Genomic DNA, 50,409 nt, shown 5'->3' with positions numbered 1-50,409 from the left:
TAGGCCCCCGGACCTCCCAGATCGGTTCCCGGACCTTCCGGCGCGAAAAAAGCATGATCGCACTGCCGGTGGCCCTCCAGCGGGTACCCCCTGGTCTACCGGGCGTAGTCCGCAGGCGCGTAAGGGGACCGACATGGACGAGGCCGACATGCACGAGGCTGACGTGATCGTGATCGGGGCCGGGCCGGCGGGGGAGAACGTCGCGGGCCGATGCGCGGACAACGGGCTCGCCGTCTCGGTCGTGGAGCGCGAGCTGGTCGGCGGGGAGTGCTCATATTGGGGATGCATTCCGAGCAAGACGCTGCTGCGCCCTGGTGACGTACTCGCCGCGGCCGGCCGTGTTCCCGGCGCCGCACAGGCGGTCACCGGTACCGCCGACGCCGCTGCGGCCTTTGCATGGCGTGACTACATGACCAGCGGCTGGGACGACAGCGGCCAGGTGTCCTGGCTGAGCAGCAGGAAGATCACATTGTTTCGCGGGGTCGGCCGGTTGACCGGGACCCGGATGGTCGAGGTCACCGGCAACGACGGGACCAGGCGGCTGACCGCGAGACGGGCGGTGGTCCTCGCGACCGGGACGGTTGCGGCCGTCCCGCCGGTCGACGGCCTGCGCGACGTGCGTCCGTGGGACAACCGGAACGCCACCGCGGCAACCTACGTGCCGCGCCGGCTGCTGGTGGTCGGTGGGGGCGCGACCGGGGTGGAGATGGCACAGGCGTTCCACCGGCTCGGGTGCCCACGGGTGACCATCGTCGAGGGTGCCGGGCGGCTGCTCGCGCGGGAGGAGCCGTTCGCCGGGGAGGAGCTGCGCGCGGCGTTCCAGGCCGCGGGTATAGAGGTGATCATCGGCGTGCCGCTGGCGTCCGCACGTAGGGATGGCGATGCCGGGACGGTGGTGACGACGCTGGCCGACGGCGCCCGGATCAGCGCCGAGGAGATTCTCGTCGCTGTCGGTCGCCGACCGGCGACGACGGATCTGGGTCTGGACGTGCTCGGGCTGGCCTCCGACCGGTTCGTCGACGTCGACGGATGGATGCGGGCCACCGGGGTGAGCGGGGGCTGGCTCTACGCCGTGGGTGACTGCAACGGCCGGGCGTTGTTGACGCACATGGGCAAGTACCAGGGCAGGCTCGCCGCCGACGTCATTCTCGGCCGCGACGTCCCGGCCGCCACGGACGTGGTGCCGCGGGTGGTCTTCACCGATCCCCAGGTCTGCGCTGTGGGCCTGACCGAGCAACAGGCACAAGACGCCGGTCTGCCGGTGCGGGTCGTGACCTACGGCGCGGGTGACCTGCCAGGAGCTCAGGTGCAGGGCACCGGGATCATCGGAACCAGCAAACTGGTCATCGATTCCGAGCGTTCAGTGATCCTCGGAGCGACGTTCGTCGGACCGGGCGTGCAGGAGTTGCTGCATGCCGCAACCGTCGCCATCGTCGGGCAAGTGCCATTGGACCGGCTGTGGCATGCGGTGCCGTCGTTCCCCACCGTCAGCGAGGTCTGGCTACACCTACTCGAGCAATGCGGCCTGTAGATCCTTGTCGCATAACGGCGCCGATATCCACTGACCGGGCCGAAGCAACTCGTCACATCCGCTAAGATCACTTCACGTGACCAGCGCGCGACTGCCTCCGGCGGAGTTCTACGCGACGCTCCCCCGCTCGATCGCCGGGGCCGGCGTCCTCTTCCACGATCCTGACGACCGGGTCCTGCTCGTCCAACCGTCCTACCGCACCGACACCTGGCTCATCCCCGGCGGCCACATGGAGGCGGGAGAATACCCGTGGGAGACCGCACGGCGAGAAATCAAGGAAGAGCTCGGGCTGGATCTGCGCCCCGGACGGCTGCTGGCAGTCGACTGGGTGCCACCCCAGGACGACGGACGACCGGCACTGGTCAACTTCGTCTTCGACGGCGGAACGCTCACCGCCCACGACGCCGAACACCGCCTGCACCTGCAGGCCGACGAACTGACCGCCTGGCGGCTGTGCACTCCCACGGAATGCGACCAGCTCCTCGCGCCGTACATGGCCCAGCGCATCCACGCCTGCGCCGACGCCCTGCGCACCGGTCGGACCGCCTACCTCCAGCATGGCCGGCCGCCCGCAACCACGACTGACTGACCGAGCGCCTGCCTGACTGGCCGGATGACCGCCTGGCCGCATGCTTGGCCGGATGGGCGGATCCGAGGCCGTCAGGCTCTCCGGGCGGCCCAGGGACCCTGGGCCGCCCGGACCTCCCAGACCGGCTTCACCGATCCGGCAGAAACCCTGGATCCGGCAGGAACCCCGAGCGGGAGAAAAACATGATCGCGCCGCCTTTGGCCCTGCGGGGCCGGCGTTAACGGCGCAGTCGGTCGGCCCGTCCAGCAACACCATTGCACCTGCGCGAATCCGCACCTGCATGGATCCGTGTGCTGCACCGTCGCCGCAATGATCCTTTCGTGGCAGCGTACGGGTATGGCGCATGAGCAGCGGACCTCGGCCGCCGGACACCATCCCCATGACGCTCACCATCTCCGTGATACCCGTGACACTCAGCACAACCATGACCACAGTCATGGTCATGGTCATAACACCGGTGCACTTCCCAGGGATGGTGCACGGTGGCGGTACCGGCTGGCTCACCGCCTGGTGCCGCACTCCCACGACACGGCGAACCGGGTGGATCCGATTGTGGAGACGTCCGCCGAGGGCATCCGCACGTTGTGGATATCGCTGGCCGTGCTCGGGGCGACCGCTGCCCTTCAGATGGTCATCGTCACGCTGTCCGGGTCGGTGGCGCTGCTCGGGGACACCATCCACAACGCCGCGGACGCACTGACCGCGCTGCCTCTGGGCGTTGCGTTCGTCCTCGGCCGGCGGCCGGCGACCCGCCGTTACACCTACGGTTACGGCCGCGCCGAGGACCTCGCCGGTGTCGCCGTCCTTGCGACGATCGCTGCCTCCGCTGGCCTTGCCGCCTACGAAGCCGTCGACCGTCTGCTGCACCCCCGTGCAGTCACCCACCTGCCTGCGGTGGCCGCGGCCGGGCTGGTCGGGTTCGCCGGCAACGAGCTGGTGGCCAGGTACCGGATCCGCACCGGACGGAAGATCGGATCGGCGGCGCTGGTCGCGGACGGGCTGCACGCCCGCACCGACGGGTTCACCTCCCTGGCCGTGCTGCTGGGCGCCGCCGGCGTGGCCGCGGGATGGGACACGGCCGACCCGGTCATCGGCCTGGCCATCACCGTCACGATCATCGCCGTGCTTCGTGACGCCGCAGGCGGGGTCTACCGGCGCCTTATGGACGCTGTCGACCCGAACCTGATCGATGCCGCCGAGGCCGCGCTACGGGCCACCCCCGGTGTCAGCGCCGTCGGCCGGGTCCGGTTGCGCTGGATCGGCCACCGGTTGCACGCCGAAGCCGACATCGTCGTCCCCGGGGAACTCACCGTCGTCGATGCGCACGCGATCGCCGTGACCGCCGAGCACGCCCTCATCCATGCCGTGCCGCGGCTGGCCGCCGCGACCGTCCACACCGACCACCCGGCAGCGCACGACGCTGACCACCCGCACGCACTGCTCGCCCACCACGGCGTCCGCGCACACCCCCTCGCCGGCAACGCCGGCCCGTAGGAGAGCCCCAGAGACAAGGACCTCCGGCAGCGCGGAAAGAACATGATCGTGCCGCCTTTGGTCCTCTGGACGAGCCTGGACGTCCGAACGGTGCAGCAAGTGATCTGCCCGCCTGGTCACCGGGCGCCCATCTCCTACAGACATCGCCTCCGGCACGTCCGCCGTCGCGTGGTCGACACAACAGGTCAGCCAGCCCCGCTCGCGGGCAACGCGGGCGAGCAGGCGGACCAGAAACGTCCTCTCGACGCCGGCATCACCGAACACGCTGAGCGGCAAACCGATGCCATGGGTCCTCGACCGGCACCACTAGGAACGTTGACCGCTGATGGGCAGCGTCTACAGGCAGGCCATCCGGAGTGGGCCGGTACCGTCGGACAGATGGTGGCTGATCCACCGGCGGCCGAGCCCGGCACCCGCGCAGTTTTCCTGATCACTGGTATCTCCGCGGCGGGCAAGTCGACCGTCGCCCAGCAGCTGGCCGAACGCCTGACCCGATCCGTGCACGTACGCGGCGACACGTTCCGACAAATGATCGTCAACGGCCGGGTCGATATTCGGACCAGACCGCGACCGAAACCGTCGACGACATTCTTCACCGAGCCTGGACCGAAGCACACGTCCCCTGAGCGGCGTCGACCAGCCGGACGGCAGCGTCCTCTTCCTGGAATCGTCCACGGCGATCGGGACATCCACACGGCCATCCTCGTCCGCCAGTCGACAGCGTGCTCATCTGCCGTCGGTAGAACGGTCGTCAACCGGTCAGACGCCGCCACGTCACGCCACGCCACGCTACGGTCGGGTCGTGCTCGTCATCATGAGCGGATTGCCGGCCACCGGGAAAACAACCATCTCGCGCACGCTGGCGAGGGCGGTCGACGGCGTCCACCTGCGCATCGACACGATCGAGCAGGCGGTGGTGGACTGGGATGCGGGCACACAGCCGCTGGGCCCGGTGGGCTACGGCATCGGCTACGCGAGGAGTCCGCGGGCTCGGCCCCCCAACCACAGGACCGTGGGGGTCCGGGGGGCTCGGCCCCCGGGCAGACATTACGACCCCCGGCAAAGCTGAACCTAGTTCAGCGAGCAGGCGAAGCCGGCGCGTGGACCTGGGAGGACTTGAACCTCCGACCTCTTCCTTATCAGGGAAGCGCTCTAACCGGCTGAGCTACAGGTCCTTGCCGGGCTCCACAGTACCGGATGCGCGAGATGTTCGGCGCGGCACCTAGCGGGAAGCCCGCCGTGGGTTCATGCGTCGCTATTGATCACCCAGGGTGACCTCGATGCCACCGACCATCTCGGTACACAGGTTGTACAGCAACGCGCCCAGGGTCGCCAGCGCCGTCATCAGGATCACGTTGATTGCGCCGATGAGCAGCCCGATTTCCATGGCCCGCGTGAACGACAGCCAGGTGCGCACCCCGCCGTTGCTGCCGTCGGTGAGCGTGTCCGCCGCATCCACAATGCTGTCGAACACCCCGATCGAGTTCAGCACGAACCACAGCACAGCGGCTGCGATCATCAGCACGACGAACACGCACAGGGAGAACGCGAACGTCAGCTGTGCCACCGACAGCGGATTGACCCGGGTGACGCGCAGCCGGGCCCGCCGGCCCTGTCCGGGTGTGCGCATCACGGACGGTCCGGTCGCAGTGCCTGTCATCGGCCCGGTGGCCGGGTCCTTCACGCCTCGTGCCCGTACCGGGATCTGGGACGTACCAGCTTCGACGGGAGGTTCGGCCGACCGATTCACAAGGGCTTCCCGCGTAGCTGCGGCCTTGCCCCGCGATGTGGGGCCCTCCGGGGAGTGACGATCGGGCGGTGCGGACATGGCTCGATCGTCACTGCGCGGATATTCACCGTCCAACCGTTTGAAGGCGTCCGTCTCCGGAGCCTGCGCCGCCCCGGCCGCCGGTCCACGTTCCGAGTGTCCCACACCACCAGCATCCCCGCCCGGCGCGCCGCGCGTGACCGGGCTGCCGGTCGCCGAACTGGCAACCGCCGGTCTACCGGTACCGGCCGAACTGCCGGATCTCTTCATGGGCCGACGCAACGAGATCGTGTCCGAATCAGACCGAGGTCTCCCGCTTGCGGACGTCGATACAGGCGTTGATGCAGGCACTGCCCCGGCGGCATCCGTCTCGACGCCGCCGGCAGCACCACCGGCCACGGCCAGACGCGGCGCCTTCCGACCCGACGCGCTCGAGGAACGCCCGGCCGGACGCCCCGAGCCGGTGGCGACCGATCCCGGGCTCGCGTCGGCCGCCGAGGCCGAAGGCTGCGGGGCCGCAGACGTCGGGGCCGCCGAAGCGGTCGGGGCTGAGGGTGTTGAGGAGACGAAGGGCCTCACCGGGCTCTGGCGATCAGGGGAGGCATCCGGGTCCGTGGCCGATCTGCTCCCATCCGCTCGACCAGGCGGAGCGCCCTGCGCGCCGCTGCGACGGGGGCTGGTGCCGGATGCGGCCGGGGAGGCGGAATCCGGCTTCGCGGTGGCCGCCCGGCGGGGCGGGCGCGCCGATGAGCCAGGAGGTACCCGCTGCGCAGCCCCGGCATCACGGCTACCACGGGCCTCTCGTGGCATCCGCAGGTCCCGGATCACCGACGATGCCTTCTGCGCCTGCGTCCCATCGTCATGCGCACCGGGCCCCGAACCCGGGGGCGACCCTGGCTCCGGGGCTGCTGGGACTACCGGGTCGGAACGGGCCTTGCCCGGCGCGGCACGCTGTTCGTTCCAGGGTTCCCCGACCCGCTCGGGCTGGTGCTCCGACCGTGGCAGGGAAGATCCACGGAAGACCGGTGACCGGGTGGTCCGGTCGTCATCGCTATCGCTCACGGTCCTTCTCCCGCCTTGCCGCCCGGCCCGTCATCCGCCCTCAGGCCGGATCTCCCCCGCCGGGACCGGCTGTCGAACCGTTGCTTGCGTTGTCTTCCGCATCGGCATTACGCGCTACTCCGACAACCTGTACGCTGGATTCAAGATCGATAAGACGGACCCCCATGGTCTGCCGTTGAGCCCGGCGGACGTCACGCGCGACGGTCCGCAGCACACCGCCGTTGGACGTGATCGCGTAGAGCTGGTCGTCCGGACCGACCACGAGGGCGCCGACCAGGCCACCGCGGGTAGAGACGATCTTCGCGGTGAGGACGCCCTTGCCGCCCCGGCCCTGCACCGGATACTCGCCCAGAGATGTCCGCTTGGCGTACCCGCCGCTGGTGGCGACGAGCAGGTTCGCATCCGAGTCCGGCGGGACGACCTCCATCGCGAGCAGCTCGTCGTCGGTGTCGAAACGCATCCCGATGACGCCGGAGGTGGCACGCCCCATGGGGCGCAGCTGCTCGTCGTCGGCGTGGAAGCGGATGGACTGGGCCTGCCGGCTGACCAGCAGCAGGTCGTCGCCCGCGGACACGAGCCGGGCCGCGATGAGCTCGTCGTCGTCGCGCAGGTTGATCGCGACGAGCCCGCCGGAGCGGTTCGAGTCGAACTCGGCCAGCGCGGTCTTCTTGCACAGCCCGCGCCTGGTCGCGAGCACCAGGTACGGTGCCGCATGATAATCCTTGATCGCCATGACTTCGGCGATGCGCTCGTCCTGACCGAACGCGAGGATGTTCGCCACGTGCTGGCCCTTGGCGGTGCGGGCCTGCTCGGGCAGCTCGTGCGCCTTGGCCCGGTACACCCGCCCCTTGTTGGTGAAGAACAACAGCCAGTGATGGGTGGTGGTGACGAAGAAGTGCTCGACTATGTCGTCCTCGCGCAGGGCCGCGCCCTGGACGCCCTTGCCGCCCCGACGCTGTGAGCGGTACAGGTCGGTCTTGGTCCGCTTGGCGTAGCCGCCGCGGGTGACGGTGACGACGACGTCCTCGCGCGCGATGAGATCCTCGACGGACATGTCGCCCTCGAACGGGACGAGCCTGGTTCGCCGCTCGTCGCCGAACCGGTCGACGATCTCGGTGAGCTCCTCGCCGATGATCTCCCGCTGGCGGATTGGTGAGGCGAGGATCGCCTCGAGTTCGGAGATCTTCGCCCGCAGCTCGGCCGCCTCGTCAATGATCTTCTGACGCTCGAGCGCGGCGAGCCGGCGCAGCTGCATGTCCAGGATGGCGACCGCCTGGATCTCCGACAGGGAGAACCGGTCCATCAGCTGTCCGCGCGCGGCGTCCGCCGACTCGGCGTTGCGGATGAGGGTGATCACCTCATCCAGGTGGTCGAGGGCGATCAGCAGGCCCTCGAGCACATGCAGGCGCTCGCGGGCCTTGCGCAGCTGGTAGCGGGTCCGACGGACGATCACGTCCACCTGGTGGTCGACGTAGTACCGCACCATCTGGTCCAGCCGCAGGGTGCGCGGCACCCCGTCGACGATCGCCAGCATGTTCACGCCGAAGGTGTCCTGCAGCTGGGTGTGCTTGTACAGGTTGTTCAGGACGACCTTCGCGACCGCGTCCCGCTTGAGGTCGATGATCAGGCGCTGGCCGGTACGCGCGGAGGTCTCGTCCCGGATGTCGGAGATCCCGCTGATGCGGTTGTCCCGGACCAGTTCGGCGATCTTCTCCGCGAGGTTGTCGGGGTTGACCTGGTACGGCAGCTCGGTGACGACGAGCTGGGTACGGCCCTTGTTCTCCTCGACCTGCACGACGGCCCGCATGCGGATGCTGCCGCGGCCGGTGCGGTAGGCGTCCTCGATGCCCTGGCGGCCGACGATGAGACCGGAGGTGGGGAAGTCCGGCCCCTTGATCATCTCAAGCAGGGCGTCGAGCAGCTCGGAGTCGCTGGCGTCCGGATGCGCCAGGAACCACTTCACGCCGCCGGCGACCTCCCGCAGATTGTGCGGGGGGATGTTGGTGGCCATGCCGACGGCGATGCCGCCGGCACCGTTGACCAGCAGGTTCGGGAAGCGGCTGGGCAGGATCGTCGGCTCCTGCGAGCGGCCGTCGTAGTTCGGGGCGAAGTCGACCGTGTCCTGGTCGATGTCGCGCAGCATCTCCATGGCCAGCGGCGCCAGCCGTGACTCGGTGTACCGCATGGCGGCCGGCGGGTCGTTGCCCGGGGAGCCGAAGTTGCCGTTACCGTCGACCAGCGGGTAGCGCAGCGACCAGGGTTGAGCGAGGCGCACCAGGGTGTCGTAGATTGCCGAGTCGCCGTGCGGGTGGTAGTTACCCATGACGTCACCGACGACGCGCGAACACTTGAAGTAACCGCGGTCCGGACGGTAACCACCGTCGTACATTGCGTACAGGACGCGGCGGTGCACTGGCTTGAGGCCGTCACGGACCTCCGGCAGCGCCCGGCCGACGATGACCGACATGGCGTAGTCGAGGTAGGACCGCTGCATCTCGACTTCGATGCCGATGGGCTCGACCCGGTCGCCGGGCGGCGGGGGTAGTACGTCGGTCACGCGGGTCCTTCCATACAGGGATGGTGAGGGTGATCAGCCGTGTGCGGTACAAACTGTCCGGAACCGGATATCCCGATCCGAGTCCATCGGGTGATCAGATGCCATCGGGTGATCAGATGTCGAGGAAACGGACGTCCTTGGCATTGCGCTGGATGAAGGAGCGCCGGGCATCGACGTCCTCGCCCATCAGGACGGAGAACAACTCGTCCGCCACGGCGGCGTCGTCCAAGGTCACCTGCAGCAGGATGCGGCGGTCGGGGTCCATGGTGGTGTCCCACAGTTCGGTGGCGTTCATCTCGCCGAGACCCTTGAAGCGCTGGATCGCGTCCCTGGGCAGTTTGCGCCCGGCCTCGATGCCGTGTTCGATCAGGCCGTCGCGCTCCCGGTCGGAGTAGGCGTACTGCCAGTCCTCCCGCCCCCATTTGATCTTGTAGAGGGGCGGCTGGGCGAGGAAGACGTACCCGGCCTCGACCAGCGGACGCATGAACCGGAACAACAACGTCAGCAAGAGCGTCCGGATGTGCTGGCCGTCGACGTCCGCGTCCGCCATCAGGACAATCTTGTGATAGCGGAGCTTGCTGGCGTCGAAGTCGTCGTGGATACCGCAGCCGAGCGCCTGGATCAGCGCCTGGACCTCGGTGTTCTTCAGCACCCGGTCGATCCGGGCCTTCTCCACGTTCAGGATCTTCCCCCGCAGCGGGAGGATCGCCTGGAACTTCGAGTCCCGGCCGCCCTTGGCCGAGCCACCCGCCGAATCGCCCTCGACGATGTAGAGCTCGCAACGCTCCGGGTCGGTGAACTGGCAGTCGGCGAGCTTGCCGGGCAGGCCCGTCCCTCCGAGTAGACCCTTACGACGGGTCAGATCGCGGGCGGCCCGAGCGGCGATACGGGCCCGCTGGGCGTCCAAGGCCTTGCTGACGATCGCCCGAGCCTCGACACGGTTGGCCTCAAGCCAGTCCTTCAGCGCCGAGTAACACATCTCCTGGACGAACCGCTTGGCCTCACTGTTGCCAAGCTTGGTCTTGGTCTGACCCTCGAACTGTGGCTGCGCCAGCTTCACCGAGATGATCGCCGTCAGGCCCTCGCGGATGTCGTCACCGGCGAGGCGCTCGTCAGGGTTCTTGCCATTGGCCTTCGGGGGCTTGAGCAGGTTCTGATCCTTGGCGTAGGCGTTCACCGCGCTGGTCAGCGCCGCTCGGAAGCCCTCCTCGTGGGTACCGCCCTCGTGGGTGTTGATGGTGTTGGCGAACGTGTAGACCGACTCGTTGTAACCGGCGTTCCACTGCATGGCGAGCTCGGCCTCGATGCCGGTGCCCTTGGAATCCAACGAGATGACGGTCTTGTGGATCGGGTCCTTGCTGGCGTTGAGGTGCTCGACGAAGTCGACGAGCCCGCCCGCGTAGCAGTAGGTGACCTCAAGGGGTTCCTCGGGACGCTCGTCCCGCAGGCTGATCGTCAGCCCCTTGTTCAGGAACGCCATCTCCTGCAGCCGGCGGGTGAGGGTCTCGTACTTGTACTCGGTCGTCTCGAAGATCGAGTCGTCGGCCCAGAAGGTGACGATCGTACCGGTCTTCTTCGTGGGAGCACCCTTGGCCAGTGGCGCGGCCGGACGCGTGTTCGCGTACGGCTGGAACCAGGTGAAGCCCTCGCGCCGGATCTCGACCTCGAGGCGGGTGGACAGCGCGTTCACCACGCTCACGCCGACCCCGTGCAGGCCACCGGACACCGCGTAGGACTTGCCGTCGAACTTCCCACCGGCGTGCAACGTGGTCAGTACGACCTCGACCGCTGGACGCTTCTCCGTCGGATGCTCACCCACCGGAATGCCACGGCCGTTGTCGGAGACCCGGACACCGCCGTCGGCAAGCAGCGTCACGCCGATCGTGTCGCAGTAGCCGGCAAGCGCTTCGTCCACAGCGTTGTCCACAACCTCGTAGACGAGATGATGAAGACCGCGCTCGCCGGTGGAGCCGATGTACATACCCGGACGCTTGCGAACCGCGTCGAGACCCTCAAGAACCTTGATCGAACTTGCATCGTAGGCCACGCGGTATGTCCCCTCGTCCTCAACTGCGAACAACGCGAGAAGCGTCTCTTGAGTCTACCTGGCACCTCGGCCAGAAGGACGCGGGGTGGCCCCTGACATCGGCGCAGCGTCCCGAACAGCTTTCCGTCGAACCCCCGTACGCAGGGGTCCCCGGATGGCGCCTCCAGGCAATCCGGGGACCCCTGCGTACGGGGGTGGGCCCCCGGGGGGGCTGCCGTATGCGGGGCGCCGCAGGCGTCCGGCCGGAGGCGGCATCGTGTCGGGCACCGGACCGGCGACGGCACGATGATCGTTTCCGCGCCACCGGCAGCCTGGGGTTGCCGCCTGAGTTGCCATTGTCCACAGGTGACACGCTCCACAGGCCGGGCACCCACGACCGGCCTGACCTACCCAATGGCCGCAGGCAGCGCGATCATGATTTTTCGCGCTCGGGGTTCCTGCCGGATCAACCGTACGTGTCGCGGGGACCGCGTCCGCCGGGTGCCTGCAGCGGGCCGTGCCGCCAGCTCGGCGCGGTCGGCCCCCGGACCACGATCCTGCGCACGACATCCGGCCCCAGTTCCGTGCGCAGGGTGGTCAGAATCTGCCGGGAGAGCAGCCGCAGCTGCGTTGCCCAGGCCGTCGACTCGGCGGCAAGCTCCAGCTCGCCGTCACGCAGGGAAACCGGATGGCAGCGCATGGAGATATCCGGACCGACCAGGACCTCCCAACGGGCCAGCACCGAGGCGTCCGTCGCCCGGTCCCGCCAGCCGCGTTCGGCGAGCATCCGCTGCACCGCGCTGCTCAGCGCGACCGGCTCGGCCCACTCCCGCCCGGGCGCGGCCATCCCGGGCATCCGCAGGCGGCGTGCCGGCTGCCGCGACGGGTCGGGCCGACCGCCACCACCGCCGCCGTCGGCCGGCCCGACCGACCCGTCGCGCCGTCCCACGCCACTGCCGTTGCCCGCACGCCCGCCACCCCGACCGGACGCCCTGGCCCGCGCGTCCTCCTTCGCCCGCGCCAGGATGATGCGGGCGAGGTCGGCCCCGCGCGCGGGCTCGTCACCGGGTGGCTGTCCACGTCCACCGGGCAGCGGCTGATGTCCGCCGGAAACCGGCCCGCGTCCACCGGGGGCTGACCCGCGTCCGCCGGCCGCCGGCTCACCGTCGGCCACAGCGTCATCCGACACGGCTCACCTGCCCGTCCGCGACCTTGAACCGTGCCCCGGCCAGTGCGGCGGGCACATCCTCCTCGACCGCGGCGGTCACCAGAACCTGCTCGGCCGACGAGACCAGCTCCGCCAGCCGGGCGCGGCGGTTCGCGTCGAGTTCGGCGAACACGTCGTCCAGCAGCAGCACCGGTTCGCGCTGATCGTCCTGTAGCAGTTCGAACGACGCCAGTTTGAGCGCGAGAGCGAGCGACCACGACTCGCCGTGACTGGCATACCCGCGCGCCGGCCGCCCATTGATCGACAGCAGCAGTTCGTCGCGGTGCGGGCCGACCAGGGTCACTCCCCGTTCGATCTCCTGCTGGCGGGCCGCGGCGAGCTCGGCGAACATCGCCTCCTCCAGGACCGCACGGTCGGAAACCAGCCGATCACCTACGCGCGCGACCACGGTCGAGCGGTACTCCACACCGGTCAGCTCCGTCCCACCCACCGGCGCCGCCGGCCCGGTTGATCCGGCCGGCCCGACTGATCCGGCCGGTGCGGCCGATGGCTGGGTGGCCGGGGAGGCCACCGCGCAGTAGGCGGCCTCCACCCGCGGCCGCAGCGCCTCGAGCAGTCCGAGGCGCGCGGCCAGCAACTCGCAGCCGTGATGGACCAGGTGGGAGTCCCACACGTCCAGGGTGCGCAGATCGCCTGCGCGGCCGGACCGCCGCGCCGCCCCGGCGGTCCGCAGCAGCGTCGACCGCTGGCGCAGGACCTTGTCGTAGTCGGCGAGCACGCCGGCGAGGCGAGGCGTGCGGGCCACCAGAAGATCGTCGAGGAATCGCCGGCGTCCGGCCGGATCACCCTTGACCAGCGCCAGGTCCTCCGGGGCGAAGAACACCATGGCCAGAAGACCGAGGACGTCGTGAGGCCGGACGAGGGGAGCGCGGTTGAGCCGGGCGCGGTTCGCCCGACCCGGGATGATCTCGATTTCGACCAGTGCCGCGCGGTCGCCCCGTACGATCCGGGCGCGCAGCGCGGCGCTCGTGGCACCCTCACGGATCAGGGGGGCGTCCGAGGCTACCCGGTGACTGCCAAGTGTCGCCAGGTAGCCGACGGCCTCCAGCAGGTTGGTCTTGCCCTGCCCGTTGGACCCGACAAACGTGTTCACCCCGGGAGCAAGCAGGAGGTCCAGCGCCGGATAGGACCGGAAGTCCACCAGCGACAGGTGGGTGAGATACACGTCACCCGGACAGCCTGATCGGCATGAGCAGGTACCGGTAGTCGGGGACCTCGCCGTCGTCAGGCGCCTTGTCCGTGAGGATCGCGGGCTTCTTGGACGCCTCGTCCGGGTCGTCGGCACTGGCGAACCCGATGTGGACGACATCGGATTCCAGTGCGCCCAGACCGTCCAGCAGGTATGCCGGGTTGAAAGCGATCGACAGCTGCGGCCCGTCGTAGGCGATCGGCAACGTCTCCTGGGCCTGGGCCTCACCACCGACACCGGCCTCCAGGACCAGATGATCCGCAGAAAAGCCCAGCTGGACCGGGGCGGTGCGGGCGGCGACCAGTGCGACGCGTTTCACGGCCTCGGCGAACGGGGAGATCTCGACCTGGGCGGTCAGCGGTGAGCTGTCGGGGAGCAACCGCTGGTAGGGAGGAAACGAACCGTCCACCAGACGGGTGGTGGTCTGACGACCACCACCGGAGAAACCGGCCAGCGCCTCCCCGGAGGGACCTGAGCCGAGCGAGATCGCCACCTCCACGCCGGTCCCTGACAGTGACTTCGCTGTTTCGCTCAGCGTACGCGCCGGCACCATGGCCACGCCGTCGGCCGTCTCGGTCGCCGGACGCCATTTCAGCTTCCGGACCGCCAGCCGGTAACGATCGGTAGCGGCAAGGGTGAGTACGTTGCCATCGATCTCGACCCGCACGCCGGTGAGCACGGGCAGGGTGTCGTCCTTGCCCGCGGCGACGGCGACCTGGGACACGGCCCCGGCGAACGCCGCGCCCTCGATATGGCCGGTGACCAGCGGCATCGGCGGCAGCGCCGGATAATCGTCCACCGACATAGTCGGCAGGGTGAAACGTGCGTTACCACAGGTGAGGACCACGCGCGCGCCATCGGTGTACAGGTCGACCGGCGCCGACGGAAGGGCTCTGGTGATCTCGGCGAGAAGCTTGCCGGAGACCAGGGCCCGACCCTCTTCCTCGATCGTCGCGTCCACTCCGGACTGGGCGGCGACCTCGTAATCGAAGGCTGCGACTGTCAGTGACGGGCCGGTCGCGTCCAGCATAAGGCCGGCAAGGACCTGAAGCTGGGAGGTCGCACGGGTCGGCAGTGTGCGCGCCGTCCACGCCACGGCATCGGTGAAGTCGTCCCGTTCAACCCGGAACCTCATGATTCGCCCTTCTGAACCGTTCGTCCTCGTGACCACAGTGACCTGTCACGTCGGTTGCGCTGTGACAGGCACGAGTCCCGCCGGGATGCCGCCGACGGTCTGCGAACACGTTCGCAGACTCGACCGTTGTCGTGCCGCCCGCATCCGGTGAGGCGCTCCAGCATCGCAGGCGTCGGTTCGAGGCTCGCGGCAGGGCCCGGCATCGCAGCCGGCAGCCTCCCGTACGTGACGAACTCCCGGATGGCAATCCGGTTCCGATCATGAGGCGTTGTCCCCAGGCCCAACTTCTTGTGGATGTGTTCTCTAAAAAATGATCTAGTTCGTCGTATCAGTAGGGCCGGTGGATACTGGGGACAACTTGTGTTTTCGCAGCTCAAGGGCCTAACCGGACGGTGCGGATGCTGTGGAAACCGCTGTGCCCAGCTCCTGTGGATTTCCACCGCCGGTCTGCTTGTCCCCTGCTCGTCCCCGGTTGTGCGCAGTCTGTCCCCTGGCTGTACACAGTTTCCGCACAGCCTGTCCCCGGTTACGCACAGATCGAACGGGCGACCGTCCACGGATTCCACAGAGTTTTCCACAAGCTGTGCACAAGACTCCACAGGCGCATGAGGGCGGATCCGGCTGCTGCCGCACCGTCCTTACCCCGATCTGCCCCGTCTATGCCTGGCGGGTCTGAGCCCGGATGCGGTTGGTCAGTTCCGTGACCTGGTTGTAGATCGCCCGGCGTTCGGCCATCAGTCCCCGGATCTTCCGATCGGCGTGCATCACCGTGGTGTGATCCCGGCCACCGAAGTGCTGGCCGATTTTCGGCAATGACAAGTCGGTCAGTTCCCTGCACAGGTACATGGCGATCTGCCGGGCGGTGACCAGCACCCGGCTGCGGGACGTGCCGCACAGATCCTCCATGGACACGCCGAAGTAGGTCGCGGTCGCATTCATGATCGCTGCTGCGGTGATCTCCGGGTCGGCCGCGTCCGGGATCAGGTCACGCAGGACGATCTCGGCCAGCGTCCGGTCGACGTGCGACTTGTTCAAGCTCGCGAACGCCGCCACCCGGATCAGCGCGCCCTCCAGCTCACGGATGTTGCGCTCGATGTGGGTCGCGATGTACTCCAGCACGTCGCCGGGAACCGGCAGCCGCTCGGTCGCAGCCTTCTTCGACAGGATCGCGATCCTGGTCTCCAGGTCGGGCGGGGTGACATCGGTGATCAGACCCCACTCGAACCGGCTGCGCAGCCGGTCCTCCAGGGCGGACAGCTGCTTGGGGGACCGGTCGGAGGTGATGATGATCTGCTTCTCGGTGTCGTGCAGGACGTTGAAGGTGTGGAAGAACTCCTCCTGGGTCCGTTCCTTGTTCTCCAGGAACTGGATGTCGTCGACCAGGAGCACGTCGGCGTCCCGGTAGCGACGTTGGAACGCCTGCTGCCGGTCGTCCCGGATCGAGTTGATGAAGTCGTTGGTGAATTCCTCCGAGCTGACGTACTTCACCCGTGACTCGGGGTACAGCTTCAGTGTGTAATGACCGATCGCGTGCAGCAGGTGGGTCTTGCCGAGCCCGGAGTCCCCGTAGATGAACAGCGGGTTGTAGGCCTTTGCGGGCGCCTCGGCGACAGCCACCGCCGCCGCGTGCGGGAACCGGTTGCTGTCACCGATGACGAACGTCTCGAACACGTAGCGGGGGTTCAGCCGGGCCGGCTCGTAGGACCGGGGCGCCGGATCGCGTCCGAGGCCCGGTGTGATCCGGGCCTCGGACGCGGCAGACTGCGCGGACGCGGTGGGCGCCGACACCGGAAGGCTGATCGGCCCGGTCATCGGCTCCGGATCCGGCAGGTGCTCTACGGTGACCGCCACTCGGATCTCTCGTCCATAGGCTGTGGACAAAGCTGTGGACAGAAACGGCCGGAGGCGTGAGTCGAGCAGGTCCTTGGTGAACTCGTTCGGCGCCGCGAGCAGCGCCGTGTCCTGGACGAGGCCGAGTGGGCGGGTCAGGCGCAGCCACGCCCGCTGCTGGGCCGACAGGGTGCCGTCCGCGACTCCGGCAACGGCCTGTTCCCACACGGCGGACAGATCCGGTTCCTCGACAGGCACCCTGCCTGACATGCCTGCGAAGGGGTCGGCGCTAAGGTCTGTCATGAGGCAGGCTCCTCCGGAGGCGTCGGACGGGTGGACGGGCAAGGACGGACGGCTGCGGCCGGCCCTGGCGGGGTCAGTTCTCCACATGGTCGTCCACAAGCTGTGTACGACCATGACACCGCACCGGTCGAGCCGCTCCTGCGCCGCCCCCAATGTTCCCCGCGGGTCCCCCGTGGCCGGCTGGCACCTGCCGGCCAGCCCCGGTGCGGCGGGGCTTGATAGTCTCAAGCGTCGGGTTGCGGCGACAGCGCGCTGTTCGGTGTGTGTCTCCACTGCGTTCTGTACCGTTTCCGTTGCTATCGTTGTCCTTTGCCCGTCTGGCGTCCGGAGTCCTCTGTGAGCAAGCGCACCTTCCAGCCGAACAACCGCCGGCGTGCCAAGACGCATGGTTTCCGGCTCCGGATGCGGACCCGCGCCGGTCGTGCCGTGCTCTCGGCCCGTCGTCGCAAGGGCCGCAGCGAGCTGTCCGCCTGAGATCCGCTCGCGTACCCGATCCCTCCCGCGTCATGCTGCCCGTTCGGAACCGTGTCCGGACCAGGGCCGAGCACGCCCAGGTCGGTCGCGCTGGACGCCGGACCCGCAGCGGTCCACTGGTTATCCACAGCCTGGTTGTGGATAACCAGACCGTGGAGGGCGCGCCGGAACCAGCCGCCGCCCCTGCGCCACGGGTCGGTTTTGTCGTGGGACGCAAGGTCGGCAACGCGGTCGTGCGCAACCGCGTCCGCAGACGGCTTCGGGAGCAGGTGCGTGCCCGCCTCGACCGCATCCCCGCCGGGACGCTCATGATTGTGCGGGCCTTACCGGAGGGCGCCACCGCGTCCTCGGACGAGCTGGGGCGAGCTCTCGACCGAGGCCTGCGCAACCGCTCTGCCCGGCTCGTCCCGGTCGCGGGACCCACCGGCGTCATCGGCACCGCCAGCCCCGCGGGCCGGCAGCTACGATGAGCCGCGGTGGCGTTCTGCTGGCCGCGGGCCTGATCATCGTGATCGACCTGCTCGCCACCACCCGTCTGGCCGCAGGGCTCGCCCCACGGATGTCTCGCAGCCGGGACGGCGCGGTACGCAGTCCCCTCGCCTGGGCGTTACGCATGATCATTGTTTTCTATCGGGCCGCTTGGTCCGCGCGTAACGCGGGGGTCTGCCGGTTCGAGCCGTCCTGCAGCGCATATGGGCTCGAAGCGGTGCGTCGTTACGGTGGAGTCCGTGGTGGTCTGCTGGCGGCTCGCCGGCTGCTGCGCTGCCAGCCGCTGTCGGCCGGCGGCTACGACCCGGTGCCGGTGCGTGCCAGCACCTCGCCTGATCACGGGCGGCTTGGTGTGCCAACCGGTGAACAGGGCGAACAGAGCGCGAATCCGTGGCCGGACCCGCAGCCGAACCCGCCCAAGCCGACCGCGTCCCGCTGTGGCACGAGGGCCTAAGGAGACGAACCAGTGCTGGATCCCCTCTACCATCTCGCGGCGAACGCGATCGTCTTCTTCCACAAGGGCTTCGGGCCGATCTTCGGCCGCGACAGCTTCTTCGCGTGGGCACTGTCGGTCGTCCTGCTGGTGATCTGTGTCCGAATTGTGATCTTTCCGCTGTTCGTCAAGCAGGTGAAGTCCCAGCGGACGATGCAGCTGATGCAGCCGAAGATCAAAGAGATCAGGGACAAGCACGGTCACGACAAGCAGCGGATGAACGCCGAGATCATGGCGTTGCAGAAGGAGCACGGCAACCCGCTGCTCGGATGCCTGCCGATCCTGCTGCAGATCCCCCTGTTCATCTCGCTGTTCCACGTCTTCAGCCACCTCAGGCCGGTCGACCGGCCGGGTGGCGTGCTGGAGTGGGCACCACGGGTCGGGCTGACCGCCCAGCAGGTGCAGCAGATCGCCGAGGCCAAGCTGCTCGGTGTCTCGTTGTCCACCTCGTTCACCTCGTCGTCCAACTTCCTGGAGTTCGTCCAGGCGAACGGGACGAACGTCAAGATTTTCGCTGTCGCGCTGATCGTCCTGATGGGTACGACGACGTTCCTCACCCAAAGACAGATCATGGCGCGGACCGGGCCGGTCGACCCGCAGCAGGCGATCGTGCAGAAGGTCCTGCTCTACGGATCCCCGCTGATGCTCGCGGTGTTCGGCTTCCAGTTCCCGATCGCGGTCCTGCTGTACTGGCTGACCACCAACCTGTGGAGCATGGGCCAGCAGTTCTTCGTGATCAAAAAGATGCCACCGCTGTCTGTCCAGAGTGCCGGCGGACGTGTGCCGAGCACCCGGTCGGCGGCCGCAACCGGGACGAAGAACAAGGCGCCGCAGCCGGCGCCGACCCGCCCGGCACCCGGCGCTCGTCCCACCGCCAAGGCCAAGAACCGGCCGGCTCCAGGGGCAACCGCGCCGTCCGCAGGATCGTCCGCCGTACTGCCCGACAAGACGGTGAACGGCACCGGCAAGGCGGTGAACTCCAACAGGGCGGTGAGCAAGGCTCCGCCGGGAACCCGCTCTCCCCGAGGCAACTCGCAGTCCTCGCAGCCGGCACAGCCTTCGAGGTCGTCGAAGGCATCTGATGCTTCGAAGGCCGACGAGGTCGCCACCGGCGAGGTGTCACCGCAGCCGGCGCAGGCACAGAACGGGTCCACTCAGGACAAGCGGACCCCGTCCGGCGACGAAGCTCAGGCGGGTGCGGGAAAGCCCCATGTCACGGCGGGCGCCCGCCGGCCTCCGGGTGGTTCCCGGCCCGCCAAGCGGCGTGGCAAGGGCGGACGACCCGGAGGCCGGCGGTGACTACCCCTGCCGTGACCGGGTCCGAGCCCGCCCAACCTGCGATCCGCAGACGCCCCCCCTTGAAGGAGCTGTTCCGATGACCGGTTCCGCACCTGACCTGGCCGCCGACATCGAGGTCGCCGAGGTCGAACAGGCTGGCGGCCCGCCCGCGCCGGCCACCTCCCAGCCGGGCCCGGACGGGCCGGAGTCGGACGGGCCGGAGTCGGTCCGGCCGGATCGGGACCACAGCCCTGCCTCGGCGGTGGCGAGCAGCCGGCAACGGATTGCCGACCTGGAGCAGGAAGGGGAGATCGCAGCCGACTATCTGGAGGCGCTGCTCGACATCGTCGACATGGACGGCGACCTCGACCTGGACGTCGAGGGAGAGCGGGCTGTCGTCGCGGTCGTCGGGGACGGACTCGACCTCCTCGTGGGTGCCCGGGGGGAAACGCTGGAAGCGCTCCAGGAGCTCACTCGGCTGGCGGTGCTGCAGAAGACCGGCGTCCGCAGCCGGCTCATGCTCGATGTCGGCGGTCATCGTGCGCGGCGTCGGGCCGAGCTGCGTGACCTTGCCGCGGCTGTTGCCGAGCGGGTGAAGTCGGCCGCTCGACCGGAGAAGCTCAAGCCGATGACGCCGTTCGAGCGCAAGGTCGTCCATGACCTGATCGCGACGATCGACGGCGTCGTCAGCGAGTCCGAGGGTGAGGAGCCCCAGCGCCGGGTGGTTGTCCTGCCCGCGAGCTGACGGCCGCGGACACCGCCCGCCGGGTACTGCCGGCGGGCGCGATCCCGGGGGCCGCAAGTGATGCGGCCCGACGACGGCTTCCTGCTCACCTCCGCCCACGTCGTGGGTGGGCGCGATCTTGGGAACCGCGAGTGGTGCGGCGCCCGGTCAGAGGCCCCCGCACAGGGGCACGCCGCACGCGTTCCCTCTTTTTCGGCTGTCGCCTTTTCCCGGCCCGTCGCCCGGGATGCCCCTGAGTTTCCCGCACCGCACCAGCCGTGTCCGTCGCTACAGTCCTCGACATGGTCGGTGACCCGGATCCGGGATGGTCACGTGCGCATGTGATCGAAGCCCTCGCGGGCCTGCTGGCGACCACCAGATCCGATCAGGTGCTCCGGGTGGGTGTCGACGGGCCTGACGCCGCGGGCAAGACCACGTTGGCCGACGAGCTCGCGGAGAGCATCACGCGACTGGGCAGGCCCGTGGTCCGCGTGAGCATCGACGGTTTTCATCACCCGGAAGCCGTTCGCCGCCGGAGAGGTCCGCTGTCACCGGAGGGCTATTTCTTCGATTCGTTCGATTACGCGGCTCTTCGACGTCTCGTCATCGACCCACTCGGACCGGGTGGCGACCGGCGTTTTCGTAGTGCCGCCTTCGACCATCGTTCCGATATCGCCCGCGCCGTCCCGGAGCAGACAGCCGCACGCAACGCGGTGCTGCTGCTGGACGGCGTTTTCCTGCTGCGCGAAGAGCTGCGCACCTGCTGGGAGATCAGCGTCTTCGTGCAGGTCAGCCCGGCGGAATCACTGCGCCGAGCGCTGGATCGGGATGTCGCCCTGTTCGGGTCGACGGACGCGGTTCGCGAGCGCTACGAACGACGCTACTTGCCAGGGCAGGAGCTTTACCGGGCACTGGCCGCGCCGATGGACACCGCTGACGTGGTGATGGACAACGCGGACCCGGACCTCCCGGTCATCCTGCGGTGGCCGGGACAAGGGGCCTGATCCCGGATCCAGGACGGGATCCAGGACAATCGCGGATACCGGGCAGCGAGCATGCTGGTCGCATGCTGCCTGTGTACGGTCCCCCGTCTGTCGCCCCCGGAGTTTTCGGGGATGGTTTTGATCTTGCCTGTGTCTACGCGGATCTCCTTGCCGCCGCCGGCGTCGAACGCGGACTGATCGGTCCTCGCGAGGCCGACCGGCTCTGGGAACGTCACCTACTCAACAGCGCGGTCGTCGAAGAGGTTGTCGGTCACGCCGCGACCGTCGTGGACGTGGGTAGCGGAGCCGGGCTACCCGGGATACCGCTTGCCCTTGCTCGTCCCGATCTGAGGGTGACCCTTCTCGAACCGATGCAACGCCGCTGCGTGTTTCTTCACGAGGCAGTGTCCGGGCTCGGACTTGAGGGGCGAGTCACGGTGGTTCGCGGACGCGCGCCCGATGCTGCCGCTACCGTGGAAGGCCACGCGTTTGATGTTTGTGTTGCACGAGCCATCGCGCCCCTGGGACGGTTGGGCGCGATGCTCCTGCCAATGGTGAAACCGGGCGGTGTCATGCTTGCACTGCGTGGTTCGCGTGTTGTCGAGGAGTTGTCGGTCGCGCGAGGCGAACTGGAGGCCCAAGGCTGGCGCGATATGGAAGTCGTGAAATGCGGAGTCGGACGGGTGGCGGAGCCGGCCACCGTATTGCGCGCCGTCCACGTCGTACTACAGCCTGGACGCCGGCAGGGAAGTGGGAAAACGCGTGAAGCACGGCGAGGACGGGAGGCGCAACGTGCACGTGGACACACACGTTCCACGTGAAACAGCGTCGGGGGGAAGCAGCAGATCCATGCGCGTGGCGAAGACCGGGCTTCGACCCGCCGACCCGCCGCTGGATACCAATGATCCATCCACCCCTATCGGAGCGGCGGCAGCAGCAGCAGTGGAAGCCTTGACAATGGAACGACGACGGCCGTTTCCCCGGCCTACGCGACGGCGCATCATCACCGTGGCGAACCAGAAGGGCGGGGTGGGGAAGACCACCACGACGGTCAATCTCGCCACGGCCCTGGCCATGCACGGGTGTCGGGTCCTGTGCATCGACCTGGACCCGCAGGGCAACGCGTCGACAGCGCTCGGGGTCGACCACCGCTCCGGTGTCCCGTCCATCTACGAGGTGCTCCTCGGGGATCGACCGCTCGACGAGGTCATCGTCAGGTCATCCGAGGCTGACGGGCTGTACTGCGCCCCGGCCACGATCGACCTTGCCGGTGCGGAGATCGAGCTGGTGTCGGTGGTGGCGCGGGAAACCCGGTTGCGGCGGGCAATTACCGGGCTGCAACAGGACGTCGACTACATCCTGGTGGACTGCCCACCGAGCCTGGGGCTCCTTACCGTCAATGCTCTGGTGGCCGCCAAGGAGCTCCTGATCCCCATCCAGTGCGAGTACTACGCGCTCGAGGGGCTGGGGCAGCTTCTGCGTAACGTCGAACTCGTGCAAGCACATCTCAATCCGGAACTACGGTTGTCCACCATCATCCTGACCATGTACGACTCGCGAACGCGGCTCGCGGACCAGGTCGTACACGAGGTCAAGGAGCACTTCGGCAGCCGCGTCCTGGGCACGACCATCCCGCGTAATGTGCGAATCGCCGAGGCGCCGAGTTATGGCCGGTCAGTCCTGACCTACGACCCTGCTTCACGAGGGTCGCTGTCCTACCTGGCTGCCGCGCGCGAAATCGCCGAGCGAGGCTTCGAGCCGAATGGGGTGGGACTGTGACTGCGCGTCGGGGTGGGCTGGGGCGAGGGCTGGGAGCGTTGATTCCGACCGCGATGGATGTCGCGGGCGTCGACGACGGTTTCGGGCTGCCGTCAGGGCCCGGGCCCGTCCATGGCGCCATCTTCCGGGAGGTCCCGGTCGATTCGGTGACGCCGAATCCCCGCCAGCCGCGGACACACTTTGACGAGGAGGCCCTGGAGGAGCTAGCCGCAAGCCTGCGCGAAGTCGGCCTGCTCCAGCCCATCGTCGTCCGTGAGATCATGCCCGGACGCTACGAACTGGTCATGGGTGAACGGCGCTGGCGGGCGTCCAGACTCGCGGGCTTCAGTCAGATTCCCGCCATCGTGCGGGACACCGCTGACGACGCCATGCTCCGGGACGCCCTGCTGGAGAACCTCCACCGCCAACAGCTCAATCCGCTGGAGGAGGCAGCCGCGTACGAGCAGCTCCTACGCGACTTCGGCGCCACCCATGAGGAACTCGCCGGGAAGCTCGGACGCTCGCGATCCCACGTCACCAACATGATTCGACTGCTGGGTCTGCCGCCTGCCGTGCAGCGACGGGTGGCAGCCGGGGTGCTCTCCGCCGGCCATGCCCGGGCTCTGCTGTCGCTGGAGGATCCCGAGGCGCAGGACCGGCTCGCGACCCGCATCGTTGCCGAGGGTCTGTCCGTTCGGGCTGTCGAGGAGATCGTGGCAATGGGCGAGGAAGGGCCACGGCGGACGCCTCCCCGCGGCCCGCGGGTCACCTCTCCGGCCCTCCACAAGCTTGCTACCCGCTTGTCCGACCAGTTCGACACGCGAGTAAAGGTCGACATGGGCCGGAGCAAAGGAAAGATTACGGTCGAGTTCGGAAGCATCGAGGATCTGGAGCGGATCGTCGCGGTGATGACGGCGTCGGGAACCGCTTCCTCGTCTTGATGAGAACGGCTGGATGAGAACGGCTGGAGACCCGTGCCGTCGGCCCGGATGGAACACCACTATCCGGGCCTCCTGTCGCCCTGCCGACCAAGGACGGTCTGTACACGACGGTGATCGGACCCGAGAGTGAGCCTGTCGCCCCTGCCGGCCGGGGATCGATGCGGACCTCCCAGCTTGAGAAGCCGATCCGGCAGGAAGTCCGGATCGCCGATCGGACGCCGTTGTTCAGCGGCGTCCCAGGCTGGGACGGACCCTTCGAGGGCTGGGACGGGCCCTTCGGCTTCCTCCGGTCCAGCGGCTACCGTCTCGTTCGATTACCACTGTTTCACGTGGAACCTCACAGCGACCCGGGGACTTGCTCCTCTCGGACCTCCCGGATCAGCTTCCGGAGATCGGACCCGGGAGGAAGCCCGAGTGCGAAAAATCATGATCATACTGCCGGGGACCCGCCGGCTGGCGTAGTCGACATAGCCGGGCGGATCCGGGACACGCCGGCGAAGATCCGAGAAGCCGAGCTAGTCTGGCCCTGTGAGAAATGTCAGCGGTGTCGTTGCTGCCGGGACCCGGGCTGGGTGGAACGTCGAACTATGAGCCGTCGCATCGCCAACATCACCCTTGACAATATTGACGACCTACCGGGGCGATGCCGTCGATGCGTCTTCTGGGAGCTTGATCCGGTTGCTCGCAGTCGAGCCGAGGAGTCCGGGGGCACCGAACTGGAGAAAGAGGCGTGGGTGTCCTCCACTCTCCTCGAGTGGGGAAGCTGCGGAAAGATCATATATGTGGACGGTGTCTCGGCCGGTTTCGCGATGTACGCGCCGTCGGCGTATGTGCCCCGGTCGGTCGCGTTTCCGACCAGTCCCGTCAGCCCGGACGCCGTCCTGCTCATGACTGTGAAGATCCTGGACGACTTCGCCGGACAGGGCCTGGGACGCATCCTCGTCCAGGCGATCGCCAAGGACGTGTTCCGGCGTGGCTTCCGTGCCATCGAGGCGTTCGGTGACCTGAAAGGTGAAGGTGCCCGGTGTGTGGTGCCTGCCGACTATCTGCTCGCCGTCGGCTTCAAGACGGTGCGGCCCCACCATCGGTGGCCACGGCTGCGGCTAGAGGTCAAGAACACCGTGAGCTGGCGGGAGGACGTCGAGGTGGCCCTGGAACGACTACTGGGATCGATGGCGCCCGAGGGAATGCTTCGCCAGGTCGGAAGTGCCGCCGGGACCGTCCACGCGCCCTGACTCCCTATCCGCCCAGCAGTCGGCCCCGCCTCGTCGAGGGTGGATTCCTCCGCCTTCCCGGCGGCTTCCCAACGGCTCAGGATCTGGGAAGCCTGGGGCTGAAGCTCTCCGGGTCGCTAGAGGCCCTTGCGGGAAGCAAGAGTCGGTACCCGTAGCTGACCGGTCGGTGGGTCGAGGTCCGGCGGCAGGAACAGCCGCTGCACCGCGGCAAGGATTGCCTCGGCGACCGTGGCCCGGAACTCCGGCGACCCGAGTGCAGCGGCGTCATGCGGGTTCGTCAGATATCCCAGATCCGTCCGGATTGCCGGCATCCTCGTCCGCCGGAGCAGCTCCCACGTCTTGGCGTGGGTCCGGCAGTCGACCAGGTCCGTCCGTGACACGAGTTCTTTCTGGACGAGCGTGGCGAGACGTTCGCCCACGGCAGAGGATCCGCGGGCGTTGCCGTAGTAGTAGGACGACACTCCCTGGGCCTGTGGCGATTTGCCGGCGTCCAGGTGCAACGACACCAGCAGGTCCGCGCCGATCTCGTTCGCCCGGTGCGCCCGTTCGACGTCCTCCGGGGACTCGTGCGGACCGTGCAGAAGGTATGCCTCCAGGCCGGAGGCCAGCAGACGGGCCTCGAGCCGTGACGCGAGATCGGCGATGAGGTCGCGCTCGCACAGGTCGCCGACGGTGACTCCAGAGTCGGCCCCGCCGTGACCAGGGTCGATCGCGACCACGACACCGAGCAGGGACGGACCTCGCTGCAGCAGCCGTACCGATTCCCTCAGTACGTCCGGGCGACCGCCGACGACGGTGCGCTCGAGCTTCTTCAGCTCCCGCAGCGTCAGCGGCCCGCAACGACCGTCGGGCTCCAGAGCGCGGTTGTACTGGAAGTCCTTGAGTGCCGTCTCCGTTCGCGGGCCGAAGATACCGTCCGTTCTTCCCACGTCAAACCCCATGTTCGACAGCCGTTCCTGCAGCGCGGCCACGTCGTCCCCGACAAAGGGATGGTTGATGCTGTGAAAGAGCAGGCGGTCGCCCAGTTTGCGACGGGCCTCCTCAAGGGCGCGGAAGGTGTCCGGGCCGACGATGCCGTCCGCTGACAGGCCCCGGCTCTGCTGGAACGCCCGGACGGCCTGGTCCAGGGATACATCGAACAGCGTTGCGTCCGGTGTCGACCCGTCGGCTGTTCCCGCCCGTGCGCCGCTCGGCGGTTCACTGGTCGGCGGTTTGGTCGGTTGTGGCAGGTCCGTGCCCACCGGGCGCAACCGATCTGCCGCGGGCGTTTCCTGCTGGCGCGGCGCGGCCGGCAGGAACGACAGAGAGATCAGTGCGGCGCGTACCTCGGCGACCGAGGGATCGCGGTCGCCGAGACGCAGGAGCTTGGTCCTGCGGTTACCACTCGAACCTGCTCGCGGACGGGTCACGGGGACACAGGCTAGCGGCTCGTCACGCCCCCGCCGCCGCGACCGGATGGCCAAAGGCGGCGCGATCATGTTTCTTTCGCGCCGCCTTTGGCCAGGTGGTGCGCTGGCGCCTCGGCACGGCCGATCCGGCAGGTCTGACCGCCGAAGGCACACCCTGCTCGGATACGCGCAGTCCTCAGATACCTCAGATACCTCAGATATACGCGGAAAGATCCCGCAGCAGGGCGGCTTTGGGCTTCGCGCCGACGATGCTCTTGTCCACCTCGCCGTTGACGAACACGGCCATGGTGGGTATGGACAGGATCTGGTACTGCCGGGCGGTCCGCGGGTTCTCGTCGATGTTGAGCTTGACGATCCGCAGCTTGTCGCCGTGCTCAGCAGCGATCTCCTCGAGAACCGGAGCGACCATCTTGCAAGGCCCGCACCACTCCGCCCAGAAGTCGACGAGAACAGGCAGCTTGCTCTTCAGTACCTCCTCGGTGAACGTGTTGTCGGTGACGGGCCGGATGACTCCTGCCATAATGATCTCCTTCTGATTGTTGCCGCTGGGTGGTATCCGGACGGTTTTGCCGACCGAAGACGATGCGATCGAGGGCTATATGATCATTAAAAGTATGATCATTTTACCTCTGGCCTGTTAGGACACCTGTTAGGACGCGACTGCCTCGGCGGGCGCCCGAGGCGTCTGGCCGGCTTCGCCCTCGCGGGCGGCCAGATGGCGTTCGGCGTCCAACGCCGCGGCACACCCGGTGCCGGCCGCCGTGATGGCCTGCCGGTAGATGTGGTCCACGACGTCGCCGCAGGCGAACACTCCGGGCAGGTTGGTGCGGGTGGACGGATGTTCGACCACGACGTAGCCGGCGGCGTCCAGGTCGAGCTGGCCACGGACGAGCTCGGTGCGGGGCTCGTGGCCGATGGCGACGAACAGACCGCTCGCGTCGATCTCGTCGATCTCGCCGGTCACGGTGTCGCGGACCTGGACGCCGGTGACCCGGTCCGCGCCGAGGACCGCCACGACCTCGGCGTTCCACCGAAACCGGATCTTGTCGTTGACGATTGCGCGCTGCTGCATGATGGCGCTCGCCCGCAGCCGGTTACGACGGTGGATGATCGTGACGGACCGGCCGAAACGGGTCAGGAACGTCGCCTCCTCCAGGGCGGAGTCGCCGCCGCCGACGACAAGGATGTCCTGATCCCTGAAGAAGAAGCCGTCGCAGGTCGCGCACGCGGACACCCCGCGTCCCAGCAGGCGGTCCTCGTCCTCCAGGCCCAGTTTGCGGTATGCCGAGCCGGTGGCGATGATCACAGTGTGGGCGAGGTAGGTTCTGTTCTCGACAGTTATGATCTTCGGGTCGGCTCGTAGGTCGACCGCGGTGACGTCGTCGGCGATCAGTTCGGCGCCGAAGCGCTCGGCCTGCCTGCGCATGCCGTCCATGAGCTCGGGGCCCTGGATGCCTTCGGGGAATCCGGGGAAGTTCTCCACCTCGGTCGTGGTCATCAGCGCGCCGCCGGCCGAGACTGCGCCCTCGAAGACCAGCGGGCGCAGGTTCGCGCGCGCCGTGTATATCGCCGCGGTGTAGCCGGCCGGACCGGACCCGATGATGACGACATCCCGGACGTCGACATCCCGGACGTCGACATCCCGGACGTCCGGGATGCGCGATTCGTTCCCGCTGCTGTGCGCGGTCACATTTCCACCTGTCCCTTCAGATCGCCGGCTGCCGCCGGTGAGGCCGTGCGCCAGCCACAACTGTCCCATTGCGCACCCGATTCCCTCGGGCCGTTCCTGCGCCGTTCCTGCGCCGTTCCTGCGCCGCTCCCGGGCCGCTCCCGGGCCGCTCCCGGGCCGCTCCCGGGCCGCTGCGGCCAGCGGTGTTCGTCACGAGCGGATCGATGACCACCTGCGGGATGAGAGCTGTAACGATCTATAACTACCTGCGGGACGTGGTGGTGCTGTACCACAATGCGGCTGCGATGTTGGTCACTCCGCACCGCTCGTCAAGAACGATCACCCGCAGCTCGTCGGGATCGGTGGGGACGGACAGGACGACCAGCACGGCCGGCTGGCCGTCGAAGGCGACGAGATCCAGGGCGATGATGTTACCGCCGGTCTGCGTCGCCAGGCTGAGGTAGCAGGTGCGCAGGTCCGGTTGGGTGAGCTCGGTGACGAGGGATGCCACCGCGGCGGGTGGACCGGCCGCGGCACCGCCGTAGTCGCGTAGTGGCGCCTGAAAAGTCCCTTTTATTCGGCCGGACAACAGGTCGAGCGTATGGTGAGGGATATCGGCGACATTAAGCAGGTGTCCCGTATGTGCGAATATCGCTGGCGCGGAGGCTGTGGCGTCCCCGTCGCCGGCCGCTGCGGAGACCGCCGTGCCACTGGTCGAGCTGGCCCCCGCCCTTTGTCGTGTCCCCTCGGATGATCCGGTGATGTCAGCCGAAAGCGGTGCCACGACCTGGCTGACGGCCTCGCCGGCCGAGGTCCGCCCGGTATGCCGGCCCAGTACCCCCATGAAGCCGACCACCGCGACGACGACCGTCAGGCAGGCCGCTGCCGCGCTGAGCCACGAGGGGACCTGCCCCGGTCGGGACGACCGGAGGCCGGGATGACCGCGGCCACGCATCCGCCCCGGCCTCCGGGGATGCGCCCGCGGACGCAAGTGGGGCGGCCGCAACGGTCTGAGCCGCTTCACCGAATGTTGCGGCGCCGGCCCGTGGCTGCCCGCCTCGAGCGTGTCGGGGCTGTCGGGGCCGTTCGGCCGGTGGCGATCCTGCTCGATGATCAGAGCGGCGTGCAGCCTTGTCGCGACGTCCTCCGGCATGGTTACTGAGGCCAGCGCCGCGAGGTCACGACGCACCCGGCGCAGCGCCGTCACAGTTTCGCTGCACTGTGGGCAGCCCCGGACGTGGAGTTCCACAGCGGACGCCGAAAGGCCCCCGTCGGCGTAGGCATCGAGGTGCTCCACATCCGGATGCCGATCAGCTGTCATCGCCGACACCTCCTCCGACCGCCTTGGACGTATTGACGTGCCTGCTCTGACTGACGGAATCGAGCGCCGCAGGGTTCCCGGGACGCAGGTAGTCGAGCATTACAGCCAGCTTCGCGCGTCCCCGCGCGCACCGGCTTTTCACCGTGCCCACCGGCACCGCGAGCAGCGCGGAGGCTTCTGCAACCGACCAGCCCTGGATGTCGACGAGCACCACCGCGAGTCGCAGCGTCTCCGGGAGCCGGCCGAGCGCGGATTCAACGGCCAGCCGCGTCTCGCCTTCGACGATCGCATCGCGCGGTTCGGCCAGTTCACCAGCACCACCGCTACCGCTACCGCCGTCGCCTGCAGGCAGCGGAACCTGAGGACGGGCCGCGCGGCGGCGCAGCCGGTCCAGACAGGCGTTGACGACGATGCGGTGCAGCCAGGTGGCCACCGACGCCTCGCCGCGGAAGGCCGCGGCACCGCGGTAGGCCGACAGCATTGCCTCCTGGACGGCGTCAGCGGCGTCCTCCCGGTCACGCAGCATGCCCAGCGCCACCGCCCATGCCCGGTTGCTGTGAGCCCGCACCAGCTCGGTAAAGGCGTCCGGGTCGCCGTCGACGTGCCGGCGAAGCAGCTCCCGGTCCTTCTCCGCCGGTGTCGCCGTCCCCGGCGCCGAGGACGGGGAGCTGCCAGCATCCGGGATGCCGGTCTCGGCGACGGATGGTTCGGAGGAAGTCACGGGACGGCAGCCGGACCGGGGCTGGTGCTCCAGCCGGTCAGGAGCGGAAGGAGACGTCGACGACGGAGCCCTTGAACCGTCCGTCCACCGTCGGCAGCTTGGTCAGCCAAACAACCCAATACTGGTGGGCGGCTGCCGCCGGGACGGACACGGTCGTGCTGGTGGCGACGGTTTCGGGAAGGACAACCGTATACGCGTTCGCGTCGTTCGCGGCGGCGTCACCGGCGCGTAGCTCGAACGCCGTGGGACCGAAACCAAATGTGATCTTCATTTCGCGGATGGTGACGGGTTTGCCGAAGTCCAGCCGAAGACCTACGCCGGACTTGGCGTACCCACCGAACTGCCTGCCGTCGGTGTTGTTGTATCCCTCCGTTGTCCAGACGGTGGACGGATCACCGTCGATGGCCTTCGGCGCGTCCGCGTCGTTCTCGCCGTCCTGCCCGGGCGGCGGGTCGAACGCCATCACGCTCGGAGTCGGGAGGGCGGCACCCACCTGGGTGGTCGCGGACGGAGCCGGTGCTGGTGCGGCCGGAGTCTTCCGGCCGGTGTCGCGGGTCAGCGCGATCGAAGTCACCGTGACCACGGCGATGATGACGACAAGCCCGGCCAGGATCAACAGCCGGCGGCGCCGCGCCGGGCCGCGCGGACGCCGGGTGTCCCTGTCGTCCGGGTACCCGCTGAGGAAACCGGGCACCCCCCGCGCGGGTGAATCATGATCACGTCGCCTTTGGTCTTTCGGGAAGTCAGCGTTGTCCGGATGGTCCCGGCTGCCCCGGTAGCCGCTGCGATAGCCACCACCGGGGTCGCCGGGCGGATACGCCGTGTTCCCCGGCGGGCCGTAGGAGTCCGCATCCGACCCGAAGGCGTCCACGTTGTAACCGGCGGTCGAGGTTCCCGTGGTCATGGCCCGCGTCATCGGCGGTTCGTTGTCGAACCGGACCCGGCCGAGGTCCAGGGTGCCGTCCGCGGGAGCGAGCTCCTCGAGCGCTTCGGCGAGATCGACCGCGGACGTGATCACCGGCCGGTGGGCGCGGTCGTCCCCGAGCGCGGCCAGGGTGAGCGCGTCAAGGTCCGGTGGGACGTCGGCGCGGACCTGGCGCGGCGAGTACAGCCGGCCGTCGGCGGTCTTCGTCGCCGGGGGGAGCCCGCTGTCGCGTTCCAACGGCCAGTGCCCGGTCAGCGCGGCGTAGAGCAGGCCACCCATGGCCCGGACGTCGTCAAAGTCGCGGTCGGCGGCGTCGGCCCAGGGCTCGGCCTGACTGTGCGCACCCTTCTCCAGCGCCGCGACGACCGAGCCGGTGCCGAGGTCGACGACCTTGACCATGCCGTGGCCGGAGATGATGACGTCGCTGGCGCGCAGGTCACCGTGATGGATTCCGCGTTCATGGGCGGCGGCGAGCACCCGGGCTACAGCGAGCAGGACGGTCGTGGCCTGGTCCGGGCGCAGCGGGCGTTCGGCGGACAGCGCCTGCAGGGAGTTGCCCTCCACCCATTCGCTCACCACATAGGAGACGCGACCGGCCTCGGTGGTGGTCGATGTGGCGTCATACGTCGACGCCGCGCCCGGGTGCACCAGCCGGCCGGAGCCGATGGCGGCTGACAGCAGCATCTCGGCGGCGCGATCGAGGGCCGCGCAGTCCTGCGCGCCGGTGTCGGCGTGCTGCACCACGCGGACGGCGACGGGCCGGGCGAGGATGCGGTCGTCCCCACGCCACAGGGTGACCGGCCCACGCGCGCGCATGACCGACAGAAGTTGGTAGCGGCCGTCCAGCATGGTGCTGACCGGCAGGGCGGCCGGCCCCGGGGGAACCATCGGGCCGGTGGGATCGGAGGACGCAGGTGCCGCCATGGTGCTGGCGTTCCAGGTCGCGCTGCTTGTCACGTCCTTATCGACGTCAACCCGCGGCGGTCGGTTGTGCCCGTCGACCACAGCGCCTCCGTCATCACCGACGCGTCCGGCTGTCGTAGCCGGATGCAGCCTGTTCAGTGTACGAGTCCCCTGACCGGCAGCCGGTCATTGTGTCGGTTGTGGCCGGGATCAGTGTGCCGATCGTGAACCAAATCGGCCACGGACGGTCGTGACAAGTGCGGCCATCTCAGGCAACCGCATCCGGACGATGGCCGCCAGGTAGATAGGCACTCCTACCCCGCAGGCAAGGACAACGCTCACACCTGAACCGATCCAGCCCTGGCCGAGGACCATCCGTACCAGGGAGGAGACAGCCGCGGCCACGACCGCGCCCAGCCCTCCGGCGATGGTCACCTGGGTGAGCATGCGCGCGATCCGTCCGCCGTCGATACCTCCCAGGCGGGTCTGCAGCAGTACCGACGAGACCGCGACACCGACCAGGTAGGACACGGCGAAGGCCAGCGCCAGCGCCACCGACCGGTTCTTGTCGGGCAGCAGCGAGCTCAACGCGGCCGCACAGGCGATGTTGGTGGCGACGATCCCCATGTTGATCAATGCGGGGGTCCGGCTGTCCTGGTGGGCGTAGAACACCCGCAGCTGCACCTGGAACAGGGAGAACGGCACCAGGGCGACTGCGAACGCGGCCAGGGTGTCACCGATACGCACGGCCCCGGTGTAGCTCACGGCGCCATGGTTGAACACCGCGACCGCGATCGGGCGGCCCAGTGCCAGCAGCGCGAGCGCTGCCGGCACGATCACCACCGCCGCCAGCCGCGTCCCGGTGGACAGGTCCTGGCGGACCAGATCGCTGCGGTTGTCCGCGGCATGCGCGCTCATCCGCGGCAACAGCGCGGTGATCACCGATACGGCGATGACGGCGTAGGGAAGCTGGAAGATCTGGTACCCGTAGGTATAGACGGTGTACGCCGTCGCGGAGCTGGCAAGGCGCACGATGACCAGGTAGCCGACCTGGCTGACCGCCACGTAGAGCAGCGTCCAGCCGGCCAGGCGCATCGCCCGGCGCAGCCCGGGGTGGGAGAGGTCCAGCCGCGGCCGGTAGCGGAAACCGACTGCCCGCAGTGACGGCAGCAACGCGAGCGTCATGATCACGACGCCGAGTGTCGTGCCGGCGGCGAGGACCGTGATCTGGGCATCGCTGATCCCGGCGACCGTGGGGGGACGTGGCCCGGGCACGAAGATGAACGCCACGCAGGTCGCGATCACGATCAGATTGTTGAGCACCGGCACGAACATCGGCGCGGCGAACGACTGGCGGACGTTGAGAATCGCCCCGATCGTGGCGCCCAGCCCGTAGAAGATCACCTGCGGTAGGAACCACCGCAGGAACGTCACGGCGAGATCCCGCTCGGCGCCGCCGGCGGCGAGGTAGGCGCTGATGATGAGCGGGGCGGCCAGCATCGCGACCGCCACGGTGGCACCGAGCCCCAATACCACCAGGGTGAGCAGCGAGGACGCGAACGCCTCGCCCTCGTCCGGGTCGTCCTTGGCCGCCCGGACCAGCACCGGCACGATGACGCTGGACAGCACCCCGCCGAGCAGCAGGTCGTAGAGAATGTTCGGGGTGGTGTTGGCGACGTTGTAGGCGTCCCCGACCGCGCCGGTACCGATCGCCGCGGCGATCGCCACCGTCCGCAGGAACCCCGACGCCCGGGACGCGACCGTACCGATCGCCATGGTGCCGCTGGCCCGGCCGAGGGTCATCGCCTTGCGCCCGGACGCCCTCCTGGGTCGGCCGCCCGTCGACCGGCTCTGCTCCGACCGGCCCTGGCCGGGACCGGCCGGGGGTGTTCCCCGCCTCGCGCTACCCGGGGTGGGGGCAGGCAACGGCGGTCCGACCGGTCCGGCCATCGGTTTTGTGGGCCCGGACGGGTCGAAGGCGGGTCGCCGGCGGTGGCGGGCAGGCGGCTTCCTGGTGCCGCCGTTGCCGGCCTCGCCGTTCCTGGTCCCGCCGCCGGGTCCGGCCGTCACGGTCGTGTTCCGGTGTTGCCGGTGTTGCCGGAGGCGTGGCTCGCGCGCAGGAGCCGCTCCAGGCCGTCCCCTGGGGGAACGCCGGTACGCCGGCCACCGGAGGACGGCGTACCGGGCATGCCGCGCCGCTCGTGGGTGCCCGGAGCGTCCGCAACGGCGGATGCAGGTGGGTCGTCCGGGTGGGCAGATCTGGCTGGGTTCGCCGGGGAGGGCTCGGTTCGTAGTGGCAGTGGCCCGGTTCGTGGGGACGCTCCGGCGGGCGTCCGGTCGCGCAGCGTCCGCAACCGGCGGACCAACCGGATCACCACCGCGAACGCCAGGACTGCCAGCGCTCCTCCTGTTATCGCCACCGCTATCACGCCGAAGACCGTGGATTTCACCAGGATCCGTACCGGCGGCGCAGTCGACAGCGGCTTGCCGGCCGGGGTGAGGATCGCGACATCGACGGGAAACGTACCGGCACCCTCGGTATCGACCTCGATTTCCACCTGCACCTTCTGGAGAGGTGGCACCGTGAGTTTAACCTTGGTTTCCGATCGTAGTCGCGCTCGGTCCGTCGAGGAGAGGGAGAGCACCACATTGATGATGACCGCAGTGTTGTTCTCGAGCGTGACCGGGACCGTGCCGTGCTTGCTGGTCAGCGACACACTGCGGGAGGCGACCACCCGGATGCCCTTCCGTAGCGCCTGTACCGCACCGGCGACACCCGTGCTCAGCTCGTCGGCGCCGTCCGTGCCGGCGGCGCCTGCCCGCCATGCGATCGATTCGGACGACGTGAGTGTGTACTCCATCGCATCGACGCCCGCGTCAGCACAGTTGCGTGCGCCGGAGGCTCCCGAGTCCGGAGGGCACAGGACCGACTTCAGCGCGTGGACCTGGTTGCGCAGGTCCTCCGTGGCGATCATCCGGGAGATGGGCAGTTCGGCCGCGCGGGCCCAGCCGGGGTAGGTCAGGGGGCCACGTTCGCCGGCCGCCGGGACCGCGCCCGCCGAGGTGCCGCCCACAGACGGGGCCGACGTCAGCGCAGCCAACCGGGAGAACGGGGTGGACAGGCCGTCCAAGACCGTTTCCGCCCAGCCGGCCGGCGGATCCCAGTAGCGCGGCAGCGCCAGCGTCTGGGGCCGGACCAGCCCCGGCCGCTCGGCGGCGATCATCGCGATCTCGGCGAGGAGATCCTGGAACGACTCCGCCTGGGTCTGCGCGTCGGCGTCACTCGTGGGACCGGTCGCGAGATCCGCGAGCTGAGGGTCGGCGGCCAGCACCCGTGCGACACCGCCGGATGTCGGGATCTCGGTGGCGGTCGAGGGGGTGTAGGTCTTCTCCGGGTCCTTCGGCGGCAACAGGTTGGAGTCCGCGATCACGGTTGTGATGCCCATGCGGCGCAGCAGGTCGAGGGTGGGGGCGTCAACGAGTCCGTCACCGGGGTAGGCAATCGTCGTGTCCGGGCTGCGACCGATCGCGTTCGCGACGACGGTCCGGCCGGTCAGCAACGCCACCAGGATGCTGTGGAACTCCTGGGCGCGGGTCAGCGCCACCATATCGACGTCACCGTAGGGCAGGGCGAAGACCGTGCCGCCGGCGTCCGCGAACGCCTTCAGCTTCGCCAGGAAGGTCGCGGCGTCCCGGTCCGGACGTCTGGGGCTCGGACCGGACGGCGTGGCCACCTCGTACGGACCACCGGCGATGATCTGCAGTGTCTGCACGAGGACGGGGTCGACCGCGAGGGCGACGGGCGGTACCGGCCTGTTCCCGACCGGGGCGACGGAGCTCAGCAGCCGGTCCAGCCGGCCGCCGGGTGCCACCAGGTCTGTCAGGTCGTCGTTGGTGAGCCTGCCGTCAGCGCGCAGCCGCGGCACCTCCGCGACCGGTAGCACGACCGAGATCGGCATGGGGCCGGTTACCGCGACCGGAGCCCAGACCAGGAAGGAGTAAGTCGTCCCGACGACCTTGCGTTGGCCGTTGAGCATGCCGGACGCGGTGAAACGCAACGGGTAGACCCGCAACGCGGCCGGCAGGCCCAGCCCTGTCAGCTTGGCGCCGGCGGTGAACGTCACCGGGAGAGCTCCCGGTACGAGCCTGCTCGCCACCGACTGGGAGGCGACCGCGGTCGAGTAGCTCAGCGCAGCCGCGGCGGCCGGGTTGTCACGCAGGTTCGCCAGGTCCTTGCGGCTGGACACCACACGTGCGAGCTCGATCCGTATCTCCAGGTCGGAGATCTGGTCGGCGCCGGTGAGTTCCAGGTGGCCGGTGACGTTCAGTGGTAGCTGTGGCCCGGCAACAGCGGCGAACTCGTCGAGTGCCACCCGGACAGGACGGGTGGCACCGGTGGCCACAGCCATCGTGGACCGGACAGCCCTTGTGGGCTGGAGTGGGGGTTGCGGGGAAGCAGAGCTTGCCGAGCCCGGCCATCCTGACGGGCCCGGGGGCGAACCTGTGGACATAGAACCTGTGGATATATGTGTGAAGCCTGTGGATGGAGGGTCGGCTCGGGCATGGACTGCAGTCGCACTCAACATCATAACTGTCACCGACAGTACGATCGCAGCGACCGTGACAGTACACCGTACTGCGGGGTATACGTGGCTGTCTGTCACATGCTGTCCGTGAGAATGGCCGGCACCCTGCGCAGGAGGCTGCGTTCGTCGTCGTAGGCGAGTAGTTGCGGAACATCGACCAGAGGTACCCAGGCAACCTCGGTGACCTCGACGTCGATGTCCGAGAGCTCCCCGGTCGTCCGAAGCAGTAGATAGTGGTGAACGGTCTTGTGTACGCGCGTCCGTCCGGTCACGAACCAGAAATCAATCATTCCCAGCCGGCCGAGTACCCGTCCGGTCACACCAGTCTCCTCCGCCACCTCCCGAACCGCGGTCTGCTCCGCTGTCTCACCCACTTCGACGTGGCCCTTCGGTAACGACCACAGCAAGTCGCCGTTACGGTCACGGCGTGCTATCAGTGCTGCATTGGCCATTTCCGAATGGTCGTCCAGTACCAGCCCGCCCGCCGAAGTTTCCTCCGTCCGGCGCAGCCGCCGCCGAGGGGAGGGCGAGAACGGGGCCATGGGCTGATCGTACGAGTCTTGCGTGTCACTTCTCCCGGCATGCGACCGCAGTGGGAGCGGCCGGGAGAATGCTGATCGGCGAGTACCGATCGGCAGGTGGTTGCCGGAACGGTCTGATCCCGGCCTATACCCTAGGACAGTGTCGGTGATCTGCCTGGACAACCCACGTGACTCCGCGGAGCGGGCGGTCAGCGCCCTGCTCAAGGTGCCGGCTTCGGCTGACGATCTCGGACGGGTCTTCGCCAACGCCGGCCACAGCCTGTATCTGGTCGGCGGATCCGTCCGGGACGCCCTGTTGGGCCGTCCGGGCCCGACCGGCACCGCGGACGCGGCCGGCGGCCCTCGAACGTCCGGCGTGGCCGGTGCCGACCTCGACTTCGCCACGGACGCCCGTCCCGAACAGGTCCTTGACATCACCCGCGGTTGGGCGGACGGGGTCTGGGAGGTGGGGATCGCCTTCGGCACCGTCGGGTTGATCCGGGCCGGAGTACGGTTCGAGGTCACCACCTACCGGACCGAGGCATATGACCGCACCTCGCGGAATCCAGTGGTCGCCTATGGCGACACCCTCGAGGGGGACCTCGTCCGCCGCGACTTCACCGTCAACGCCATGGCGGTGTCCGTACCCGGCCACGAGTTCGTCGACCTGTTCGGCGGTATGGGCGACCTCGCCCGCAAGGTGCTGCGCACACCCGGCGCCCCCGAGGCATCCTTCGACGACGACCCGCTGCGCATCCTGCGCGCGGCCCGCTTCGAGGCCCAGCTCGGGCTGGTCCCGGTGCCGGAACTGGTCGCGGCGATGCGTTCGAGGACACCCCGGCTGAAGATCGTCGCGGTGGAACGCATCCGGGACGAGCTGCGCAAACTCATGGTTGCGGCTGATCCCGTCGCCGGGCTTGCCCGTCTGGTGGACGTCGGCGTCGCCGACGTCGTGCTGCCCGAACTGCCCGCGCTGCGGATGGAGATCGACGAGCACCACCAGCATAAGGACGTCTACACCCACACCCTGACCGTGCTGCGCCAGGCCATCGCCCTGGAGGACCCGCCACCCGACGGCGGTCCGGACGAGGTGCTGCGCTGGGCCGCGCTGCTGCACGACATCGGAAAGCCACGGACCCGCCGGCACGCCCCAGGGGGCGGTGTCTCCTTCCATCATCACGAGGTGGTCGGGCGCGACATGACCCGCAGGCGTCTGGCCGCGCTGCGCTTCCCCAAGGACGTCGCGGACGCGATCACTCTGCTGGTGTTCCTGCACCTGCGCTTCCACGGCTACGGGCGCGGTGAGTGGACGGACGCGGCGGTGCGCCGGTACATCCACGACGCCGGGCCGCAGCTGTCCCGGCTGCACAAGCTCGTGCGCTCGGACTGCACGACGCGTAACCGGCGCAAGGCCGAGACGCTGGCTGCCACGTACGACGCGCTGGAGGAACGGATCGCCCGGCTGTCCGAGCAGGAGGAGATCGCCGCGATCCGCCCGGAGCTGTCCGGGGACGACATCATGGCGCTGCTGGGCCTGACGCCTGGCCGGCTGGTGGGGCAGGCCCGGGCGCACATGCTCGACTTCCGTTTCGAGGCGGGCCTGGTCGGGCGCGAGGCAGCCGAGGCGGAGCTGTTCCGCTGGGCGCGCGCGAACAACGTCCCCATCCCCGGGGAGATCCCCGGGGAGATTCCCGGCGAGCATCTCGACTCCGGCCTTCCTGCCGACTCCACCGTCAGGTCCCGGATCTCGCCGGGCGGCGGCTGAACCTCGGACCTGCGCGTGCGCCCCACGGACGTCCCGGGGATCCCTGCCACGACAACCGGGGCCACGAACACCGGGGGCGGACCGCACGCGTGTCAGGGGAGAGGTCCGTAGGCTCATGGGTGTGGCGCGGGCCGGAGATCTGCGACAACTCCTCGGGCTGGAGGGCCGACGGTCGCGCGATCATGCTTTTTCCGCGGCGCCGAAGGCCCAGCTCCCCGAAACGTCGACGGGATTCCGGCGGCTTCTCGCCTCCCGACTGACCTCGCAGGCCGCCGACGGCGTGTTCCAGGCGAGTCTGGTCAGCTACGTGCTGTTCTCCCCGGAACGGGCGACGTCCGCTGCGGCGCTCGCGGCATCGTTGGCGATCGTGGTGCTGCCGTTCAGCGTCATCGGTCCGTTCGCCGGGATCGTGCTCGACCGGATCTCACGGCAGCGGGTGCTGGTGGTGTGCGGGCTGGTGCGGGCGGTGCTGCTCGTCCTGCTTGTCATGCTCATCGCGGCCGGCCATACCGGCGTCGACTTCTACGCGACTGCGCTCGCGGTGGTCAGCGTCAACCGTTTCGTGCTCGCGGCACTGTCCGCGGGGCTGCCCGTCGTCGTCCCCACCGGGAAGCTGGTCACGGCGAACGCCCTGTCGGTGACGTCCGGGACGGTCATGACGCTGGTCGGCGCCGGAATCGGTAGTGGCATACGCGGGCTGATCGGCGGTGACGACGCGGGTGTCGCTCTGGTGGCCGCGCTCGCCGGTCTGGTCTACCTGGCCGCGGCGGGCACCGCGGGCCGCGCCAGCCGGTACGAGTTCGGACCGCTGCACTCCGCACCCGGGCAGGGCGTACTGCGCGAGGCCCGGCAGGTGGTCGTGGAGCTGGCGGCCGGCGCCGACCACCTGTGGCAGCGGCGCCCGGCCCGGTACGCGCTCGCCGCGCTGACCGGCTCGCGGGCGGCGTATGGTCTGACGACGGTGATGGCCGTCCTGCTCTACCGCAACTACTTCATGGGCGCGGACGGCGGTCTCGGTGGCCTTGCGCTGCTGGTGGCGGCCAGCGGGGTGGGCACGGTCGCGGCCGCGTTCGTCACCCCGAGGGTGACCCGGCGGATCAGCAAGCAGACCTGGATCAGCCTCGTGTTACTCGCCGCCGGGATCATCGAGATTGCCCTGTGCCTTCCGTTCTCGTCGCCACTGCTGATCGTGGGCTCGATTCCGATCGGCTTCGCCGCCCAGGCGAGCAAGATCTGCGTGGACACGATCGTGCAGGAACAGACCGAGGACGCCTATCGGGGCCGCGCCTTCTCCCTCTACGACCTGTTGTTCAACGTGGCCTATGTGGCCGCCGCGGCGCTGGCGGCGATTACCCTGCCAGTCACCGGTCGGTCGCCTGTCATGGTGCTGGTCGCCGGAGGCGGCTACATTGTGTGCGCGTTGCTGTACCTGCGGGCCCGCGGGCCGCGGACGCCTGTTCCCGATCCGGCGATGACGGTGTCCCACCGGCTCCCCGCGGCTGCCGCGACGGCGGATCCCACCATGATGGGCCGGACGCACACGTGCGCCGATGCCCAGACCTGACGTCAAGACCTGACCCCGACTGTGACAGTGCCCGGCCACCCCCTCCGGGTGGCCGGGCACTGTCACAGCGGCTGTTGACGCCGGTGGCCTCCGGCGACGCGCTGGTAACCATTGTCGCGTCGCCTTTGGCCGGCGGGTTCCTATTCGCCGCTGATGAACGCCTCCACCTTGTCCCGGGCGATGTTGTCCCGGTACTGCTCCGGCGGCGACTTCATGAAGTACGAGGATGCCGCAAGCAGCGGTCCGCCGATACCCCGGTCAAGGGCGATCTTGGCACAGCGGACCGCGTCGATGACGACACCGGCGCTGTTCGGGGAGTCCCAGACCTCGAGTTTGTATTCCAGGTTCAGGGGCACGTCACCGAACGCGCGGCCCTCAAGGCGGACATAGGCCCACTTGCGGTCGTCCAGCCAGGCGACGTAGTCGGACGGGCCGATGTGGACGTTGTCCTTGCCGATCTCGTGGGAGAGCTGGGAGGTCACCGCCTGCGTCTTGGAGATCTTCTTGGACTCCAGCCGGTCCCGTTCGAGCATGTTCTTGAAGTCCATGTTGCCGCCGACGTTGAGCTGCATCGTGCGGTCCAGGACGACGCCTCTGTCCTCGAACAGTTTCGCGAGCACCCGGTGGGTGATGGTGGCGCCGACCTGTGACTTGATGTCGTCACCGACGATCGGAACACCCGCGGCGCGGAACTTCTCCGCCCATTCGGGGCGGCCCGCGATGAACACCGGCAGGCAGTTGACGAAGCCGACGCCGGCGTCGATCGCGGCCTGGGCGTAGAACTTCGCCGCGTTTTCGGAGCCCACGGGCAGATAGCAGACGAGGACGTCGGCTCGGGTCTCGCGCAGGGCGGCGACGACGTCCACCGGGGTGTCGTCGGATTCGGCGATCGTCTCCCGGTAGTAGCGACCAAGGCCGTCCAGCGTGTGGCCGCGGGCGACTGTGATACCCAGCGGAGGCACTTCCGCTATCTTGATCGTGTTGTTCTCGCTGGCGACGATGGCCTCGGACAGGTCGCGCCCGACCTTCTTCGCGTCCACGTCGAACGCGGCGACGAACTCCAGATCCCCGACGTGGTATTCCCCAAGCTGGGTGTGCATCAGGCCCGGGACCTGTGCGGACGGATCAGCGTCGCGGTAGTACTCGACCCCCTGGACGAGGGATGCGGCGCAGTTGCCTACACCGACAATGGCGACACGTACCGAACCCATGACGGTCTGCTCCTTTTGCGGTTGTGGGACGCGGGTGGGCGGGATCCGGCCGAGGTGGCACCGACGCGGGTACTAACGCGCGGGCGGGACCTCGTTGCCGTTCCCTCCCGGATCCGACGGCGTCGGCGGCGTCGAATCGGTGGACAACTCTGTGGATGTTTCTATGGACGGCCCGGTGGCCGGTGCCTGCGCACGCTCCGTCTCGATCAGCTCGGTCAGCCAGCGGACCTCGCGTTCGACGGACTCAAGGCCGTGGCGCTGCAGTTCGAGGGTGTAGGAGTCGAAACGCTCGCGGGTCCTGGCCAGGGCGGACCGGACCTTCTCCCGCCGTTCCTCCAGTCGTCCGCGCCGGCCTTCGAGGATGCGCAACCGCACGTCGGCATCGGTCTTGCCGAAGAACGCGAACCGGATGCCGAACATCTCGTCCTCCCAGGAGGACGGACCGCCCTCACCGAGCAGGGCGCCGAGGCGCTCCTTGCCCTCGGCGGTGAGGGTGTAGACGACGCGACTGCGACCACCGAGGCGATTTGCGGCGCTGGAGTCGTCGGCCGTGACGTAGTGCTCGGTCTGCAACTTGCGCAGGCAGGGGTACAGGGAGCCGTAGCTGAAACGATGGAAGGTCCCCAGCATGGTGTTGAGGCGTTTGCGCAGCTCGTAGCCGTGCATCGGGCTTTCGGAGAGCAGCGCGAGGACGGCCAGCTCCAACATCCCCGCTCCTTCCCTCGGAAGTCAGCCGTAACACCGACGTGACCGGTATGTCCAGGCCAGTCCAGCGTTGCGATCCATCGGTTTGATCTATCTGGTCGATCCAGTGGTAAGACATGCTGATCTAACGGTAAGACATATCGCTCCGATACATCGAGCATGCCACTTCAGGATAACGAAGGCAACCAGGGATGTCTGGCGCGGAAAGCTGAGATGGCCGGATCGTTGCCGCGGGCCCAGGTCTTGGCTCCCAGGTAATTGCATGGACAACCGTGCCGTGCCGTGCCGTGTCCGGTGTTCGGTGCTCTTTCGGCGTCGCATGGGCTTGTGTCCGGACCGTCTGCCAGCATGACGCATCCGGCGTACCGTCTTATGCCATGCGTCCACGGTCGGTTGTCGACTACGCGCTCGCCCGGCGGGCGACACTCGCTGACCTGCATGCCGGCAGGGTGTCGACGACGGATGTGTGTGACGCGCACCCATACCTGCTGCGGGCGGCCAAATACCACGGGGAGACGACCACCAGGCGCTGCCCGGTCTGCCGGGGCCGCGAGCCTTTGACCAATGTCACGTACACCTATGGTGATGAGCTCGGCGTGAGTTCCGGCCGGGTGCGGGCGACCAGGGACCTGCCGTCCCTCGCCCAACAGTTCAGCGAACTGCGTGTCTACGTTGTCGAGGTCTGTACGTCCTGTGCCTGGAATCATCTGATCATGTCATTCGTGATCGGTACCGGCCGGCCGCGGGTCAAACGGACGACCCGCCGGAAGACGGCTGAGGAATAACGGCGCCGGTCGCGCCAGCATGTCCTGACGGCTGTCCGTGTCAGCCGTTAAGAGCTGTCTGGGTCAGCCGTCAAGAAGAGCCCGGTGTGCGTGCGGTTGTGAGGGGCGGCGTACCGTCTCACAACAGCCACCGACGACGCGGGGTTCACTCCCGCAGCCACGGACGGGACTGTCAGTGAGGCCAACATCTACGATCGGGACGTGTACCCGCGCGACGACGACGGCCGTGCCCAGGCCGACCGGGACCAGGCCGACCGGGACCATCCGGATGCCGGACCTGTGAACGGATACCCGAACAGCCGCTCGGACGGTGACACCCGGCACGACGGTGGCGCACCCGGCAGGGCGGGCGCTGCCCCCGGCAGCACCGCACACGGCGACGCAGACCAGACGTCGGTGCGCTCCGACCGGCGGGGTCAGCCTGTCAACAGCATGTACGACACGACCGACCGGGCCGCGATGGACCGCATTGGCGTCCGGGAACGGACCGCCAACTCCACCACCTATGTACGCCGTCCCCGTCCGGATGACGTCCCCGCCGCGGCCCCGACGAACGGCGTGCTGGAACGCGTCGGTGAAGATCCGGACCCCTCGACCCGTGTCGGTGGTCGTCACAGCCGCGCGGACGAGGCCAAGCAGCCCCCGGTCAGGCCGGGTCAGGGAAGACGGGGTCCGATGTTCTGGCGGAACCGTCCGCAGTGGCTGCGCCGGCTGGTCATGTTCGGGCTGCTGTTCTGCGTGCTGATGTTTGCCGCGCTGGTCGCCGTCCTCTACTCCTTCACGAAGGTGCCGCTGCCGGCGACCGTCAACGCCGCCGAGCAGACGTCCATCATCACCTACGCGGACCGCACGACGGAGATCGCCAAGATCGGGACGGTCAACCGGACGGACGTCCCACTGTCCGAGGTGTCGGTCGACGTCCAGCACGCCGTGCTCGCGGCGGAGAACAAGAACTTCTACAGCGAGCCCGGCATCTCTCCGAAGGGAATTGCTCGGGCGTTGTGGGTGAACGTCCGCGGTGGTGAGATCGCCCAGGGCGGGTCGACCATCACCCAACAGTACGCCAAGAACGCCTATCTGACGCAGGAGCGCACCTTCTCCCGCAAGATGAAGGAGATCGTCCTCGCGGTCAAGCTGGCCCGGAAGTACTCCAAGGAAGAAATTCTGGAGTCCTACCTCAACACGATCTATTTCGGTCGTGGGGCGTACGGCATCGAGGCCGCGTCCAAGACGTACTTCGGTAAGTCGGCCAAGGACCTGACCGCGGAGGAGGGTGCGGTCATCGCCGGGCTGATCCGCTCCCCGAACGGGCTGGACCCGCGGGTGACCCCGGCCGCTGCCGAACGTCGGTGGCACGAGGTGCTGGACACGATGGTCGCGAAGGGCTGGCTTGACGCCTCCCGTCTGACGCCGGACAAGAAGCCGCCGGTGACTCTGGAACGGGACAAGTCCAACGGAATGGCGCTCTCCTCGCCGCAGGCCGCCTACATCCGTGACCAGGTCAAGGACGAGCTGGTCGATGCCGGGATCACCGAGCAGCAGATCAACCTGGAGGGTCTGCGCATCCAGACCAGCATCGACCAGGGCCGACAGACCGCCGCCTACCTGGCCGTGACGAACGTGCTGGCCAAGCCCTACACCACCGTTCCCGACCTGAGGACCGGCCTGGTCGCGGTCGAACCGGGTACCGGCCGGGTGCTGGCCTGGTATGGGGGCTCGATCTACGGCAAGGGCGACAACGGCCAGACCTCCTACGTCGACAACGTCTCCGGGGCGCAGGTGCCACCGGGATCGACCTTCAAGCCGATCACGCTGGCGGCCGCGCTGCAGGAGGGAGCCAGCCTCAAGTCGGTCTACGAGGCCCCGGACGTGCTGCGGATTCCCGGAAAGGCCACCGACGGCAGCGGGACGTACGTTGTGCGTAACGACGAGGAACACGGCAACTTCGGGTACATCGACCTGATCGAGGCGACCGCCGAGTCGGTCAACACCGTCTACGTTCCGCTGGGCATCGAGGCCGGTATCGACAACGTCGTCTCCACCGCGCACGCCCTGGGCGTGGCCAAGGACGTCAAGCTGACCGACGACGCCGGTGTGACCCTCGGCCGTGACGGCATCACCGCCAAAAGCATGGTTGCGGTCTACGGCACCTTCGCCAACGGTGGGAAGGCCGCCGTCCCGCACCTGGTCGACCGGGTGATCGACAGCAAGGGCAAGGTCATCTACGAGGGTCCGACCACCTCGAAGAACGCCATTCCCGCGAATGTGGCGGCCGATGTGACCTATGCCCTGCAGGCGGTCCTCAAGAACGGTACGGGCAAGGCCGCGCAGCTTGCCGACGGCCGTCCGGCAGCCGGTAAGACCGGCACCACGGACAATTTCCGGACCGCGTGGTTCTGCGGCTACGTTCCGCAGGTCGCGGCCTGCGTGAACATGTTCCGCGGTGACGGTGGCGTGAGCAAGGCGACCGCTCTGACGGGGATTCCGGGGGCCACCGGCGGTGTCTACGGTGGCGGCTACCCGGCGAAGATCTGGAAGGCGTTCATGGACGGCGCCCTCACCGGCGTGACGCCCCAGGGCTTCCCCCCGCCGAAGTACGGTGGCACCGTCACCAACGCGTCGCCGTCACCGACTCCGCAGCCGACCATCTCGTCGGAGCCCACTGCCTCACCCGAGGCGACGGATACGGCGGACGTACCTGACCGGCGGGGGCGACCGACAGCACGGTTCCTACCGTCGACCGTCGCGACCTCGTCCCCCGACGGACAGGTCGGACCGACAGCGACCCCGAACCCCAGACGTTCGAAGAACGACGGGTTACCCCAGTTCGAGGACCCAGCCGGGTAAGTCCGATGGGCTGGAGCAGTCGGGTGGAGGCCCGGAGGGCTCGACTCCCCGGACTGTCCAGCTCCCTCAACCACCGAGTGGGAAGGCGTGTTGTGCGGGCGAGAATGGTGCATGGCTAGATTCTTCGGAGCCTTCCGAACCTCCTCCCACGTCGGCTGTGCCGACGTGGGAGGAATCCGGCAGCGACAGGCCCGTCTGCCGGATCACCGGGTGCTCCGACGGGTTCCCCAGTGGTCTCGACGGGTCCGCGGATGACCGTGCGACCGCTGGCGTTCGCAACGGGTGGTAAGCGCTCATCGGGAGCAACCCCCGTCACCCCGGTCTGCCCGTCCCGGGAGGACCCGGTGGTCGCCGGTGCGAGCATGCTCGTCGGTGGTCCGCCAGGTGACCACGCCAGCATCGGCGCCGGCCGGAGCTGGTGGACGCCGCTGCGGGTGCTCATGGCGTTCACCGTTCTCGCGTGCGTCCTCGCCTACGTGCAGAAGGCGCCGTGCCGTGACACCCGTAACTGGTCGCACGAGTATCAGTACACGCGGATGTGCTACTCCGACGTGGTCGCGCTGTACGGTCAGGAAGGTCTGGCCACGGGCAAGCGTCCCTTCCTCGACTATCCGACCGAGTACCCGCCGCTGATCGGCGCGGTCATGCAGTTCGCGTCGTCGGTCGCCGGTGCCGCCTCGCCGTCACAGCCGGTGTACCGGGACGAAGGCGGCAGGCAGGTGCTGGCCGGCTACACGATCGACCAGCGAACGGCCGTCTTCTACGACGTCACAGCTTTGCTGTTCCTGGTCGCGAGCTGTGTCGCGGTCTTCTGCACAGCGCTGACCGCGGGCCGGGCACGGGTATGGGACGCAGCCCTGTTCGCGCTCGCCCCCGGCCTGGTGCTGCATCTGTTGACCAACTGGGACATCGTCGCGGTCGCGTTCGCCGCCGGGGGGCTGCTGGCCTGGTCACGCCGCGTACCCACGCTTGCCGGCATCCTGTTCGGGCTCGGTGCGGCGACGAAGTTCTACCCGCTGCTGTTCCTCCTACCCGTCGCCGTGCTGGCCCTGCGCGCGGGCAGGGGCTGGGCCTTCGGTCGCGCCCTGGTGGCAACGGTCGTGACCGCCGCCGCCGTGTGGGCGCCATTGTGGCTGGTCGCCGGCTACTTTGCCGACGATCAACGCACCGGTGACAGCATCTGGACGACGTTCTGGGCCGGTGGTGACTGGCCTGCCCTGCTCGGCGGCCATTCCGGCGGTGCCACGAACGCGATGCTGCGCTTCGTCGATCTCAACTCACAGCGCGGTCCCGACTGGGACTCCCTGGCGTTCGCCACGACATGGCTGGCCGGTTCCTTCTCACCCCGAGCATTCGGACCCCTGCATCTGATCGTCATGCTGCTGGTCGGGCTCCTGCTGGCCGTGGCGGGTTTTACGGCCGCCTCGCTCCGGCCTGCGCGGCGGGTACCGATCGCGCTGGCCGGGCTTGTCGGGTGGCTGCTGGTCGCGGTCATGGTCCCGGAGGTGCTCGGCGCAGTCCGGGACAACGGGATCTCCACCGGTACGCTCAACATCGTCTCGATGATCGTTCTTGGGATGCTTCTCCTGGGCGTCGCGGCGCTGGGATGGTTGGCTCCGCGGCGTCCGCGCCTGCCGGCACTGCTGTTCCTCACCGTCGTCGCTTTCCTGGTGAGCAACAAGGTCTTCTCCCCGCAGTACACACTGTGGCTGGTACCGCTGGCGGCACTGGCCAGGCCGCGGTGGCCGGCGTTCCTCGCCTGGCAGGCCAGCGAGGCATACCTGCTGCTCACCCGGTTCCTGCACTTCGTCTACAACGACACCAACGGAGCGCACGGGATCGGCCGCGGCTGGTTCGTGGGTGCCGTCGCCATCCGCGATCTCATGCTGTGCGTGCTGGCCGGGCTGGTCGTCCGCGAGATCCTGCGGCCGGAACTGGACGTGGTCCGCATGACCGGAGCGGACGATCCGGCCGGCGGCGTTCTCGACGGAGTTCCGGACCGCCGCAGCCGCCGCAGGGCAGGCGTCCCTGCGGACGCCGGCCAGGAGGTCCATCAGGACGCACGTCAGGTGTTTCCCCGCCGCTCGGTAGCCGGCGGGGAACAGCGGGGTGGAGCGGCCATGGCCGGGGCCAGCCCGTGACACCGGCCTCGGATGGCCCCGCAATGCCTTCGGAACCCGGGCTGCCGGCAGCACGACAAAAACATAATCATGCTGCTTTTGGCCCTCTGGCGGATCCCTTCCGCAGCGCTGGACCTGGTGGACCAGATTCCACCGGGCCAGATTCCACCGGGCCGGACGCCACCGGACCGGATGCCGCTGCACTGGACGCCACCGCGGCGGCGCCGGGCACGAGAGCCCACGCGGGTGTGATCCGCACTCCGGTTCCGCGTCCGGGTACTGCCGGTGGCGTGGGTGTGCTCCGGTCATGGCGCAACCGCGTTCCGCAGGCTGTCCGGGCGACTCTGCCGGTGTGGATCGCCAGCCGGGTCGCGGTGGTCGTGCTCTCGCTGGCCGCGTCCCGGGCGCTTTCCGGCCGCCAGGTCGCGGACCTGCCGGATCTGAACACCCTGTGGGGCCGCTGGGACGTCGGACTGTTCACCAAGGTCGCGCGGTTCGGCTACGAGTCGCCGGAATACGCCGACCACACCGAGGTGGACTTCCCCGGATTCCCGATCGCGATGCGCCTTGCGCACCTGGTCGTCCCGGACTGGACCTTCGCTGGGATGGTGGTCTCGTTCGTGGCGGGTGCCGCTGCCGTGGCAGCCATCTGGCAGATGCAGATGGACGACTTCGCGACGGTGCGGACGCGCGCGGGTGTCAGGGACCGGACGGCTGTCACGGACCGGACAGATGCCCAGGGCCGGATGGCCGTCGCGGACCGGGATGGCGCGCAGGACGGACAGGACGCGCAGGACGAACAGGACGCGCGGGGCAGGCCTGACCGGCGTGGTGCGGACTTTGCGGTCATCGCCGTCGTGCTGTTCCCGTACGCGGTGTTCCTGTGCGCTGCATACTCCGAGGCGATCTTTCTCGGTTTCGCCACCACGTCCTGGCTTGCGGCGCGCAGGCAGCGCTGGTGGCTGGCGGGTCTGCTCGGCGCGGGCGCCGCATCCGCCCGGGTCACCGGTATCCCCTTCTGCCTGGCACTGGCGGTGCAGTACGTGTTCAGCCGGCGCCGTGCGGGGCTGCCGGTGTTCGCGCCGCCGGGACTCGCGCTCGCCCTGCCGCCGCTGCCCGTTCTCGCCTTCGTCACCTACCTGCGGGTTCGCACGGGTCGGTGGGACGCCTATGCGCAGGCCATGCGGGAAGGCTGGCACCGGCGGATCGACTGGCCGTGGGTGGGGTGGCGGACGACCTGGGATGCGGCCTTCGACGCGTCCCAGTCGTCGGCGTTCACCTGGTTCTGGCGTGGTGAGGTGGCCGCCGTCATCGTCGGAGTCGTGCTGACCGTGGTGCTCATCCGCTCGGCCCGCCTCGGGGAGGCTGCCTTCGTCGGCGGCGCCACGCTGTTGATGAGCTGCTCGAACTACTACGCCTCGGGAATCCGGACGATGCTGGTGGCATTTCCGATATACCTGCTGCTCGGACGCGTCGCGACACGCCGGCCGTGGGTGCGGCCGGTGTATGTCTGGCTCTCGGCTCCGGTGATGGCGGCCTTCGTCGTCGCCTTCACCCAGGGCCAGTGGGTCGACTGAGTGCCGGTGGGGGCTGACGAGGAGTCACGACGGGCAGGATGTGGAGCTGTGAGGAGTACCCCTGCCGCCGGCCGCGGGTTTGCGCTGCTCGTCGCCTCTGTCGGCCTGACCGCCGCCGTGGTCGTGCTCGTGGTCGCCGCGATCTGGCCGTCGCCTGACCGGCATGCGCACGGCCTGCTGGTGGTGATCTCGCTGACGCTCGTTCTCGGAGTGGCCAGCGGCGGTCTGCGAGTGGTCGCCGCCAGCCGTGGGCGCGAGGCGTCGGACGGCGGTGGGCGGGCAGACGTGGCCGAGCCCCGGCCGGGAGAGATCGGGCCGGACGGTATCGAGTAGTGTTTGCCAGGTTGCCGCTGGTCGGTCCGTGCGGGTTCGCCCCGCGTCCCGCCGCACGCGGCGCTGTCCCTCCTGCCACGGAACCCTCCGTGGCCGCCCGAGTCCACAGGAGGTGGGTTCACCCTTGCCACGGCACTATGAACTGATGGTGATCCTCGAGCCCGATCTCGAGGAGCGCACGGTGGCACCATCCCTTGACCAGTATCTGACCGTCGTCCGCTCCGGTGGCGGCGTCGTGGAGAAGGTCGACGTCTGGGGTCGCCGCCGGCTCGCCTACGAGATCCGCAAGAGTTTCGAGGGCATCTACGCCATCATCGACCTGCACGCCGAGCCCGATGTTGTCGCCGAGCTCGACCGCCA

The 50,409-nt window shown here is 68.6% G+C and carries 40 protein-coding genes, 1 tRNA gene and 1 pseudogene; 23 read left to right on the top strand and 19 right to left on the bottom strand.

Annotated features, from left to right (window positions below):
* Window positions 1–133: 133 nt before the first annotated feature.
* From CV1CTNOD_RS24220 to CV1CTNOD_RS24200, 5 genes and pseudogenes are all read left to right on the top strand, one after another.
* Entirely contained in the window at window positions 134–1,531 is a 1,398-nt protein-coding gene (locus CV1CTNOD_RS24220) for a dihydrolipoyl dehydrogenase family protein (protein ID WP_131788233.1), read from the top strand.
* Between the two features lie 76 nt (window positions 1,532–1,607).
* Window positions 1,608–2,120, top strand: a complete 513-nt coding sequence (locus CV1CTNOD_RS24215; RefSeq protein WP_131788232.1) for an NUDIX domain-containing protein — start codon at window positions 1,608–1,610, stop codon at window positions 2,118–2,120.
* Window positions 2,121–2,456: 336 nt separating this feature from the next.
* A complete protein-coding gene (locus tag CV1CTNOD_RS24210; RefSeq protein WP_131788231.1) occupies window positions 2,457–3,614 on the top strand; it encodes a cation diffusion facilitator family transporter in 1,158 nt (385 codons plus the stop codon).
* Between the two features lie 378 nt (window positions 3,615–3,992).
* A pseudogene (locus CV1CTNOD_RS27175) lies at window positions 3,993–4,181 on the top strand (AAA family ATPase); the annotation flags it as partial.
* A gap of 247 nt (window positions 4,182–4,428) precedes the next feature.
* The gene (locus CV1CTNOD_RS24200; RefSeq protein WP_207386638.1) at window positions 4,429–4,683 is read left to right on the top strand and encodes an AAA family ATPase; all 255 of its coding nucleotides are present in this window, start codon (window positions 4,429–4,431) and stop codon (window positions 4,681–4,683) included.
* A gap of 32 nt (window positions 4,684–4,715) precedes the next feature.
* Here the strand turns inward: CV1CTNOD_RS24200 and CV1CTNOD_RS24195 are convergent.
* The 8 genes from CV1CTNOD_RS24195 to dnaA all read right to left on the bottom strand — a co-directional run bounded on the left by CV1CTNOD_RS24195 (window position 4,716) and on the right by dnaA (window position 16,712).
* A tRNA-Ile gene (locus tag CV1CTNOD_RS24195) sits at window positions 4,716–4,789 on the bottom strand.
* Between the two features lie 80 nt (window positions 4,790–4,869).
* Entirely contained in the window at window positions 4,870–5,274 is a 405-nt protein-coding gene (locus CV1CTNOD_RS24190) for a DUF3566 domain-containing protein (protein WP_242606994.1), read from the bottom strand.
* Window positions 5,275–6,484: 1,210 nt separating this feature from the next.
* Window positions 6,485–9,001, bottom strand: coding sequence for a DNA gyrase subunit A (gene gyrA / locus CV1CTNOD_RS24185; protein WP_131788228.1), 2,517 nt, complete (start codon window positions 8,999–9,001; stop codon window positions 6,485–6,487).
* Between the two features lie 112 nt (window positions 9,002–9,113).
* Window positions 9,114–11,048 carry a DNA topoisomerase (ATP-hydrolyzing) subunit B gene (gyrB, locus tag CV1CTNOD_RS24180; protein ID WP_131788227.1) on the bottom strand — a complete coding sequence of 645 codons (1,935 nt, stop codon included), beginning with the start codon at window positions 11,046–11,048 and terminating at the stop codon, window positions 9,114–9,116.
* Between the two features lie 445 nt (window positions 11,049–11,493).
* Window positions 11,494–12,216 (bottom strand): DUF721 domain-containing protein, encoded by a 723-nt coding sequence (locus CV1CTNOD_RS24175; RefSeq protein ID WP_242606993.1) that lies wholly within the window; start codon window positions 12,214–12,216, stop codon window positions 11,494–11,496.
* Entirely contained in the window at window positions 12,206–13,420 is a 1,215-nt protein-coding gene (gene recF / locus CV1CTNOD_RS24170; protein ID WP_131788226.1) for a DNA replication/repair protein RecF, read from the bottom strand. The genes CV1CTNOD_RS24175 and recF overlap by 11 nt, the downstream gene beginning before the upstream one ends.
* Window position 13,421: 1 nt before the next feature.
* Complete coding sequence (gene dnaN, locus CV1CTNOD_RS24165) at window positions 13,422–14,579, bottom strand: DNA polymerase III subunit beta (protein WP_131788225.1); 1,158 nt, start codon at window positions 14,577–14,579, stop codon at window positions 13,422–13,424.
* Window positions 14,580–15,236: 657 nt separating this feature from the next.
* Window positions 15,237–16,712: a chromosomal replication initiator protein DnaA gene (gene dnaA / locus CV1CTNOD_RS24160; RefSeq protein ID WP_131788224.1), complete on the bottom strand. Its 1,476-nt coding sequence runs from the start codon at window positions 16,710–16,712 to the stop codon at window positions 15,237–15,239.
* Window positions 16,713–17,048: 336 nt separating this feature from the next.
* Here dnaA and rpmH point away from each other — a divergent pair, with 336 nt between their 5' ends.
* From rpmH to CV1CTNOD_RS24110, 10 genes are all read left to right on the top strand, one after another.
* Window positions 17,049–17,186, top strand: coding sequence for a 50S ribosomal protein L34 (rpmH, locus tag CV1CTNOD_RS24155; protein ID WP_013871596.1), 138 nt, complete (start codon window positions 17,049–17,051; stop codon window positions 17,184–17,186).
* A gap of 32 nt (window positions 17,187–17,218) precedes the next feature.
* The gene (gene rnpA, locus CV1CTNOD_RS24150) at window positions 17,219–17,656 is read left to right on the top strand and encodes a ribonuclease P protein component (protein ID WP_131788223.1); all 438 of its coding nucleotides are present in this window, start codon (window positions 17,219–17,221) and stop codon (window positions 17,654–17,656) included.
* Window positions 17,653–18,129 carry a membrane protein insertion efficiency factor YidD gene (yidD, locus tag CV1CTNOD_RS24145; RefSeq protein ID WP_131788222.1) on the top strand — a complete coding sequence of 159 codons (477 nt, stop codon included), beginning with the start codon at window positions 17,653–17,655 and terminating at the stop codon, window positions 18,127–18,129. Before rnpA ends, yidD begins: the two co-directional genes overlap by 4 nt.
* Window positions 18,130–18,141: 12 nt before the next feature.
* The gene (gene yidC, locus CV1CTNOD_RS24140) at window positions 18,142–19,467 is read left to right on the top strand and encodes a membrane protein insertase YidC (protein WP_131788221.1); all 1,326 of its coding nucleotides are present in this window, start codon (window positions 18,142–18,144) and stop codon (window positions 19,465–19,467) included.
* 76 nt (window positions 19,468–19,543) lie between these two features.
* Entirely contained in the window at window positions 19,544–20,191 is a 648-nt protein-coding gene (locus CV1CTNOD_RS24135; protein ID WP_131788220.1) for a protein jag, read from the top strand.
* A gap of 281 nt (window positions 20,192–20,472) precedes the next feature.
* Window positions 20,473–21,174, top strand: coding sequence for a uridine kinase (locus tag CV1CTNOD_RS24130; RefSeq protein ID WP_131788256.1), 702 nt, complete (start codon window positions 20,473–20,475; stop codon window positions 21,172–21,174).
* A gap of 62 nt (window positions 21,175–21,236) precedes the next feature.
* Window positions 21,237–21,974 carry a 16S rRNA (guanine(527)-N(7))-methyltransferase RsmG gene (gene rsmG, locus CV1CTNOD_RS24125; RefSeq protein ID WP_131788219.1) on the top strand — a complete coding sequence of 246 codons (738 nt, stop codon included), beginning with the start codon at window positions 21,237–21,239 and terminating at the stop codon, window positions 21,972–21,974.
* A gap of 28 nt (window positions 21,975–22,002) precedes the next feature.
* Window positions 22,003–22,932, top strand: a complete 930-nt coding sequence (locus tag CV1CTNOD_RS24120; RefSeq protein ID WP_242606992.1) for a ParA family protein — start codon at window positions 22,003–22,005, stop codon at window positions 22,930–22,932.
* Window positions 22,929–23,852: a ParB/RepB/Spo0J family partition protein gene (locus CV1CTNOD_RS24115; RefSeq protein ID WP_131788218.1), complete on the top strand. Its 924-nt coding sequence runs from the start codon at window positions 22,929–22,931 to the stop codon at window positions 23,850–23,852. The genes CV1CTNOD_RS24120 and CV1CTNOD_RS24115 overlap by 4 nt, the downstream gene beginning before the upstream one ends.
* A gap of 587 nt (window positions 23,853–24,439) precedes the next feature.
* On the top strand, window positions 24,440–25,087 hold the full coding sequence (locus CV1CTNOD_RS24110) for a GNAT family N-acetyltransferase (RefSeq protein WP_131771234.1): 648 nt from the start codon (window positions 24,440–24,442) through the stop codon (window positions 25,085–25,087).
* A gap of 116 nt (window positions 25,088–25,203) precedes the next feature.
* Here CV1CTNOD_RS24110 and CV1CTNOD_RS24105 read toward each other — a convergent pair whose 3' ends face one another.
* The 9 genes from CV1CTNOD_RS24105 to CV1CTNOD_RS24065 all read right to left on the bottom strand — a co-directional run bounded on the left by CV1CTNOD_RS24105 (window position 25,204) and on the right by CV1CTNOD_RS24065 (window position 37,163).
* A complete protein-coding gene (locus tag CV1CTNOD_RS24105) occupies window positions 25,204–26,496 on the bottom strand; it encodes an N-acetylmuramoyl-L-alanine amidase (protein WP_131788217.1) in 1,293 nt (430 codons plus the stop codon).
* 193 nt (window positions 26,497–26,689) lie between these two features.
* Window positions 26,690–27,016, bottom strand: a complete 327-nt coding sequence (gene trxA / locus CV1CTNOD_RS24100; RefSeq protein ID WP_131788216.1) for a thioredoxin — start codon at window positions 27,014–27,016, stop codon at window positions 26,690–26,692.
* A gap of 129 nt (window positions 27,017–27,145) precedes the next feature.
* Window positions 27,146–28,186, bottom strand: coding sequence for a thioredoxin-disulfide reductase (gene trxB / locus CV1CTNOD_RS24095; protein WP_242606991.1), 1,041 nt, complete (start codon window positions 28,184–28,186; stop codon window positions 27,146–27,148).
* Window positions 28,187–28,427: 241 nt separating this feature from the next.
* Window positions 28,428–29,486 carry an anti-sigma factor family protein gene (locus tag CV1CTNOD_RS24090; RefSeq protein WP_131788215.1) on the bottom strand — a complete coding sequence of 353 codons (1,059 nt, stop codon included), beginning with the start codon at window positions 29,484–29,486 and terminating at the stop codon, window positions 28,428–28,430.
* A complete protein-coding gene (gene sigM, locus CV1CTNOD_RS24085; protein ID WP_242606990.1) occupies window positions 29,476–30,207 on the bottom strand; it encodes an RNA polymerase sigma factor SigM in 732 nt (243 codons plus the stop codon). Before sigM ends, CV1CTNOD_RS24090 begins: the two co-directional genes overlap by 11 nt.
* A 37-nt stretch (window positions 30,208–30,244) precedes the next feature.
* Window positions 30,245–32,089 carry a protein kinase family protein gene (locus CV1CTNOD_RS24080; protein ID WP_242606989.1) on the bottom strand — a complete coding sequence of 615 codons (1,845 nt, stop codon included), beginning with the start codon at window positions 32,087–32,089 and terminating at the stop codon, window positions 30,245–30,247.
* 156 nt (window positions 32,090–32,245) lie between these two features.
* On the bottom strand, window positions 32,246–33,838 hold the full coding sequence (murJ, locus tag CV1CTNOD_RS24075) for a murein biosynthesis integral membrane protein MurJ (protein WP_131788252.1): 1,593 nt from the start codon (window positions 33,836–33,838) through the stop codon (window positions 32,246–32,248).
* Window positions 33,839–34,101: 263 nt separating this feature from the next.
* Complete coding sequence (locus CV1CTNOD_RS24070; RefSeq protein WP_278043986.1) at window positions 34,102–36,699, bottom strand: DUF6049 family protein; 2,598 nt, start codon at window positions 36,697–36,699, stop codon at window positions 34,102–34,104.
* On the bottom strand, window positions 36,696–37,163 hold the full coding sequence (locus CV1CTNOD_RS24065; RefSeq protein WP_131788212.1) for an NUDIX hydrolase: 468 nt from the start codon (window positions 37,161–37,163) through the stop codon (window positions 36,696–36,698). The genes CV1CTNOD_RS24070 and CV1CTNOD_RS24065 overlap by 4 nt, the downstream gene beginning before the upstream one ends.
* 145 nt (window positions 37,164–37,308) lie before the next feature.
* On the opposite strand from CV1CTNOD_RS24065, the gene CV1CTNOD_RS24060 reads away from it, so the two are divergent.
* Both CV1CTNOD_RS24060 and CV1CTNOD_RS24055 read left to right on the top strand, forming a co-directional pair.
* Window positions 37,309–38,907, top strand: coding sequence for a CCA tRNA nucleotidyltransferase (locus CV1CTNOD_RS24060; protein ID WP_131788211.1), 1,599 nt, complete (start codon window positions 37,309–37,311; stop codon window positions 38,905–38,907).
* Between the two features lie 115 nt (window positions 38,908–39,022).
* Complete coding sequence (locus CV1CTNOD_RS24055) at window positions 39,023–40,471, top strand: MFS transporter (protein ID WP_131788210.1); 1,449 nt, start codon at window positions 39,023–39,025, stop codon at window positions 40,469–40,471.
* 140 nt (window positions 40,472–40,611) lie between these two features.
* Here the strand turns inward: CV1CTNOD_RS24055 and CV1CTNOD_RS24050 are convergent, their stop codons facing one another.
* Both CV1CTNOD_RS24050 and CV1CTNOD_RS24045 read right to left on the bottom strand, forming a co-directional pair.
* The gene (locus CV1CTNOD_RS24050) at window positions 40,612–41,682 is read right to left on the bottom strand and encodes an inositol-3-phosphate synthase (protein WP_131788209.1); all 1,071 of its coding nucleotides are present in this window, start codon (window positions 41,680–41,682) and stop codon (window positions 40,612–40,614) included.
* A gap of 72 nt (window positions 41,683–41,754) precedes the next feature.
* A complete protein-coding gene (locus CV1CTNOD_RS24045; RefSeq protein ID WP_131788208.1) occupies window positions 41,755–42,390 on the bottom strand; it encodes a PadR family transcriptional regulator in 636 nt (211 codons plus the stop codon).
* A gap of 374 nt (window positions 42,391–42,764) precedes the next feature.
* Here CV1CTNOD_RS24045 and CV1CTNOD_RS24040 point away from each other — a divergent pair, with 374 nt between their 5' ends.
* From CV1CTNOD_RS24040 to rpsF, 6 genes are all read left to right on the top strand, one after another.
* Complete coding sequence (locus CV1CTNOD_RS24040; protein ID WP_131788207.1) at window positions 42,765–43,172, top strand: DUF5318 family protein; 408 nt, start codon at window positions 42,765–42,767, stop codon at window positions 43,170–43,172.
* Window positions 43,173–43,373: 201 nt separating this feature from the next.
* The gene (locus CV1CTNOD_RS24035; RefSeq protein ID WP_242606988.1) at window positions 43,374–46,019 is read left to right on the top strand and encodes a transglycosylase domain-containing protein; all 2,646 of its coding nucleotides are present in this window, start codon (window positions 43,374–43,376) and stop codon (window positions 46,017–46,019) included.
* Window positions 46,020–46,270: 251 nt separating this feature from the next.
* A complete protein-coding gene (locus tag CV1CTNOD_RS24030) occupies window positions 46,271–48,160 on the top strand; it encodes a glycosyltransferase family 87 protein (RefSeq protein ID WP_131788206.1) in 1,890 nt (629 codons plus the stop codon).
* Window positions 48,161–48,429: 269 nt separating this feature from the next.
* Complete coding sequence (locus tag CV1CTNOD_RS24025; RefSeq protein WP_242606987.1) at window positions 48,430–49,716, top strand: hypothetical protein; 1,287 nt, start codon at window positions 48,430–48,432, stop codon at window positions 49,714–49,716.
* A gap of 48 nt (window positions 49,717–49,764) precedes the next feature.
* Window positions 49,765–50,049 (top strand): hypothetical protein, encoded by a 285-nt coding sequence (locus tag CV1CTNOD_RS24020; RefSeq protein WP_131788204.1) that lies wholly within the window; start codon window positions 49,765–49,767, stop codon window positions 50,047–50,049.
* Between the two features lie 145 nt (window positions 50,050–50,194).
* On the top strand, window positions 50,195–50,409 hold a 215-nt coding region (rpsF, locus tag CV1CTNOD_RS24015), incomplete at its 3' end, for a 30S ribosomal protein S6 (protein ID WP_131788250.1).

This window comes from Protofrankia symbiont of Coriaria ruscifolia (genome assembly GCF_900634745.1).
Taxonomy (GTDB): Bacteria; Actinomycetota; Actinomycetes; order Frankiales; family Frankiaceae; genus Protofrankia; species Protofrankia californiensis.
This window is presented reverse-complemented; position numbering and strand designations above follow the sequence as displayed.

Coding starts and splice junctions, on each gene's coding strand:
- CV1CTNOD_RS24220 (WP_131788233.1), top strand. CDS start 134: ATGGACGAGGCCGACATGCACGAGGCTGACGTGATCGTGATCGGGGCC.
- CV1CTNOD_RS24210 (WP_131788231.1), top strand. CDS start 2,457: ATGGCGCATGAGCAGCGGACCTCGGCCGCCGGACACCATCCCCATGAC.
- CV1CTNOD_RS24200 (WP_207386638.1), top strand. CDS start 4,429: ATGAGCGGATTGCCGGCCACCGGGAAAACAACCATCTCGCGCACGCTG.
- CV1CTNOD_RS24190 (WP_242606994.1), bottom strand. CDS start 5,274: ATGACAGGCACTGCGACCGGACCGTCCGTGATGCGCACACCCGGACAG.
- dnaN (WP_131788225.1), bottom strand. CDS start 14,579: ATGAGGTTCCGGGTTGAACGGGACGACTTCACCGATGCCGTGGCGTGG.
- dnaA (WP_131788224.1), bottom strand. CDS start 16,712: ATGACAGACCTTAGCGCCGACCCCTTCGCAGGCATGTCAGGCAGGGTG.
- rnpA (WP_131788223.1), top strand. CDS start 17,219: ATGCTGCCCGTTCGGAACCGTGTCCGGACCAGGGCCGAGCACGCCCAG.
- yidD (WP_131788222.1), top strand. CDS start 17,653: ATGAGCCGCGGTGGCGTTCTGCTGGCCGCGGGCCTGATCATCGTGATC.
- CV1CTNOD_RS24135 (WP_131788220.1), top strand. CDS start 19,544: ATGACCGGTTCCGCACCTGACCTGGCCGCCGACATCGAGGTCGCCGAG.
- CV1CTNOD_RS24130 (WP_131788256.1), top strand. CDS start 20,473: ATGGTCGGTGACCCGGATCCGGGATGGTCACGTGCGCATGTGATCGAA.
- rsmG (WP_131788219.1), top strand. CDS start 21,237: ATGCTGCCTGTGTACGGTCCCCCGTCTGTCGCCCCCGGAGTTTTCGGG.
- CV1CTNOD_RS24120 (WP_242606992.1), top strand. CDS start 22,003: ATGCGCGTGGCGAAGACCGGGCTTCGACCCGCCGACCCGCCGCTGGAT.
- CV1CTNOD_RS24110 (WP_131771234.1), top strand. CDS start 24,440: ATGAGCCGTCGCATCGCCAACATCACCCTTGACAATATTGACGACCTA.
- trxA (WP_131788216.1), bottom strand. CDS start 27,016: ATGGCAGGAGTCATCCGGCCCGTCACCGACAACACGTTCACCGAGGAG.
- CV1CTNOD_RS24090 (WP_131788215.1), bottom strand. CDS start 29,486: ATGACAGCTGATCGGCATCCGGATGTGGAGCACCTCGATGCCTACGCC.
- murJ (WP_131788252.1), bottom strand. CDS start 33,838: ATGACCCTCGGCCGGGCCAGCGGCACCATGGCGATCGGTACGGTCGCG.
- CV1CTNOD_RS24065 (WP_131788212.1), bottom strand. CDS start 37,163: ATGGCCCCGTTCTCGCCCTCCCCTCGGCGGCGGCTGCGCCGGACGGAG.
- CV1CTNOD_RS24055 (WP_131788210.1), top strand. CDS start 39,023: ATGGGTGTGGCGCGGGCCGGAGATCTGCGACAACTCCTCGGGCTGGAG.
- CV1CTNOD_RS24050 (WP_131788209.1), bottom strand. CDS start 41,682: ATGGGTTCGGTACGTGTCGCCATTGTCGGTGTAGGCAACTGCGCCGCA.
- CV1CTNOD_RS24045 (WP_131788208.1), bottom strand. CDS start 42,390: ATGTTGGAGCTGGCCGTCCTCGCGCTGCTCTCCGAAAGCCCGATGCAC.
- CV1CTNOD_RS24040 (WP_131788207.1), top strand. CDS start 42,765: ATGCGTCCACGGTCGGTTGTCGACTACGCGCTCGCCCGGCGGGCGACA.
- CV1CTNOD_RS24030 (WP_131788206.1), top strand. CDS start 46,271: ATGACCGTGCGACCGCTGGCGTTCGCAACGGGTGGTAAGCGCTCATCG.